Source organism: Brucella sp. NBRC 12953 (assembly GCF_040369775.1).
GTDB classification, from domain to species: Bacteria; Pseudomonadota; Alphaproteobacteria; order Rhizobiales; family Rhizobiaceae; genus Brucella; species Brucella pseudogrignonensis.
The window spans coordinates 1-57,671 of sequence record NZ_BAABSV010000011.1 but is presented as its reverse complement, the minus strand read 5'-3'; the positions used below and the strand labels follow the sequence as shown (position 1 = coordinate 57,671).

The following is a 57,671-nucleotide window of genomic DNA, read 5'->3' as shown; positions in this document are numbered from 1 at the left end:
CGGCTTTCCGCAAGCTCACAGACACGCTGCTCGAAATAGCGGATGGTGCCGGTGATGGTTGCCACTTCCGGCACGATATTATAGGCGCTGCCGGTATGAAACTGCGTGCAGGATACAACGCAGGCATCCGTTGCAGGGATGTTGCGTGACACGATGGTCTGCAACTGTCCAACCAGATCAGCGCCAATCACCAGCACATCGCGGGCATTGTGCGGCTGGGCTGCATGACTGCCCTTGCCGGTCAGTTTGATGTCGAAGAAGCTTGCGCCAGCCATAGCCGCACCCTTGCGGATAAGCGCTTTGCCGAGTGTGCCCATAGGCTGGTTATGCATTCCGTAGATTTCGTCGCAAGGGAAACGCTCAAACAGTCCTTCGGCAATCATGCCGCGTGCTCCACCCAGACCTTCTTCGGCGGGCTGGAAAACAAAGACGGCAGTGCCTTCGAAATTGCGCGTCTCAGCAAGATATTGAGCCGCACCAAGCAGCATGGTTGTATGACCATCATGCCCACAGGCATGCATCCGGCCGGGATTTTGCGACGTGTAAGACACGCCCGAAATCTCGTCGATCGGCAGCGCATCCATATCTGCACGCAGACCCACACGGCGATTGCCTGGGTTTCTGCCTTTCAGAATGCCAACGACACCGGTTTCGGCGATGCCCGTATGCACCTCGTCAAAGCCCCATTTTTCTAAGAGTTCCGCTACAACGCCTGAAGCATGTTGTTCCTCAAAGCCAATTTGCGGATGACGATGTAGATCTTCGAAAACCGCGCGCATCTCGCCGGCTTTCTCCTCAATAAACGGTATGATGGGCATGATTTCATTCCTGTCTGAAATACTGAAGATAATTCAAGCGGCCGGACGTCCCGCCGCAAAATCCCAGAAGCGACCGGGCGCCGCCTCTATCAAAGAGCGCGTATATTCATGCGAAGGCTTGCCAAGCACGTCGGAAGCATTGCCCTGCTCGACAACCTGTCCGCGTTTCATCACCAGTACATCGTCGCAAATCTGCGCGGCCACACGCAGATCGTGGGTGATAAAAATGATGGCGATGCCGGTATCGCGCTGCAATTCGGCGAGAAGTTCGAGAACCTGCGCCTGTACCGAAACATCAAGCGCCGACACAGCCTCGTCGGCCACCAGAATATCTGGTCGAAGGGCTACCGCACGCGCAATGGCAATACGCTGTCGCTGGCCACCGGAAAACTGATGCGGATAACGCTTCAGCGAATCCTCCGGAAGCGAAACGATCTTCAAAAGACGCTTTGCTTCAGCGACCGCCTCTTCATAAGGCACACCATAATTGACCGGGCCTTCCGTCAGGCTTTGCTCAATTGTCCAACGCGGGTTCAATGAGCGGAACGGGTCCTGAAACACGACCTGAAGCTTCTTGCGGAACGGCTTCATTTCGCGTTTTCCAAGATGCGCAATGTCCCGCCCATCTACGACGACTTCACCCTCCGTCGGCTCGATCAAACGCATAATTGAGCGGGCAACAGTTGTTTTTCCGGAACCGGATTCCCCGACGATGCCAAGCGTCCGCCCCGGTTGCAGCTCGAAATTCACTTCATACGAGGCTTTAACGCCGGGCTTGGTGCTGAATAGTCCACCAGTTTTATAGGTCATGCCAAGGTCACGAACGCGGATCACCGCTTTATGTCCCTGTGGCTCACGCGCCAGTCGCGGAATAAGGCTTGGCACAGAGCCAAGCAGGTCTTTGGTATATTGCTGCTGTGGCGATGTCAGAACGTCACGGATGGTCCCGCGTTCCACGATCTCACCGCTGCGCATAACACAGACGCGATCAGCAATTTCGGCAACTACGCCCATATCATGGGTGATGAACAGCACGGCTGTTCCATGCTTCTCCTGCAATTCTGCAATAAGCGACAGGATTTGTTTTTGTGTTGTCACGTCAAGCGCAGTGGTCGGCTCATCGGCAATCAGAACCATCGGCTCCAGGATGAGCGCCATAGCGATCATGATACGCTGACGCTGCCCACCTGAAAGCTGGTGCGGATAGCTCTGATAAATACGCTCCACATCGGGCAGATGTACCTGCTCCATGATGTTGATGACTTTGGCACGCTTGGCCTCTGACGAAAGGCTGGTATGAACATCCAGAACTTCCGTGATCTGCTCACCCACCCGCATAACAGGATTAAGCGCCGTCATCGGTTCCTGAAAGATCATGGAGATACGTGTTGCACGCATCTTTTTCATGTCCGCAGCCGACAGCTTGAGCAAATCGGTGCCGTCGAGCCTGATCGCCCCTTCTTTGACCAGAAGTGCATCTTTCGGCAAGAGCCCCATTGCGGTGAGCGACGTTACCGACTTACCTGAACCGGATTCGCCCACGAGACAGACGGTTTCGCCCTTGCGAATGTCAAAGCTTACGCTACGCAGAACTGGTGTGCCGCCGGGAAGTGCCACAACAAGATTTTCGACTTCCAGAACGACAGGTTCATGTGTGAAATCACGATTGCGCAGTTCCATATCAGCCCTCCCGCTTTTTCAGACGTGGGTCGAGTGTATCGCGCGCTGCGTCACCCAATAGATTGATCGACAAAACGCAGAGTGTCAGCAACAGACCCGGCCAAAGCACGATCGATGGCTTGATGCGGAAAAACTGGCGACCTTCTGCCATGATGTTGCCCCAGGTTGGGATTTCCGTGCTGATACCGGCACCAAGAAACGACAGGATTGCTTCGGTCAGGATTGCCGACGCAATGATGTAAGTGCCCTGCACGATGAGCGGTGCCATCGTATTGGGCAGCAGATGCCGGAACAGAATCTTCGGTGTGCTTGAACCAAGTGCTAAGGCTGCTTCAACATAGGGTTCCTCACGCGCGGTCAGAATGACAGAGCGGACCAGACGCACGACGCGGGGAATTTCCGGAATGGTGATCGCTATGATGACAGAGCCAATCGACGGACCGTTGAGAGCGACCAGAGCAATCGCGATCAGGATCGATGGCATCGCCATCAGAGCATCCATCATACGCATGATGATGGCATCTGCGGTACGAAAGAAACCGGCAATAAGGCCTATGATCACGCCAACACCAATAGATGCGGCGGCGGCCAGAAGTCCGATCAGCAGCGAAATACGCCCGCCGAGGATCATGCGCGAAAAGAGATCGCGACCATAATTGTCCGTTCCAAGCAGATATTCATCCGAAGCAGGCTTAAGCCGCATCATGGGGTTCATGGCGAGCGGATCGTGTGGAGCAATCCACGGCGAAATGAGGGTGAGAAGAAGGATTGCACCGAGAAGAATGGCGGCAATCATCGGCCCGATACCAACGCGTGCAACGCGCGGCAGCGAGAACATGCGGAGCATCCAGTGCATACCCGCTGATGTTTTTTCTGAGCGCATCAATAACGAATCCTTGGGTCGAACAGTGTATAGGAAAGGTCGATCAGCAGATTGACGAACACATAAAGCGCACTTGTCAGCAGGATCATCGCCTGAATGACCGGATAATCGCGCGCAAGAACTGCATCGACCGTCAGGCGACCGATGCCCGGAATATTGAAAATGCTTTCGGTTACGACCACACCGGAAATCAGCAGGGCAAATCCGGTGCCAACGATGGTCACAACCGGCACAGCTGCGTTTTTGAGCGCGTGAACGAAGAGCAGGCGGCGATCACTCACGCCTTTGGCACGGGCGGTGCGAATATAATCTTCGCCAAGTACATCTAGCATTGCCGCACGGGTCATGCGGGCGATCAGCGCGATGTAGATCGAAGCAAGTGTAAGAGCAGGCAGGATTGCGCGCTCCAGAAAGCCACCCAAGCCTGATGAAATCGGCTTGAAGCCCTGTACCGGAAGCCAGCCAAGATTGACCGAGAAAATCAACAGTAGCACATAGCCAACAAGAAAGACCGGAACGGAAAAGCCAAGAACTGAAAAGCTCATGACAAGATAGTCTGCCCATGAACGGTGGCGCCATGCAGCAATCACACCCATTGGAATAGCGACAAGCACTGCAATGATAATGGTCAGCACAGCGATAGAGATTGTGGGGCCGATACGCTGCGAAACCATATCGAGAACTGGTACGCCCGAAATCAGCGACACTCCGAGATCGCCCTGCATGATCTTACCCATCCAGGTGAAATACTGGGTGAGGATTGGCTCGTTAAGGCCCATGGCTTCGCGGATGCGTTCAAGCTGTTCGGTGGTGGCGGCATCGCCAGCCAGAATTGCAGCCGGATCACCCGGCGTCAGTCTCAGGAGGAGGAATACAAACACCGATACCAGCAACAAAACCGGCACGAGTGCGAAGATGCGTTTTAACAGATAGACAGCCATATGCGCGTCCCGCTTGAGGTGGGACCGACAGAGCGTCGGACCCACGTTGAACTGGGAGCTATCGCACTAAGCGCGATAGCTGCGGGCGGATTACTCTTCGGTCTTTTTCACATTCCAGAAGACCGGAACAGGCGAACCAAGCATATCGACGACATTGGTTCTGCGGCCCTGCGGCGGGTTATATTCACCCAGCGGAATGTAGAGAACATTTTCCAACGTCTGAGCCTGTATCTTCTCTACCGCAGCTTTCTGCTCCTCAGGCGTCTTGGCTGCGATATATTCCTTTTTCAGAGCTTCTATCTTCTCGTCTTCCGGCCAGCCAAACCAAGCCTGATCTCCACGACCATTGAGCATGACCGAATTCAAAGGTGTTGCAATTTCCGGAATCTGCCAATTGGTGAAGAACATATTCCAGCCACCCTTTGCAGGCTCATCTTTCGATGCGCGGCGACCGACAAGGGTTTGCCAGTCCATTGGCTGCATATCGACCGTAAAGCCAGCTGCGCGCAGTTGTTGAGCTGCAACAACTGGCTGCGGTGACAGGCTGGACACGTCAGTTGGCTGCATCAGGACAACCGGCTTGCCATCATAGCCCGCCTTCTTGAGAAGCTCTTTCGCTTCTTCGATGTTGCCCTTTGCTACAAGACTTTCAGAGCCGACATCTGTTGCATTGGGTGTGCCGCAACCAAAAATCGCACCACAAACCTTATAGTAATTTGGATCAGCCATCAGAGCTGCCAGCACTGGCTCCTGCGACATGGCACGGAACGCCGCGCGGCGAATATCCGGATTATCAAAAGGCGCATGCTTGAAATTGAGACGACCCATGGTCTGATAGCCAAGCGGGTCGCGCTGCTCCAGAACGACTGTATCATCGCCTTCAAAAAGCGGCACAAGATCAACGGGCACCTGCTCGATATAGTCGATTTCACCACTTGTCAGCGCATTCGCGGCGGTCTGAGCATCGGTCATCGTGACCCAACGCACCTTATCGACGTTGACGACCTTACCGCCTGCCATCCAGCTGGCTGGCTCGCTGCGCGGTACATAATCTTCATTCTTGATGTAAGTCACGCCGACACCCGGCTGGAACTCGGCAGGTACGAACTTGAACGGTCCCGAACCAATATGTTCGGTGATTGCAGTATCAGCAGGCGTTGCTGCGATACGCGCTGGCATAATGAATGGAGGCAATGCAGACTGCTTAGCAATCGTATCGAGGAACGGTGCGAATGGCTCCTTCAGCGTCCAGACAATCGTTTTATCGTCGTTTGCTTTGAGCGAATCTGTGATGTCCATGATCAGCTGGCCGCCGGTATCGCGCTTGGCCCAGCGTTCAAGCGAAGCGACAACGTCAGTAGCCGTTACCGGGGCACCATCATGAAATTTGAGACCATCGCGTAACGTGAAAGTATAGGTCTTACCGTCATCTGAGACGGTCCACTCTGCCATTTGCGGCTGAGGTTTGAAGTTTTCATCAACGGCAATCAGCACGTCATAAATCATATAGGCATGATCGCGCGTAATGTGAGCGGTAGTGATTACCGGGTCGAGCATACGCAGATCCGAGTGCATAACAGCAGTTAGTGTTGTTTCTGCTGCGGCTTGGCCAGCACTGAGCGCAATCAGCGAAGCGGCAATGCCATATTTAAGTTTGCGGAGGATAGGCCCAGTGTGTGGTGGTTTAAAAAACGTCATATACTTGGTTCCTCTGAAGGTTGTTATTATTGTTTTATTTGAATGTGTCTCCCAGCGGCTCAAGCCGGATGCCTGAACGCAAATTCTTCCACGTCAATTGTGCAGGGCTGAGAGGCATTGCGCCGGGAGCGGTGCAAACGAGAAGCTTTTCGGCGATTGGTGCAAAATCCGCCCTGAAATGTACCGAACTTTTATTGACCAGAATGGCTTCCTGTTCAGGCTCGATGCCAACCATGCGATAAAGCGCACGATCCGCCATCTGCGCCAGATTTGTGGTCACGACAACCCGCGTTCCGCCGAGCCGCAAACAAGCGGATGGTCCCATGTCGAGCCATGTTCCGCCATAATAGGGACCAGTTGCATGTGCCTTACCGTCGGACAGTTTTTCAACGATGAACTTTGCTCTGTAGGGCTCGTCACCTGCAATACCCGACTTGCCGCCGAGTGCGATTTCAACTTCCGCACCCTCACCTGCCTGATGTGCAATCTTTGCTGCTTCTGCGTCGTGAATACAGCCGATGGCAGCGCGTTCCGCGCCACCAGAAACGAGTGCGCGTAGCATTCCTGTGGTATCTGAACTACCACCCGCACCGGGATTATCCTGTGTATCAGCAATGACGATCGGACGGCTTGCATCGCGGGAAAGCTCAATGGCTTTCGCAACGCCTTCTTCAGGCTGATAGGCTGTGCCCGCAAAGGCAGGCTCTGCCGCAGACAGGGCTGCCATGATCTCATCGGCACAGGCTTCAACCGCCTGGCCGTTCCAGCCATAGGCAAAGACTGAGGGGCCGCATTCGGCAAAATCAGCCGCAGGAAAGCCCATGAACAGCGAAGCCGTCAGTACATTTTCCGGCAGATCAATGGTCATGCCGTAAAGGCCTTTGGCAGGCTGTTCATCTGTGCACTGCCACGCAATCGGAATGAGATAATCACCTTGTCGCATTGCCTTATGCCAGCCATGAGGCTTGTCCATCAGCGCCTGCAACGCATCCGCCGCACGATAACCGGTTTCGGCCATATCGATATGCGGATAGGTGCGGAAGCCAACCATGACATCTGCATGGTCGAACATGCGCTTTGTGATATTGCCATGCAGATCCAGCGCTACTGATAGCGGCTCACTTGGGCGCACCGCACGCACACGTTCCAGAAGTTCGCCTTCTCCATCATCGATGTGCTCGGCAACCATGGCGCCATGAAGGTCGATGAAGATACCATCAAGCGGACCGCATCCCTTTAAGCCTTCGACAATCTCAGAGACGATTGTTTCATAAGCGTCCTTTGTGACAGGAGCAGAAGGAATGGCGCCGGCCCATAGGATTGGCACAATTTCCCAGGCCGCTTCATGCGCAAATTTTAGTGCCCCGGCGATACCAAGATTGACGTTCTGCGCATTTTTGAAAATCGCGTCACCGCGCGAAAGCGGGATATATCCGCCACCCTGAACGAACGCTGCCAATGTTGCTGGAGTTGCAGCAAAAGTGTTCGTTTCATGCAAAAAGCCAGCTACAGCCACGCGTTTTGACACGAGCGTACTCCCATTTTCCTGATTTGCCCCCTCGGGCTATTACGTGTATCTGTCAGCGATACATCTATATTGATTTTTTATGATAGGGACCAACTTTGACGCTTGTCAATCATTGAATCTGGATTAAAGCTTTTTCTCATGAACACATTTCGAGACCTGCGCGGCATATCCACTTTCGACCCGGATGAGGCAGACGCTTTCGCGGATGATCCGCTATTCTTGCGTTCAGTCGCGCGAACGGTAGCGGTGATGTCGGCATTTCAAACTGCACGACATCCCCTGTCACTCAGCCAGGTAGCCAGTGCTGCTGGCATTGATCGAAGTGCCGCACAAAGAATCGTCCATACGCTGCTCAAGCTGAATATGCTGGCGCGAGACCCGGACGATCGCGGTTATCTGCCGGGCTTGCGCACTCTCGATATGACCCACGATCTTTTGCGACTCAACCCCATGTTGCAGCGTGCAAATCCTGTTATGTTGGAACTACGGCGACGTGTCAGTGAGCGTGTTGATCTATCGCTTTTCGATGATGTGCGCGTGATCTACGCACTGCGTATGCCCTCCAAACATGAGGTGTTCAGCGCGACGATTGTTGGGAATGCTGTGCCGACTTACTGCACCGCAGGTGGCGTGGCGATACTTTCGCGCCTGTCGGACGAAATTATTGCCGATATCGTCAGCCGCTCTGATCTTACTCCATTTACGCAGCACACCGTTCGCGATTTGGAAGGTGTGATGGAATACGTACGCGCCACACGTGAACGCGGACACTCACTGTTGTGTAAACAATTGCTCAATCATGAAGTAGTCATCGGTGCCCCAATCATGGATTGGAGAGGCACGCCCGTTGGTGCAATCCATGTGGCGGGAAGCCTTCAAGAATGGACTGCTGAAGGCTTTAGCGATAGTTTTGGGCCACTGATCCAAAATGCGGCGCAGACAATTTCGGAGAAATCGTCTCCCTCCGGTAAGTGACGCATCGACGCTGATTGAAAGCTTTACCGAACAAAAATGCCGGGCTTTTAGCCCGGCATTTTCATCTATTAGTCTTCCTTGATCAGGCTGTCTTTGCTGGTATCGCGCATCCGAAGATAAACGATCAGCGAAATACCGATCATGACAGTGACGTACCAGTAAAAGCCGCGTTCCCAGCCGCCATTCTTGAAACTCAGCGCAACATACTCAGCCGTTCCGCCAAACAATGTGTTGGCGAGAGCATAAGGCAGCGCCACGCCAAGTGCGCGGATATGAGCCGGGAAGAGTTCAGCTTTCACCACCGCATTGATCGAGGTGTAACCCGTAACAATGATCAAAGCGCCCATGACCAGCAAACCAGCGATGATCGGATCACGCGTCTGCTCAAGCGTCGAGAAGATCGGATAAGTGAACAACACACCGGCTGCACCAAAAGCAACCATCAGCGGCTTACGGCCAATCTTGTCGGAAAGGGCACCCGCGATCGGTTGCAGACACATGAAGATGAAAAGCGTGATTGCGTTGATCTGGCTGGCGACTTCACGACTAAAACCGGACGTGTTGACGAGAAACTTCTGCATGTAGATCGAGTACGCATAGAAAGCGAGCGTGCCACCGGCGGTCAGAAGCATGACCAGCGCGGTTTCCTTCGGGTGATGCTTGATAAGCGTCCAGAAGCCCGACTTTGGTGCATCCTTGGTTTTTGCGTTCTTGAAGCTTTCGGTTTCAGCAAGGCCGCGACGCAGCCAGAAAACGACAACTGCAAGCAATGCGCCAATGAAGAACGGAATACGCCAGCCCCAGGATTCGAGCGCCGACGTTTCCATTGTGCTCTGAAGCACGATCAACAACAGAATTGCCAGAAGCTGACCGGAAATAAGCGTCACATACTGAAAAGACGAGAAGAAACCACGACGGCTCTTGCCAGCCATTTCGGACAGATAAGTGGCGCTCGCACCATATTCACCACCAACCGACAGGCCCTGCATCAAACGTGCAAGTACCAGAAGAGCAGGAGCGACAAGACCGATGGTTTCGTAACCGGGGGTCACTGCAATAATGAGCGAACCCGCGCACATCAGCGTAACGGATAGAGCCAGACCCGCTTTACGACCCTTGCGATCGGCATAAATACCCATGATCCACGCACCAATCGGGCGCATGATGAAGCCAACGGCAAAAACCGCGGCAGCACTCAGAAGCTGCGCAGTCTGACTTTCCGACGGAAAGAAGTGCGGCGCAAAATAAAGCGTAAAAGCTGCATAAACATACCAGTCGAACCATTCGACAAGATTACCGGTCGATCCACCTATGATGGATTTAAGACGGCTATTGGTGCTTTGCGCATCACTCCGTTCGGATGTTATTGAGACCATGCGGTTGCTCCTTCAAATCTCTCGATCTTTGAGGTTCACCCGTTGTATGAGCGCGAAGCAGCGCTTGTTCCGGGTGTTTTGACTGCTTTCAAGATGGTCCGCTGCGCATCTTTCAGATGCTTTGAAACCGAACCCTCCCCGAAGCGATTGCTAATGGTTGGTTTCTAGATCCGTGCCCCTCGACCGGTTCGGTCTTCGCTCGTTTGCGCATAGAAAAATACGCACGCCTGAATTTCAGAAAACTGAGCGTCAAAAAGATCATATTCTTTCGGTTGCACGGATTAGCTCCTCCCTACGAAACTCCCATTTTCGAAGTGGCGCTAAAATGCGGGACAAGATTTGCGACCGCTATAGCCGTGGATTAAAAAGTTTAGTTTGTTGAATTAACTCAATTAATCTCAATTTTGACACAATCGTAGAAGGGCTTTTGTGCAAAATTCTGCGTGACTTTTCCAACATTAGTGCATAATCCTGCACAAATGAGGATATCGTGGAACGCGACCAGAATCCTTCTCGTTGCTTTGGCAGTGCTTTTGGCAACGATATTCTGGACAGCCGCAAAACTTTGGACAGAGACGGATGCGCTTGATCGGTTGAGCGAGGACGCGACCCTTGTTGCGCGACAGCAGACGAGACTGATTGACAGCGAGCTGGCCAAGTTTCGCCTGCTACCGGTGGTGCTTAAAGAATATAGCGATTTGCACGATGTTCTGGATGGCGGCTCGCGGGACGCAACAGCGCGATTGAACGAAAAGCTCGAATTCCTTGCAGAACAGATCGGCTCTCCGATCATCTATGTGATCAAGCGCGACGGCATGGTGATAGCCTCCTCCAATGCAAACACGCCTGAGAGTTTCGTTGGTCGTAATTACGGCTATCGACCGTATTTTCAGGGCGCGATGTCGGCGAGTGCCGCCGAATATTATGCCATTGGTGATCTTAGCGGACGTTTCGGTCTGTTTCTTTCCAGACGGATCGGCGATGAGGCTAATCCAGTGGGTGTTGTGGTCGTTAAGTTTGAATTTCACCGGCTGGTGCGAACCTGGTCGAACGATCCCGGCCAGACATTCGTTATCGATCCGCGCGGCATTATTCTCGCCTCGACCGATAAGGCAGAGGATTTGCGGTCATTCCAGCCCATTTCAGCCGAAGAACGTACGAAAATCAGCCAGAGCGGACAATTCAGCGTCGCAGATCTTCAGCCAAGCCACTACGCATTCGAACCTGAAAACATGATGCGTGGTCCATCTGGCTCCAAGTTCCTCGCCGTTGATGAGCCAATAGCCGGGACCGAACTTAAACTCATGCATATCGAAGCAGTCGCACCTTCCATGCGGGCTGCCCATGATCTGGCCCGCCTCATCACCGTTGCAGTGCTTCTGATTGCCATGACGTTTGTTGGCGCGATCTACTGGCGCATCACCCGTGCGGCACGTCTGGCTGCAGATCGAGCGGCACTGGAAACAGCTGTTAGCGAACGCACAGCAGAACTGAGCGCGGAAATGGTGCGGCGCGAACGCGCGGATAAACGCTTTCGCGAAGCGCGAGAAGAACTTGCGCAAGCCAACAGGCTCGCGTCGCTGGGCTCGATTACCGCCGGGCTCGTCCACGAGATCAACCAGCCAGTGGCTACCATTCAGACACTGGCGGAAAACGCACAACATCATCTTGGCAAAGGCAAACTCGAGAAAGTCGCAGCCAATCTTTCAACAACCGTGGAGCTAACGGCTCGCATCGGTTTTATCACACAGGAAATGCGGCGCTTTGCACGGCGCGGACATCGCGAGCTTGCCCCTACCCGGCTGGATGAATTGCTGGAAGGCACGCTTCTTATCATGGGTGATCGTTTCCGGAGTGCAGGCGTGACGCTCGAAACGCCGAACGGGTGCGATTTTCAGGTCTTTGCAAATCGCGTTCGTCTCGAACAGGTGCTGGTCAATCTGTTTCAGAACGCTCTTGATGCGGTAGCAAACCAACCAAAACCGCGCATCGCCCTATTCATCTCAGAAGAAGACCAGCACGTAACACTGACTGTCGCCGATAACGGTCCTGGCATCGATCCCGCATTGGGCGATGAAGTGTTCAGCCCTTTTGTGACCGGCAAGCCTGAAGGACTGGGTCTCGGTCTGGGCATTGCACGCGATATTATGACAGAACTTGAAGGCACCCTGCGTATTGTGCCTTCACCTTTGGGAGGTGCCGCCTTCGCAGCCACTGTGAAGCGAGCAAAACAAGCATGACAGGCATAGAACCACTCCGCGTAATGTTGGTCGATGACGACATGGCCTTTCGCACAGCATTGGCGGATTCCTTTGAAATAGCCGGGCTCGACATCGAAACCTATGGGGACGGACAATCCGCCCTCGCCAATCTGAGCGCTGACTTTCCGGGCATAGTCGTTACCGATATTCGGATGCCGAAAATCGACGGCCATGCAGTGATGGAAGCGTTGCTGGCGCGCGATCCTGAACTGCCGGTCATTCTGATGACCGGGCACGGAGACATCGGCATGGCCGTGGCGGCTCTCAAAAAAGGTGCATTTGATTTTATCGCCAAGCCTTTTGCTGCCGATCACATGATCTCAAGCGTCCGGCGTGCGTTGGAAATGCGGCGGCTGGTGCTGGAAAACCGGAGACTGCGCAAGGCTGCAGCAGAAGCCGAGCAGGACTTCCCGCTCTTTGGCGAAACCCCGGTCATGGTAAGGCTGCGTGAAACAATTCGACAGCTTGCGAGTGTCGACGTTGATGTCTTGATTGAGGGCGAGACGGGAACCGGCAAAGAACTCGTGGCGCGGCTGCTTCACCGCTGGAGTTCACGTCATGCACGCGGCTTCGTTGCAATTGACTGCGCGGCATTGCCCGATGCCATTGCGGATGATGTGCTGTTCGGCAATCGCATTCAGCGCGGGAGGATCGCCGATGCTGATCGCGGCACGCTTTTTCTCGATGAAATCGACAGCATGTCCTCTTCTTTACAGGGCAAGCTTCTGCGTGTTGTTGAAGAGCGCGAATTGCCCAGCACAATGGGTGAGCCGAGAGCAGTGAACCTGCGGATCATTGCTGCTGCGAAGGGCGATCTGGAAGATGCGGTAAAAGCTGGCCGCTTCCGGTCGGACCTCCTGTATCGGCTGGAAACAGTCAGGCTGCGTGTTCCCCCTTTGCGAGAACGTCGCAAGGACATCGGACTGCTTTTCTCCTATTTCCTTGATGAAGCTGCTGCCCAATTTGGCCAGCCGCGCCCAACAATAGATGCAGCAGTTGAAACACGTCTGAACTCGGATGACTGGCCGGGCAATGTGCGTGAATTGCGCAATTTTGCCAAACAGGTTGTTCTTGGGCTTGGGAGCAGTCCGGCAAAAGAGGCAAACCAGTTGCCGCTTGCCGAACAAATGGATCAGTTTGAGGCGAAAGTCTTGCGTGAAACACTGGAGCGTTTGAACGGCGATGTCGGTGAGGCTGCAAACATTCTGAAACTCCCGCGGCGCAGCCTTTATGCGCGCTTGCAAAAGCTCGGTATCGATGCATCATCTTTCAGAAAGAAAGACGCGCTTTAGGCACTCTCACGCTTTACGACATCATAACCAATATCAAGCACGGGTTCGTATGCCTTAATTCCTGATACACGGTCGAGGATCATCTCCATGCTCTTCGCACCCATCTCATAGGCATTTGGCTGTATGGTCGAAAGACCAGGCGTTATCTCGGATGCGATTTCATAATCACCCCAGCCGGTCACCGCTAACCGTTCAGGCACATGCCAACCCAAGCGGGTGCATTCAAAAATTACGCCAGCAGCAACAATGTCGGTGGGGCAGATGACTCCATCGACCTCAGGATCAATAAGACGCAATGCGTCGAGCGCCTTCGGACCCGCTCCAAACCCATCTGCCTCATCTATAAAACAGACACGATGATGTTCGAGCCCCGCTTCTGCCATCGTCGCTTGGAATGCTGGCAAACGGTCGCTATATCGCCGGGCCGAGATGCCGCCATAACCGACAAACCCGATACGTTGACAACCCCGTTCAATAAGTAACAGCGCCATGGCACGCGTGGCATCGGTCATTGAATAGCCGACGGCCATATCAAGCACGTTGTCTGTGACCCAACCTTCTACAACCGGCGTTTCCGTCTTGCGGATGAGGTCTATAGCCTCTTCGGAATGCTGATTACCAACCAACGAAATTCCCGCAACACGCAAACCGATAAAGGTCTGAATAGCGGCCGTCTCGTCCTGTCTGGTTTCGGCAAGTTTCAAGATCAGCTCATAGCCGCTTTCACCGGCGCGATCCTGCATTCCGCGCACATATTTATAAAAGCTTGAATTCTTCATCGAGGGAATAACAGCACCGATAACCCGGCTTTGTCCCGAGGACAAAATACCCGCAGAGTGATTAGGCACATAGCCAAGTTCAGCGGCGATTTGAAACACGCGAATCCGCGTTTCTTCCAGCACCCGCTCAGGGTAGCGAAAGGCGTTTGATACGGTCATGGGCGACACGCCAGCGGCTTTCGCTACCGACTGCATCGTTATAACGTTTTTGCTGCGGACTAAGTTATTCATGGCTTATCGCACAAATTATTCTCACGAGACACTCCTCTCAAGGTTTTTTGTACTCATAAAAAGCTATATCGCAAAAAACCTATCCTTGACGAAAACAGCCTAAAGACCGATTGTAGCGCTACAATATATTGTAAGTTTTGGAAATGCACATGGTCTTTAGCGTTAATAAAGGGGCAGATTGCGAGATGCCCTCATGAATTCTTTTCCAGGCGATACAGCCAGTACGCTAGTGCTGCGCACTCTGACGAAACGTTACAGCTCAAGCCTTGCTGTCGACAATCTTGATCTGACCATCGAAGCAGGCAAGCTTGTCTCGCTACTTGGGCCTTCGGGGTGTGGTAAGACGACCACCTTGCGCATGGTTGCAGGCTTTGAGCGCCCTGATGCCGGAATAATTCAAATCGGTGCAACCAACGTAACCGCCCTTCCCCCACACCAACGCCAACTCGGCATGGTCTTTCAAAATTACAGCCTGTTTCCACATCGCACGGTGGCCGAGAACATTGGCTTTGGCCTGAAGATGCAAGGTCTTGGCCGCGGTGCTCGTGATGAGCGTGTCAAATCCATGCTCGATCTTATTCAATTGTCCGGTCGCGGAGACACCTACCCCGCTAAGCTTTCCGGTGGTCAACAACAGCGCGTTGCCCTTGCCCGCTCGCTTGTGGTCAACCCAAAGATTCTGTTGCTGGATGAGCCCCTGAGCGCACTCGACAAATCATTACGTGAAAGCATGCAGTTCGAAATTCGGGCCATGCAGGCGCGTCTTGGCATTACGACTTTGCTTGTCACGCACGATCAGGAGGAAGCACTTTCCATGGCCGATCAGGTGGCTGTGATGAAAAGCGGACGCATCCTCCAGCTCGGCACGCCGGGCGATATTTACGACAGACCGCAAAGCCGTTTTGTTGCCGAATTTCTCGGCGCCTCAAACATTTTTGAAGGCACGACATCTGGCGATGGCACAGCACTTCACATACCTGGCCCCCAGAGCTCAATAGCTATCCCGCTCGCAACCCGGCGGCCTGCAGAGAAACCACTGACGCTATCCATTCGTCCAGAACGCATCGTGCCCGTCGCGAAGGGCCAAGGAATACTGGACGGGCGTGTCGTTGGCGCTGTTTTCCGTGGCAATTACGCCGCATATCAGATCGAAATTCCCGCGCTGGGTCGTGAGGTTTTCATCTATCGGCAGGCCGAAAGCAGCCTCGGTGAGCTTGCCTATCACCTTAATCAAGAAATTACGCTCGGTTGGAAATCAGAAGATGCCGTCGTCGTAACACCGGAATAAACTGAAAGCTTGGCATATGCAGAAGAATGGCGCGCGTATTGGCATCGATGTAGGTGGAACATTTACAGATTTTGTTCTGTTCGATCCAGACCAAAAAAGCCTGATCCACTATAAAGAACCGTCGACACCTGACGAGCCATCGCGTGCATTGATCGTCGGGCTGCAGGCGCTTTTGAAAAAAGCCGATCGCAAGGCGGATCAAATCGATACGCTGATGCATGGCACAACGATTGGCCTCAACGCGATCATTCAGCGTCGAGGCGCAAAAATCGCCTTGATCGTCAGCGAAGGCTATCGCGATATTCTTGAAATCGCGCGCAGCCGCATGCCCTCCTCCTTCGATTTTCATGCCAGCAAGGAAGAGCCCCTCGTCCCGCGCCATCGCATCATCGAAATTGGTGCCAGGCTTTCCGCGCATGGTGCAACCTCACAGTTTCCGGACGATGCAGCGCTGGAAGAAGTTGCGGAAAAACTGAAAGCGCTTGATGTTGAGGCCGCAGCTCTTGTGCTTATCAACGGCTATACCAACCCCGCTATCGAGCAAGAGCTTGCAGCGAAGATTTCTGCCAAATCAAATGGCCTTTCAGTTACTTCCGCCGCTGTCATTTGGCCTGAAATTCGTGAATATGAGCGCACTCTTGTTGCCTGCCTCAACGCCTATATCCAACCACTGATGGGACGCTATTTCGACGGACTGAAAGCCGGGCTTGCCCGCGATGGGGTGACGGCCCCCATCCTTGTTACTGCATCCAATGGCGGTTCACTCAGCCTCTCATCTGCGCAAGAGCGTCCGGTTGAAACCATTCTTTCCGGACCTGCCTCCGGCGTCATGGCAGCAGCCCGCCTTGCCGAAATATCCGGCGCGCGATCGATCATTACATTCGACATGGGTGGGACCTCCTCAGATATAGCGGTAGCCCAAGATGGCGCGGCACAATTGGCGACCAAGACCGACATTGGTGGCTTGCCGCTGGTTCTGCCGGTCGTGGATGTTTCCGCAATTGGCGCAGGCGGCGGTTCAATCATCTGGGTTGACGATCATGGTGTTTTGAAAGTCGGACCTCGCAGCGCAGGTGCCTCACCAGGTCCTGTTTCATATGGACGTGGAGGCGTGGAGCCTGCCGTCACCGACTGCTACCTCGCACTGGGTTATATTAACCCGATGGGCTTCCTCGGTGGGCGTATGCAACTTGACAATCGGGCCGCCAAAGACGCGCTGACGATCATCGGTAATCGTATTGGTTTTGATGATGATAATGCAGCTGCAAAAGCCGCAGAAGGCGCGCTTGCTGTAACGACAGCTGGCATGGCCACTGAACTATATAAGACACTCGCATCGCGTGGTCTTGATCCGGCGACCTTTGCCCTCGTGCCTTTCGGTGGCGCAGGCCCAACCCACGCCAATCTTCTGGCTGAAGAAGTTGGGATCGCCCATATTATCATTCCACCTGCAGCAGGCACGTTCTGTGCGCTGGGCGCAGCTGCGGCGGACCTACGCCGCGACTTCGTTCGCAGCCTGCGTCGTCCACTCGACAAAGCAAGTGCTGCCTTGCTGAACGAAACATTCAAGCTGCTTCAATCGGAAGGCATTGAATGGTTGGATCAGGAAGGAGAACAGAGCACAGGGCGCCTGTTCGAAAAAGCCGCCGACATGCGCTATGTCGGCCAGGCCTACGAGCTCCGCGTCACCCTCAACGAGGTCACAACTGATCCCAATTCACTTGCAGAGGCGTTCCATCGCGAACACAAACGCATTTATGGTTTTCGTGACACACAGGCCGAGGTCGAGCTTGGTACAGCCCGTCTCGCGGTGATCGGCGTCACCCCCAATATTGCATCACCTGACTTTGCTGCGGGCTCCGGTGTTCCTGCAACCAAAGGCATGCGCCCGCTATTTCATAAGGGCGCGTGGCTTGATGCGGCAGTGCTCAATCGGAGCTCTTTTGGGAATGGTGATCTAATCACTGGCCCCGCAATCATTGAACAGGATGATACCACCACAGTTGTCCTGCCCAACTGGACTGCGCGTTGCGACAAATCCGGAAATTTGCATCTTGAAAGGCTGACCAAATGAAACTCGATCCGGTCACACTTGCCATTCTAGGTAACAAGCTTGCAGCCATCAGCGAAGAGATGTGTCTTACGCTACAACGTACAGGACGCACGCTCTACGTCAAAGAAACAGCCGATTTTGCTTGCGCGCTGGCAGGACTCGATGGGCGTTTCTTCGCCTATCCTCGCTCTATTGGCGTTTCAGGATTTGTCGGGCTTGAATGCGGTCCGACTATCGAAGCAGTCGGTAAACTCGAGCCCGGCGATGTTATTCTGACCAACGACCCGTATCGCTCTGAGGGTCTTGCGACACATTTGCCGGACCTGCATATGATCGAACCCTATTTCCATGATGGCCGCATTGTCGCTTACGGATGGTGCTTCGTACATTGCTCGGATGTCGGCGGACGCGTGCCTTCAAGTATCTCACCGGTCAATACAGAAATCTTTCAGGAAGGCCTGCGCATTCCACCCGTCAAGCTGATGAAGCGAGGGGAAATGTCGCCGGAAGTGAAGCTGTTTCTCGATGCAAACAGCCGCACACCGGAAGCCAATATGGGTGACATTCGCGCCATGCTCGCAGCTCTTGCTGCCGGTCGCCGTCGCTTCGAGCAGGCAATCGCGCAGCACGGTGTCGACGCGGTTTCCACCGCAAGTATCGATCTTGTTTCCTATGCCGCTGAAAAGGCCCGCTCGGTACTGAGTAAAGTCCCAACCGGAACCTATAAGTTCTCGGATTATCTTGATGACGATGCAGCTGGAAAACTGCCCGTCCGCATAGCCTTGAAGGTGACGTTCGACGACGGCAGAGTACATCTCGATTTCACTGGCACCGACCCACAAGTGGCGACAGCGATGAACATTCCATCGCGCGGACGGCCGCACGCATGGCTTACGCTTCGTGTCCTTGCATTGGTCAATACACTTGATTCAACAGTCCCACTCAATGTTGGTTTGCTTGGTTCGGTTCGCATCACCGCGCCCGAAGGAACTTTGGTCAATCCGCAGGAACCTGCTGCTACGGGCGTTCGTCATGCAGCAGCCATTCGCGTCAATGATGTACTCAATGGTGCTTTCGGTCAGGCTCTGCCAGCGATCATGCCTGCAGCTTCATCCGGAACCGTTATTCCGGTGGTGATGGCTGAACCCGATGGCAAGGGTGGCCGCCGCGTGCAGGTGATTGAACCAATGATCGGTGGCACCGGCGCGCGTTCAGGGCAAGATGGTGTTGATGGTCGCGACAGCGGTATCTCAAACCTCGCAAACAATCCCGTCGAGACGGTTGAAGCAGAACTCGGCATTGAGATTATGCGCTACGCTTTGCGCCCGAATTCAGGTGGCGCAGGTCAATGGCGTGGCGGTTGCGGCATGGAACTGACTTTCCGCGTGCTGACGGATGATAGCAATGTGCTTGGACGTGGCATGGAGCGTCTGCTGTTTCGCCCATGGGGCGCCCACGGCGGCAAAGCGGGATTACCCGGTGAGCTGATCGTTAATCGCGGTAAACCCGATGAGCGCAGACTGGGTAAGATAGACGTCTTGATCGTCAATGCAGGCGACACGGTTACATTTTTGACACCCGGCGCCGGTGGCTGGGGCAATCCATATGACCGTGACCCGGCAGCTGTGATGCGGGATGTTCAAGACGGCTTCGTCTCTGTCGACGCAGCCCTCGCCGACTATGGCGTAGCAATCAAAGACGGAGAACTCGATCCGACAACCACCAGGCAGTGCCGTTCAAACCCATCCAAAGGCAAGTCAACAGATAGCCAAGGACCTGAACGTCGACGGTGGGATGAAGTCTTTGAACCAGCGTTTATGGACCAACTTAACCAAGCATTGGTTGCATTACCTGCAACTGTACGGCAGCGGCGTCGCAAAGACATCTTCGATGTCGTGCTAAGTAAATTGCCGGATGAATTTCCCCGTATTGATGCAACAGCAGTCGCCACATCAACAGCACATGCGGCTCTCGCATCGGCTGTAGAAAACCTGCTCGAAAACACCTGACCCCTTTGATCGGAGAACCGAAATGCCTATTTTGACAAGACGCAACTTCCTCGGCTCCGGTGCCCTGCTTGGACTGGGGCTCGCGGCTGGTAATCTGCCCCGCTTTGCTCAAGCACAGAGTGCAAAAGAAATTACCGTCACTGCATTTGGAGGTGTGTGGGAAGAAGCGGTTCGCACCTGCTTCGTCACACCATTTGAAGCCAAGTCAGGAGCCAAAGCGAGCGTTGCGCTCGGCGGCCCACCACAATGGCTGGCACAGATAGAAGCAGCCCCTCAGAAGCCACCACTTGACGTGCTCATCATGACACCGGACCTCGCCTTAATTGCCGCGAAAGCCGGGCTCGTTGATGAATTTACACTCGACAAACTACCGAACCTTGCAAAAATCCCGCAAGAATTAACGGATTCCGTCGAAGGCAAAGGCACACTGTTCGATTATGGTGTAGCCGGCATTACCTACAATAAGGATCGGGTGAAAAACCCACCAAAATCATTTGCCGAATTTGTAGACCGTGTTGCCAGTGGAGAATTCGTCGCCTCAATCCCATCGATTAGCTACGCGGTGACCCCTATCATGCTCATCTGGGCGATGGCGAAAGCGCTCGGCGGCGGCGCTGACAATGTTGACCCCTTTTTCAAGGCTGTTGAGAAGATGAAGGATAACCTCATCTACTGGGCTAGCCCCAACGACTTTTTCAATCATCTGTCCTCGGGTGAAGCTGATATCGGTATCTATTTCGATGGTCGCACCTGGAACCATTATGATGCGGGTGCAACCTGGATCGACTTCATCAACCCTGAAGAAGGCGGTTCGCTCAACGGACTTGCTGTGCAAAAGCCAAAAAATGCCAATCCGCTCGCTTGGGACTACATTAACGAAGTGCTTGATGCAGCCAACCAGACTAAGTTTGCTGATATCATGAACTACGGCGTTACCAATGTGGACGTGGTCTACAGTGAGAAGCTGAGGCCGCGCATTACACCATGGCAGAAAACCGCTTTCCCACCCTATGAACAGATTGCACAGGTTCGCAATGAATGGGTAGATCGCTGGAACAGGGAAATCGGCCAGTAAGACAGTGCCTCGGCGCTTCTTGGAGTGGAAATATGAGCCAGACGGAAACATCAGACACAATTGCAGCAAAGTGGCTGGCCCTGCCGGGTTGGCTACTTGCCCTGCCCGCTTTGGCCTTTCTGCTGGCATTTTTCGTACTTCCACTTTTTGACAACAGCATCCGCAGTTTTGTCGATGCTGAAGGTGGTCTGACGGTCACTCGCTATATCACGCTGCTCAGCGACCCGTTCTACCTGCGCATCATTGGTGAAACGCTTCTGCTTTCCGGTGGCGTGACACTGATATGCGTGGTGATTGGATATCCTGTCGCTTATTTTCTGGTGCGCAAGGCTGGCCGGTGGGCAAGCCTCATCGTTTTTTTGTTAATCGCACCACTTCTGACCTCCATCATTATGCGTACCTTCGGTTGGCAGGTTCTGTTTGCGAGACGCGGCCTCATCAACAATCTGCTAGTCGATCAGCTTGGTATTCTTTCAGTGCCTCTGCGTTTTACGAATTCACCTGAAATTACCATCGCTGCGCTAGTGCATGTTTTGGTTCCATTCATGGTGCTGTCTATCAGCACGGTTCTGCAGGGGATTGATCGTCGCCTTGAAGAATCTGCAAAAATTCTGGGCGCAAGCCGCCTCCGAACATTCTGGGAAGTGACACTACCACTTTCACTCGACGGCATCGGTACCGGAGCAATTCTGGTATTCATGATCGCTAATGGTAGCTTCGTGACACTCGTAATGCTGGGTGGTGGTTTGCAGACCTTACCATTGATGATCTATCAGCAATTCAACACCACGCGCGATTTCGGCATGGCAAGTGCGATGAGCACAATCCTTCTGATAATCGCAGTCGCGTGTCTCTTCCTGCAACTTCGCCTCGTGCGACAGCGGGGGGCGTGAAATGATGAAGCCATTTGACAAAGACTGGGCTGGTATAGCGCTAACCATTTTCGTTGTGGTCTTCTTCATTTTTATGCTGGCACCAATTCTGGTAGTCGTCGTAGTCTCCTTCACCTCAGCCGGTTATGTCGCTTTTCCAATCCCCGGTTGGTCACTAAAATGGTTTGCGAATATTTTCGCTTATCAGCCTTTCGTCGATGCTATGATCGTGAGCCTAAAGATCGGTCTGGGTGCAACCATTCTCTCCAGCCTCATCGGTATTCCAGCTTGCCTGTATCTTGCGCGGTCTCGTGCTGGATGGGCGAACGCAATCATGACCTTTCTGCTATCGCCCCTGTCTATGCCCATGATCGTGATCGGTTTCGCATCACTTTTCTTCATGAGTTGGCTTGGGCTCGGCATTTCTTTCACCGCGCTGCTCATTACCCACACAGTGGTCTGTCTGCCTTACGTTGTGCGAACGGTTGCGGGTGTTTATGGCAACTTGCCGCGTCGCTATGAAGAAGCTGCAGCAATCCTCGGTGCCAATCCCTTACAGGTTTTCTGGCACGTCACGCTGCCACTAATCCGTCCAGGTGTTATGGCTGGATCGTTATTTTCCTTCCTCACATCTTTCGACAATCTGCCGGTCAGCTATTTCTTCGCCAGCGCCAAAACCAACACTTTACCTGTCGTTATGCTGAGCTATCTCGAACATCAATTTGACCCGACAATCGCGGCATTAAGTACGTTGCAACTGCTTATGGCAATCATCACGCTAGTCATTGTCGACCGCATTTATGGCATTCGCAAAATGACGGTGGCAGCATGAGCTTTAATCTCCCCATCGACCACGTTATCATTCTGACAAGTGATCTCGCTCAAGCTGGAAAAGCTTTCGAGAATATCGGGTTCTCCGTAACGCCATTCGCAAAGCATAGTGCTGCCATGGGCACCGCAAATCGCTGTGTTATGCTGGATGGTTCCTATATTGAAATCCTCGCAATAGTGGAGCCAACGGAAGCCAATGCCAGGTGGCGCAGGCTTCTCGATAAGGGATCAGGTTTGGGCGGCGTTGCTCTACGGAGCAAAGACATTGAGAACGACGCTCAAACCTTTGAACAGAATTCGATCGGAATGGAAACAGTTCGGCACTTTTCGCGGCAAACAGATATTGGAGAGTTACGGTTTTCGATAAGTCGCTTCAAAGATAGTGTCACGCCCTCCTATCAATGCTTGCTCTGTCAGCACCACACCCCCGAGCTGCTTTGGGTATCCGACGCTTTAAAACACTCAAATGGAGCGCGACGTCTGCTATCGGTTTCCACACCAAACGCATCCGAACTTGGTGCGTTATCGAGTACCAACTCTTCGGACACAATTGTCTCAACAGGGCAGGATCGCCTGACCCTTACGGGAAACAGTGATGCTCTTTTTGATTTGCGCGCGAGTTGTGGATTGGAAATAGCGATGGTACGCGCATGAAATCCTGGCCATCAGATAAGCCGTCACCACTATGGATGACACTTTCACGCGAGACATTTGAGAGCAATCCACTTGAAGGGGCGGCTCACACCGAGATCGCTATCATCGGCGGCGGAATTGCTGGTCTGGCCGCAACTATCGAGCTTGCGAGACGCGGTCGAAAGGTCACGGTGCTTGAAGCTGCCAAAGTGGGTCATGGTGCTTCTGGTCGCGCCAATGGACAGGTTATCTCAGCGCTAACACGCCACGGTCCAAGCGCGTTACGGAATATTTGGCCGGGAGAACAAGCCGAAAAATTTATCGAGCTCGTAAAAGGTGCGGCCGACAAGCTTTATGCCTTGGCCGATCGGTACAGCATTGATTGCGATTTAAGCCGTGCTGGATGGCTGCAACCAGCGCACAGTCCTGGTCGTTTCAAACGTGTTTCAGCGCTCGCAGCACAATGGGCAGAAGCAGGCGCACCCACTGGAGTTATTTCTCCTGATGAGATGACTGAACGGCTAGGCACTAAAGCCTATGATGGGGGTTGGGAACATCTTGGCGGCGGTCACATCAACCCTTATGCATTTACAGTTGGGCTTGCGCGTGGTGCAGCTTCAGAAGGTGTTGCAATATACGAGCAAAGCCCAGCACTTAATCTGAAGCGAACGCATACAGGCTGGCAGATCAAGACTCCAAACGGCGAAATTCACGCTGAAAAAGTCGTGCTCGCAACCGCAGCACACACTGGTAATCTCTGGCCAGAGCTTCAGCGTTCCATTGTCCCCGTTACCTCTTACCAAGTAGCTACTGAGCCTCTAGGTGACTTGGTTCGTACAATCCTGCCGGGCAATGAAGCATCGTCGGACACCCGCTTTGACCTCCGTTACTTCCGTAAGGATCGTGAGGGACGACTGGTTTCTGGCGGCGCGCTTGCCATTCAGGCCGGTGCAGCATATCGGCTGCCCACGATGGTCGACCATCGTTTGCGCGAACTTTTCCCTTGCCTGCCGCGCAACACAGTGAAAACCTTCTGGGGTGGACGTATCGCCATGACGGTTGATCGTTTACCGCATCTACACAGACGCGAAGACGGTCTTTACAGCTGGATTGGCTGTAACGGTCGCGGACTGGCACTTGCTTGTGCCATGGCGGATGTAATCGCTGATGCTGTATGTGGTGTCGCTGACAATCAACTTGCCCTACGCCCGACACCAATCCCACAAGTTGCATTTCACCCAATTGTTAGCCGAACAGCGCGCTTCATTCTGCCCTATCTGCGATGGCAGGACAGTCGTGAAGTCTGATCGTAACTAAAGGAAAGCCGATGCCCCGTGCTGCCGTTATACAGCTCTTTCACGAAGCCAATGCATTCACACCGGTCAAAGCAAACTATGACGGCTTCCTATCAGCGCAATATTTTCAGGGCGAAGATGTAAGGCGTGAATTCGGCTCGACCAGCAATTGGCTTGGCGGAGTAACTGAAGCGCTTGATGAAGCCGGTTACGAGATTGCTTATGGCGTATGTACAGGGTGCCTGCCCGGCGGAACGCTTGAAGCAGAAAGTTACCACCGGATCGTGGCTGAAATCATTCGGTCGCTGGAACATATTTCCGCCAATGGTCCGATCGATGTTGTAGCACTGTTGCTGCATGGGGCTTTGGTCGTTGAAGGTCTAGCCACACCTGAAACTGATCTTGCACGCAAAGTACGTAAAATCGTCGGGCCTGATGTCCGCATAGCGGTTCCGCTCGATTTTCATGCCAATGTCGAGCCAATGTTGCCACAGGTTGTTGACGTCGTTATCGGCGGCAAGCTCTATCCGCACGCCGACACACATGCGCGCGGAAAAAAATTGATGCAGTTGACACTTGATCCCACCGCCTGGCGCACGCGACGCTTCCGTTTACCAGTAGCGGCCCCCATGAGCGCTCAAACCAGTGACGCAGAGCCCTTCAAAAGCCTCGTTGCGCTTTCTAACGAAATTGAGCTTCGAGACGGGCTGGCCGATGTCGTCGTGATGGGTGGTTTCCCTTATGTGGATTCCGATGATGTTGGAAGCTCGGTTCTCGTCACAGGCAACAACGAAGAAGCTATGAAACAGGCCTATCGCGACATGGCCGAAGTCATATGGCAACAGCGAGAAGCAATCACTCGCCCGGCACCTTCATTTGAAGAAGCAGCAGCAGAGATCTATGCGCGCGCAGTCAAAGGCCGCGTCGTCATTGGCGACGCAGGCGATAACCCTGGGTCGGGTGGGGTAGCTAATGTCGCCAATGTTTTCGCCAGTTTAGCAGCGCAGGATCTACCCTTTGCTGCAGGTTTCATGGTTGATGGCAAGGCGGTTCTGGATGCTCAGCTGATTGGCGAAGGCAATCGCGGCAGGGTTGCCATGGGGCGTTTGCAGAACGGCGAACCATTTATCGTGGATGCATTTGTGGAGCGCGTTATGGAGGTTCGCTACCGCAATGAAGGCGCAAATCTGCATGGTGAACTGCTGGAAGGCGGTTTAGGAGCGGTCCTTCGTATTCGCGATGGCGGCCATATCGTAATCGTTACAGAACGCATTCAGGCATATGATACCCAGGCTTTCCGTAGTATGGGCATCAATCTCGAAAGCAAGGCGATTATTCACGTCAAATCGAGCAACCATTTCCGCACATCCTTTACTCCACTGGCTGAGCAAGGTGTATTTGTGGTCGATAGTGGCGGCTTTGCTTCGACAAATGCCACCAAGTTTCCTTTCACCAAACGGGCGACCCGCATTCTTCCACTCGCCCCACTCGATAAAAACGAATGGGATAGTCAGGTTACAGAAGAATGCGAGATAGCATTTCGAAAGCTATGAAAGGTAGCTTTTGACGACTGCGCCGCCTTGGATGACGAGCTGCAGATGATCGGCAAAACTCTCCAGAACCCCCTTATCAAGCGGATTGGCTGAGAGAATATTGAGGTCGGCGCGGTAATTTTCCTTAACGTGTCCGATTTCATGTTCGAGGCGCACGAGTTCTGCTGCAGTGCTTGTTGCAGCCCGCAACAGATCGAGCGGCGGGACTACGTCAGCACGCAATTCAAACTCGTGCAGCTGTCGAGAATGCATCGGGCCGATGAGATCTGTACCATAAGCCATGGGCACGCCCGCGCGGTAAGCAAGTTCGACTGCATGAAGCCCGGAATCGAGCACCAGCTTGATCTTGTCCATTCGGTCTTTTGGAAAGCCACTCTCCGCACCCACTTCGGCAAGCGCACGAAAGCAGGAAAGCGTCGGTGTCAGATAACTTCCGGCTCCTTTCATAAGTGCGACCGTCTCTTCGTCCAAAAGATTGCCATGCTCAATTGAGCGGACGCCATTGCGCACAGCACGCGCAACAGAACGAGCGGTATAGGTATGCGACACCACGTAGAGATTGGCCATGTTGGCCTCATCGACAATGGCCGCAATCTCTTCTTCTGAAAACTGATCTGATGTGATGCGGTCAGTTGGCGAAGATATGCCTCCATTTGCCATGATTTTGATATGGTGGGCGCCGCGTCTAATTTCATCTCGCGCGGCTCGGCGAACGTCATCAACTCCATCGCAACGTCGACCAAGGCTCACTTGAGCATAGGTTTCATCGGACCGATCTACACCCATGGATCGATGGTCGCCATGACCACCACTCGCGGAAAGCGCCTTGCCACCATAAAGAAGCCTTGGCCCTGAAATCAGTCTTTCTTCAACAGATTGCGCAAGACCAAATTCTGCCCCCCCGACATCCCGTACAGTCGTAAAACCCCGCGAAAGCATTCCATCAAGCACCTTCGCTGCACGCGCAGCCACATACATTGGAGACTGACGAGGCAGTTCACCCAGATTGGCAGTGTAGGCTGTAACATGAACATGGGCATCAATGAGACCCGGAATAACGTAAGAGCCTTTGAGATCAATCCGTTTTGCATCTGAATGCGATGGTTTGGCTTCGCTAAGTTCGCGAATAAAACCGTTTTCCAGTACGAGGTACTGGTCGGCGAGAATGATACCGTTTTCAACGTCAACGACATTGGCATTTTCGAGAATTGTAATCACTGCATTGTGTTCCTGAGGTGAAACTTGGAAACGGTAAAAGCCGGACTACATATGTGCCCGGCTTTTACCGTTTCTTAATCTGACTTATTTCTCCGACCAGCCAACGCGGTTCAGGAAGAGGTTCTCATTTGGTAGCGGGGTAAACTCCACACTCTTGGCTGCACCATAAATCACCGATGCCTGATAGAGCGGAATAATATAGTTTTCTGCAGCCACTATCTCATGCACAGACTTATAGAGTTCAAGGCGTCGCTCAGGATTGATGACGTTTCTTGCTTCATCAAGTGCCTTGTCCAAACGGTCATCTTTAATGGTCGACCAGCTGCTGGACGAGTGCAAGAGCGGATAAAGCGTACCATCAGCATCCTGACAACCACAGCTCCAGCGACCAAACGCGGCCGATGGAATTGTATCGGCGCCTGATTGCATCTGTTGCATCCAGTTGCCCATATCGGTGGTAACGATTTTTACATTCAGACCGACCTCGTTAAGCATCTGCTGAATTGCCTGCACCACACGCTGATCGTATGTTGGTGTCGTGAGTAGTGTGATCTCAGTTTTTGCCGCATCACCCACTTCGGCCACAAGCTCTTTGGCCTTTTCAGGATTGTAGTCCGGTGCTTTGATGCCTTCGACAAAGCCGAATGAAACGGGAGAGGTCAACTCATCGAGTGGTGCGTCATAGCCACCGAGAATACCTTCAACGATGCCCTGTTTATCAATCGCATGAGCGATAGCCAGGCGAATACGCGGATCATTAAGCGGCGCTTTATTGATGTTGAGCGAGAAAAAGGCAATGCGTTCACCACGAACTGGCAGAACGTTCCCTTGACCCGAGGCTTCGAGCTGTGCCGCTAGATCATTATCGAGATTACTGACAAGATCGGTCGTTCCGGCCTGCAAGTTTGCGATACGGGTTGAACCATCCGGCACGGCACGAAATGCAACTTTAGGAAATTCACCCTTCTTGCCCCAATAATCATCATTGCGCGCAAGCAGTACTTCGACACCGCGATTCCAGTTTTCAAGCTTATAAGGACCAGAGCCCACGGGCTTAATGTTAAACTCATCCTTGCTGACTGTCTCAACCACATGCTTTGGCACGATGGAAAGCTTGGTCAACTGTGCAAGCAGTACAGGATAAGGACCCTTTGTGGTGACGACAACGGTCGTACCATCTTTAGCTACAGCGTCATTGATCTGGTTGAACTGACCAATCTGCGGACTTGCGAAGGCCGGATCAATAATGCGCTTGATGCTGAAGGCAACGTCCTCAGCAGTTAGCGGCTTTCCGTCATGAAATTTTACATCATCGCGGATTTTAAACTCTATTTCTGCATCGGATAAATATTTCCACTCCGTTGCGATTTGCGGGGCGATTTCCCCCTTGTCATCACGGGTGAGAAGGTTATCGAAGATATTGCGATAAACATTAAAGCTATCGGTGTTCCACTGCACATGCGGGTCAAGCGAGCTTGGCTCTGCTATGAAATCCACCGCCAACAAATCCTTGGCACCAGCATTTTGCGGCAAAGCCGCCAGAGCTGTCGCGGCAAGCAGCGCGGCGAAGAGTGCGTTTCTAAAGCGCATCAAATTATCTCCCCTAAGGTTTCCCCGATTATCATGACTACGGAAAGCTAATTGCAAATCAAAGAGCCATTTTGACATCTCAGTTTTATTATTTGCAATATTAATATTTGATACTGTCACCTTATAGAAATTGCCGCAACCGGTGTATTTTCTAAATCTGCGCGCAATAGAAAAATGTCATTTCATTTTTTCACTTTAAAGAGAAATGGTTGATTTATAGGAATAGTGAAGGCAACATGACACTGTTTCTTTCGGAGCGCGATATGGAGATAATTTCTTCACTTAAGCGATCAGGAACAGAAAATATGCCCTTTAAAATAGATAAAAGAGATTTCAAAATATAAAACTGAGAGGTCAGTTATAAATGTTGGATAATGATGCCTATACGTCTCCCATATCGCTTGAAGGCAAGGGAGATTTGGCGGAAAAGGCGCTGCGAAGTGCGATTGTGAACTGTGTTCTGGCACCGGGTGAACGGCTGTCGGAATCTGCACTTGCAACCGAATTTGCGCTTGGACGCGGAGCACTTCGCGCAGCGCTCGCACGTCTTAAAGCAAGTGGATTGGTATCGTCCTCAGCGCGCAGCGGTTGGGTCGTCACACCAATTTCTGCAGGTGAAATCCGTGAACTGAGCGCAGCAAGACGGCACTTGGAGCCACTCCTTTTCGCGGCTGTGTTGGATGAGACCTCCATCCAGCGGCTGAATGCGCTCGGTGAAATGCATCTTGCGCTAACGCAACGCAATGAACTTGGCGGCGACATTCTTCCGACAATCCGCCGCTACGAACGTGAAATATTGGAGCTTCTTGCTACCCGTCTCAACATGCCGATCGTTTCCGGCTGGCTGACCGATCTTTGGGATCGTGCGGTACGACTGGTCAATTTCTTTGAAAAGACAGGCCGAGTGAAACTAATCCCCGCCAATCGATCACTGTTAATCAGTGCGATTATCGAAGGGCGAAAGAGTGAAGCTCTGGATCTGTTTGGCGCTGCCAACACGGCACTCGAAACATATCTCCTCGACCGCTTTCTTGAATCAGAAGCAATGGTCGGCGCAAAACCTGCCCGCCGCACCGCGGGCAAAAACAAAATTGAGAAGCAATCTCGTCCAGAACCGCATTTGGACAAACCAGGGGCATTATAAATATGAAAGTAGTCAGCCGTTCGATCCGTTCCGCCATTGCAGGCCTCATTCTGGCCTGTTCACCGCTTGCAATGACCACGGCTTTTGCCAAGGATCAGCTAGTTATTGACCTTGTGAACGAACCGTCATCGCTTGATCCACACAAGCAATGGAACCCGGACAGCTACTACGTTTATCGCAACATTTTCGACAATCTGGTGACACGCAGCGATGCGGGTGAAATCGCTCCGCAGATTGCTACCGAATGGAAATACAATTCCGATACGGAAATTGTCTTCAAGCTACGCAATGATGTGAAATTTCACGATGGCTCTCCGCTGACAGCGAAGGATGTTGCCTTCAGCATCAATCGTATCATCAACCCGGCTTTTGCCAGCCCGCAGCTCGGCCAGTTCAACAAGATCGTATCGGCAGAAGCAACGGGGGAGCATGAGGTAACCGTCAAAACCGACGGTGCTTATCCGGCGCTCCTCGCCCAGCTCGTGAAACTTTCCATCGTTCCGGAAAAAATCGTGGAAGCCAAAGGCGACGATGCTTTCAATGCCGCACCTGTTGGCTCCGGCCCATATAAATTTGTAAATTGGCAACGTGGCGTATCCGTTGCACTGGAACGCAATGACGATTACTGGGGTGACAAGGGCGCATTCAAAACCGCCGAATTCCGCGCGGTCCCCGATGCGGCAACCCGAATTGCCAATCTGCAATCCGGCACTACCGATTTGGCAGTTGGTCTTGATGCCGATCTCGCAGCACAGATCGAAGGCTCCGCAAACGCCAAACCGCTCTCTGTTTTGACCGAACGCGTCGGCTATGTGAAGCTTAATCCAAATCTTCCGCCTTTCGATGATAAACGCGTCCGCGAGGCCGTAGCGCGCGCAATCGATAAGGAAGCAATTACTGAGGGTCTTCTGGGTGGTGTCGATCAACCTGTTGCCCAGATGGTGACGCCATCGCATTTCGGCTATGTCGAAGGCATTGAAGGCTATGCCTACGATCTCGATAAAGCAAAACAACTCATCAAGGATGCAGGTGCGACCGGCAAGGCAGTAAGCTTCGCCACGGCCCCCACTTTCGACCAGCGCATTGTGCAGGCAGTGGCACAGATGGTCGGTGAAACGGGACTTACCGTTAACATCGAAATGACCGATATGGCGACCTATCTGAAAAGCGCGCAGAGTGAACCCAAAAGCCAGCCCGCTATCGCTTTTGGCCGCTGGTCCTGCGCCTGTCAGGATGCAGACGGCGTGCTTTTCCCGTTGCTGCATTCTTCAAGTTCATGGTCGTCGACGAACAATCCTGAGATCAACAAGGCACTGGAAGCCGCACGCGGCACTCTGGACGAAAAGACCCGCCTTGAAAACTACAAGACCGTCAGCACGTTTGTTGCCCAGGAAGTCCCACTCGTGCCGCTTTATCAGGCTGCGATTATTTATGGCGCGGCAAAGCAGCTTCAGTGGAAACCAACCGCAAATGAAAGCCTCTTCCTGAACCGCATGAGCTGGCAGGACTAAAAAGCCAAAGGCCGGCGCAGTCATGCGCCGGCTCTAAATAAAAATAACAAGGGAACTATAGACGCGTGCCAGCCTTTTTTGTGACCCGCATTGTGCAGGCTTTGATCGCCATTCTCGGCGTCATGACGCTCATTTTCTTTCTACAACGTCTCGCAGGCGATCCCGTTCTGCTGCTTGTTCCACAGAATGCGACACAGGCCGATATTGAAGCTATGCGCTCGGCACTTGGCTTTGATCGCCCGCTCGCCATTCAATACCTCGAATATTTGCGCGGTCTGCTGACTTTCGATCTTGGTCGTTCCTACGTGCAAAATGTGTCGGTCTGGACACTTATAGCAAGCCGCCTGCCCTACACTCTCATGCTTGCCGGAGGCGCTCTTCTCGTGGCGATTGGCCTCGGTATTCCGCTTGGCGTTATCATGGCTGTACGTCGGGGACGGGCTGAATCAAAAGCCATTATGGGCTTTGTGTTGGCCGGGCAATCCATGCCGACATTCTGGAGCGCGATCCTGATGATCATGGTCTTCGCGGTCTGGCTTGGATGGTTGCCGCCTTCAGGTGCCCGTGACTGGCCAAGCCTGATTATGCCGTCCATTGCGCTTGGGCTTTTGTCGATGGCAACATTTGCTCGCGTAGCGCGTACAGCAGTTCTCGATGAACTGGAAAAAGATTATGTGCGCACCGCTCATGCCAAGGGCGTTCCAATAACGCGCATCGTTATTCGTCATTTGTTGCGCAACGCTTCCATTCCAGTCGTGACTGTCGCAGCACTCGAAATTGCCAATCTTCTGGCCGGAGCTGTGATTGTCGAAACTGTTTTCGCCTGGCCGGGTCTCGGACAATTGACCGTACAGGCAATCGCCGCGCGGGATTTCATGCTTGTTCAAGGGGTTGTTCTGCTGGGCGCGGTCACCGCAATTGCACTCAATCTTGTTGCCGATGTGCTTTACAGTATCATCGACCCGCGCATTCGGATGGGAGGTAAGGCATGACGTCCCTCACTTCATCATCCGGTACATTTGCCAAATGGTCGAAAAAGCTACCGCTCACGGTTTCCCCTTTTCTCGCGATCTTGGTTCTCTTGCTCCTGATCGCAATTTTTGCGCCCTTGTTTGCTCCCATGGATCCAAACAAGCAGAACCTCCTGGCTCGCCTCAAGGCGCCGGGTTTTGAAAGCCGTGGTATCGTTTATTATCTTGGCTCCGATGAACTGGGCCGCGATGTTTTAAGCCGCCTGATTTATGGCGCGCGTATTTCGCTACTGGTTGCTGTTTCCTCAGTCGTGCTTTCGGGCATTCTGGGAAGTATTCTGGGTATGCTGGCTGCATTTTATCGTGGCTGGACTGAAACCATCATTATGCGGCTGGTGGACATGGTTCTGTCAGTTCCCGCCATTCTTCTGGCAATCATCACCGTGGCCATTCTGGGGCCGAGCCTTGCCAATGTCGTTATCGTACTCGCGCTCACACGCTGGCCGCGTTATGCGCGTGTTGCATATGGACAGACGCTTTCAATTGCAAACATGCCTTATGTCCGCCTGTCTCGTTTCATGGGTGCAGGCTGGTTTCGTCTCTTGTGGCGGCACATTCTGCCCAATATCGCAGGCGCGCTTATTGTCGTTGCTACACTCGAGTTCGGGCTGATGGTGCTGTTTGAAGCCGGACTATCCTTTCTTGGATTAGGCGTGCAGCCACCAACGGCAAGCTGGGGCGCGATGCTTTCAACCGGACGCAACTATGTCGCCTCTGCGTGGTGGATAGCGACATTTCCAGGCCTCGCTTTGTTCCTGCTCGTCCTTTCCATCAACCTCATCGGCGATCATGTCCGCGACCGGCTCGATCCGCGCGGCAGATAGGAGTTTTGTCCGTGAATTTTGAGAATGAATTCCAAGGCAAAAAAGTTATCGTTACTGGCGCTGGTGGCATAATTGGCGGATGGATTGCCAAAGCTTTTGCAAAGGAAGGCGCAATCCTCTGCCTTACTGATCAGGATCAGTCAAAGCTTGATGCACGCGTCGCGGAACTTCCCGGCGACGGCCATTTCAGCATCATCTCAGACCTTACCGATGCGGCTTCGATCACCAGCTTTGCAGACGCAGTTGCGGCACGCTGGGACGCACCGGATATTCTCGTCAACAATGCGGGCATATATCCGTCAGGGTTCCTGCTTGATATTTCGCTGGAAGACTGGGATCGCATCATGGGCGTCAATCTGCGCGCGCCATTTCTGCTGTCACAGCTTTTCGCAAAACAGATGGTTGAAACACAAACCGCCGGTTCCATCGTTAACATCTCGTCAGGTGCCGCACGCAAGATGCGGACTACAGCCGTTCCTTATTGCACCTCTAAAACCGCTCTCGACCGCCTCACAAAAGGTTTCGCTCTTGAGCTTGCTGAATATGGCATTCGCGTCAATGCCGTGGAACCAGGCTTTGCAGCCGGAAGCGATGTCAGCTCCTTATCCGATGAGCATGTGAAGACCGTCACTGCATCGATCCCGCTTGGACGCGCATCGTCCGCTCCTGATGTGGCGTCCGCTGTTCTTTATGTCACATCGTCGGCCGCCGCCTATGTCACCGGCGCTACATTGACGGTCGATGGCGGCAACTCCATCGGCTCCCTCGCCGTATTCCAGCAAAAGAAGAAGGCGCTATGACCGACAGGCTAAACATCAAATCACCTTGGCCCAGCTATCAATGGCCAGCCGGAAAACAATCTGCAACGCTTCTGTCAGTTGATGTGGATGCGCAGGTGCCGTTCATGTGGGCGCACCGCGACGGCCTTCCTGATCGACTTGCGACGCTGGAAATCCGTAACTTCGGACCACGCACAGGGCTTTATCGACTGATTGACCTTTTTGCTCGTTATAACGTCAAAGCGAGCTTCTACGTTCCTGGGCTAACCGCAGAAACCAATCCGGAAATCCTGCCTGCCCTCGTTGAAGCCGGGCACGAGGTTGGCCTGCATGGCTATTTTCATGAAATCGTTGCCGACGCATCAGATGCGGAATTCACCGGCGCGCTGGAAGCAAGCATAGAACTATTCGTCAAACAAACCGGCAAGAAGCCGGTCGGCTTTCGTTCGCCCGCATGGGAAATTACGCCGCATATGCTGCGTGAGATCAAGCGTGCGGGATTGGCTTATGACTCCTCGCTCTCCGGCTTTGACCATCCCTATGAGATCGATGGTGTTACGGAAATTCCGGTGCAGTGGGCAACCGATGACGCCATTTTCTTCAAGTTTGAAGGTGGCGGACGCGACAAGTGGCCGTTTCAATCCGGACAGGCAATATTGCAAGACTGGATTTCCGAATGGCGCACCCTGCACCGCTTTGGCGGATTGTTTACGCTGACCGTGCATGACTGGATTTCGGGTCGGGCGCAACGCATCGCTCTTCTGGAGGAACTGCTGGATAAGATCACCGGCCAGTCAGACGCGTGGGTTGCCACGGCGAAAGAGATAGCAGCGCACCATGCTTCGTCCGCCAATGCAGGGCGCTTTGCTGTCGGGGCGAAAATACCCGACGCTATCGGAAACCGCAGATTTGGACAGACGCATGGCTGAGAACTGGGAAATCCAGAAAAAGCAAATCCGCAGCGAAGGCGGCATGGTCACCTGCCAGAACTGGCTCGCCGCCGAAGCAGGTGCCGCCGTTTTACGCCGTGGCGGCAATGCCATGGATGCCGCAGTAACCACAGCACTTACCTTGAGTGTCGTTGAACCATGGCTTTCCGGTGTTGGTGGAGGCGGCTTTTTGCTGCGTGCGGATGGCAAAGACGGAAGTGTAGACGCGCTTGATTTCAACGTGGTGTCCGCGAGCCGTCTTGACCCCAACGATTATCCGGTAGCAGCCGGCAGTGACGGCGATTGGTTTAACTGGCCCAAAGTTGTCGGAGACCGGAACCTTATAGGTTACAGCTCCATATGTGTGCCGGGCGCCATCGCGGGCCTCGCATCTGCACTGGAACGCTTTGGTTCCATCAGCTTCGCCGATGCGCTGCAGCCAGCAATCGACCATGCCCGACGGGGATTGCAAATCGACTGGTTCACCACGCTTTGTCTGGCTATCGATAGCGAAGGCTTAAACCGCTTTCCTGCATCAAGTGCGCTCTTTCTCGATAATGGCCGTGCGCCTCGTGTGCCGGAAACAGGCTCGCCGCGCAGTATTCCTATGCCGAAAAAAGCTGCAATGCTGGAACGGCTGGCACAAGCAGGCGCACGCGATTTCTACGAAGGTCAAATCGCCCAAACTCTCATTACCGATTTACGTGCTGGTGGCAGTCGCATTGAAAGCGACGATCTGCGCGACTTTCAGCCGGAGTGGAAGAAGCCGCTGACGATTGATTATCGCAACTCCTCCGTCCACGCCATGCCGGGGCTTTCCGGAGGGCCTACGCTTGCACGCGTTCTTGAAGAGCTCAACAGGACACTACCGCAAGAAAATGCACTTTCGGGGAAAACTGCGCTCGCCTTTGCAAGAGCCATTCGGCGCGCATCTGAAGAACGGCTTAGAACGCTTGGCCACGGGAGCACTGGAGAAAGCTGCACTACCCATATCAGTGTTGTTGATCGTGATGGCAGCATGGTTTCACTCACCAACACGTTATTATCGCGCTTTGGTTCGAAGGTCGTCGCGCCGTCACTCGATCTTCTCATGAACAATGGCATGATGTGGTTCGACCCTCGTCCCGGCCAGCCAAACTCAATTGCAGCTGGCGTGAAGCCCCTTGCCAATATGTGCCCCATTATTGCCAGTAAAGATGGCATACCTCATTTGGCACTCGGCGCTGCAGGTGGGCGGCAGATTATGCCCGCTGTGGCACAGATATTGTCATATATCGATGTATTCGGCATTTCGCCGGAGGCAGCGCTGCACGCGCCACGGATAGATGCCAGCGGTGTAAAACTTCGCGTCAGCGAGCGTGCACAGGCGGATGTTGCCACACGGCTGAGCGAAGAATTTCCTGTCGAGATCATCGAAGACACACTCTATCCGGTGAACTTCTCCATCCCTTCTGTTGTCATGCGTGAAGACGGCCACAATATTGGTATGGCGCATCCTTACAGTCCTTGGGCAGCCGTGGGTACGGAGGCGGAATGACAAAACCTGTGCTCAAAGTTGATGAACTTGTCGTTCACATTGCAGATCAGCCGGTCGTGGATGGCGTCAGTTTTCAAGTCAACGAAGGAGAGATCCTGTCCGTTGTAGGCGAGTCCGGCTGCGGAAAATCCCTGACTGCGTTTTCCGTGATGGGCTTACTCCCCAAAGTGGCTAAAATTGCATCCGGCAGCATTCGGTTCGGCGAAAGTGATCTGGTCAGCATATCTGATAAAGCGCGGCGAGGCCTGCGTGGCAATGATCTTGCGATGATTTTTCAGGAACCCGTTGCTTCACTTAACCCGCTGATGAAAATTGGCAGGCAGATAGAGGAAAGCCTCGTCGTGCATCGCAACTTGAGCGGCAAAGCAGCCCGCCATGCTGCTATTGCCATGCTCGAAGAAGTGGGCATTCCGGAGCCGGAAATTCGTTTCGGGCAATATCCGTTCGAGCTGTCCGGCGGCATGTGCCAGCGTGCCATGATTGCTATGGCTTTGATCTGCCGCCCCCGTCTTCTAATCGCCGACGAGCCGACGACAGCGCTTGACGTTACCATTCAGGCGCAGATCCTTGACCTTATGAAAAAACTCCGCGATGAGACCGGAACGGCGATACTGCTCATCACCCACGATATGGGCGTTGTTGCGGACATGGCAGACCGTGTGGCAGTGATGTATGCGGGGCGCATCATCGAACAAGCTCCGGTCGAAGCGATCTTCGCACGACAAGAGCATCCTTATACGAAGCTTTTGCTTTCGACCATTCCGCGTCTCGATGGTGAACCTAAAACGCATTTGCGAACGATTGAAGGTATCGTACCCAATATCGGTTCATGGCCTGAAGGCTGTCGCTTTGCACCGCGTTGCCCCATTGCAGAAGATCAATGTCATGAGGTCGCTCCAAAGCTTTCAACACGAATTGATGTTGGTGCTGCTGCCTGCTGGCGTTCGCAACAAGTGGGAGCGCTGCTATGAGCGAGACACTGCTTTCGGTCGACAATCTTAAAGTTCATTATCCTATTCGTGGTGGCTTGCTAGGGCGCACCGTCAACTTCGTCAAAGCTGTCGATGGGGTCAGTCTCAATATCGCACGCGGGGAAAGCGTTGCACTTGTTGGTGAGTCAGGCTGTGGCAAGTCCACGCTCGGCACTGCAATCCTCGGCATGACGAAAGCGACATCGGGCAATATCAGTTTTGATGGAAAGCCGGTTGCTCATGGCTTGTCAGAAACAATCCGCGGACTTTCACGCGACATTCAGATCGTCTTTCAGGATCCGGCATCGGCACTGAACCCAAAGCTCACAATAGGCGAAAGCATTGCCGAACCGCTTGCAATCCATAATATCGGGACAGCGGCGGAGCAACGCGCTCGTGTCGCCGAGCTGCTCAAGCTGGTCGGGCTGCATCCGGAACATGCAATGAGAAAACCCGGCGCTTTTTCGGGCGGACAAAGGCAGCGCATCGTGATTGCCAGAGCGCTTGCGCTCAACCCAAAACTAATGATTTTGGATGAGCCTGTTTCAGCGCTTGATGTTTCCATCCGCTCGCAAATACTCAACCTGCTTCTCGATCTTCAGCGCCAATTTGGACTGTCCTATCTGTTCATCAGTCACGATCTTTCAGTTGTAAGGCATTTCGCGGATCGCGTAGCTGTCATGTATCTGGGGCGCATCGTTGAAACCGGCGAAACCTCCGATGTTTTTGATCGTCCAGAACATCCCTATACTGAAGCACTGATATCAGCCATTCCATTGCCTGACCCAATCGCCCAACGGCAACGCAAGCGTATTGTATTGCGCGGTGATCTGCCAAGTCCGGCCAACCCGCCAAAGGGCTGCGGCTTCTCGACAAGATGTCCTCTCGCTGTCGCAGAATGTCGTGAAGCCCCGCCATCGCTTGTCGAGCGAAACACCAACCGGCATCTTGCATGTTTTGTCCGCGCGGCATGAGAATGCGAAAACAGAAACACTAAGGGCTAAACGTCTCGAGACAATTGGGTGCAGCCACAATCGTCAGCTTCTCAGCGATAACATGCTTATCGCTCGTCTCGACCCAGCCTCTATGCACTCTCTTTCGCTTTTCGCTTTCGATAAGCGCGCGCACTTGCCTGATCCCCACAGGGAGACATGGCACACCAAACCCGATTACCTGCCCGTGATTTATCAACGAACATGACATGACAATGTGGCGACGCGCATTGCTTGATACGCGTGCGATATGGCCCGGTGAAAACGTCGATCGCATCACGCGCGATCAAGCCAAGAATTTCGTTCATTTCGGCTGCATCAGGCGGCTCGGTACTGCAGCCATCACAGGCGATACGCAAAACCGGCATACCTGAACGGGCATGAGCGTTGATCAAAGCAATATCCGATACCGATATCTCACCTTGATTGATGCGATTATCCGCCAGCCTGAATATTGCCTCTCGCAAAGACTTTGTCTTTGCAAGTTCCTCGTCCGTCACAGAACCGGCAAGCGGTGGTAACTCCGCTTCACAAAGCCATCTGTCCAGCAGTGAAGGCTCTGAAAAGCGGTCAATCCCCTTGGCCCTGTCTTTTGAAGCAGCGACGGTCGCAACAAGATTGAGCGCAACACTGTCCGAGCGGAACAGGAAGCGCCAGCTTCCCTTTTTCCGGCGTTCTTTCGGATGCGTGGATTTTGCGTCAATCATGTCCATCAGTTCGCTCTTTGCTTGACAGGCCCGTCCAGCTTTGAAAGCTGGACGATACTTATGAGATAAGTGCTGACAAAATCAACTGTTCGCCGAAGGCGTCGCCAACTCAAGATCAACGGCATATCTGCCAATTTCCTGTATTTTTACAGCCACAGGATCATGCAGCGTGTAGATGCGAGCATCACGCCAATAGCGATCCAGCCCTTGTTTCAAAGTCGCGGAACGCGCGCCAACGGCTTCAAAAATGCGCGATGTTACTGAGAGCGCTGCTGCGTCCGAAGCTACCTTGGCCTGTGATATGAGATCAGCAATCTCGCCACGGCGTTCCGGTGTCAGACGGTTCTCATCAATGTCTGCAACCAGTTCGCCAAACGCCTTGTTGGCGACAGTTGAAAGCGCAAAAGATGCGTTGGCTGTGGTGATAGAATTGCCAATTGTATCGGCGATATAGTCCGGCACTGATGTGTTCTGGCCGTTTTTGCGCAAGTGCAATTGCGACAATGCAGTATCAATTGCCCCTAACGCCGTTCCATTGAGAAAATTGACGAACATGATCTGAAAGGCCAGCGAGCCTATCGATTCATTGAGGGGACGCTTTGTTGAATCGGCTGCCGATGTGCTGAAAATCGCATCATCCGGTATAAATACATTTTCAAATACCAGACTGCCTGAAGCGGAGCGACGCGCACCAATGCCATCCCAGTCATCAGCATGGACAATGCCCGGTGTTGACGCATCAAGAACGAACGTCAAACGTTTCTCATGGCCATCGGGCGCGCGATAGCTTTCGCCGACGACCAAACGGTCAGCTGTTTGTGCAGCGGTTGCGAAGCTTTTCCTGCCATTGGCAATATATCCGCCATCAACCCGCTTAAGATCTGCGGCAGGACCACCTGGATTGTTGGCACCACCCCAAAGCGTCGGCGTCTGCAACGAATCTGCCACGGCTTTTGAGAAGACCGGCCCACACCCGGCAATCTCAATGCGCAGCAGATGCATGTAATTATAGCCGAGAAGTGCTGCACTCGATAAATCGATGCGTGAAATCTCTCGGATCGCAAAAAGCGCATGTTGCCAGCGCGCACCGATCGCTTCGCGGCGGCTTCTAGCATTACGAAACAACGCCAGACCATCATCAACCGTTAGTGCTGCCAGACCGGACTGCCGAAGAAGCGATGCTTCCTCAATGGGGGCGGAACCTTTACGGTCCCGCTCTACCACATGCGGCGCAAGCTCAGTTTTCACCTGCTCGACACGCGCCCGGATGTCCGCCTCGATTGGCGGATCAAACCATTGCGTATGCCGGAAGGATTGGGCATGTGCATTCATGGTTTCACATCCAAAACAGCTTTACCATGCAAACGCCGGTCAAGAAGGGCAGCTACAGCCTGGTCAAATTGGTTCCAGTCGCCGCGCCACTTAACTTCTGTCTTGAGCTTGCCCTCAACCAGCCATCGCAGCAGTGCAGTGAGATAAGAGCCCACCCGATACTCGGAAATCAGGAAGCCATGAATGTGACGCCCGACCGGACCAACCGTGCCGAGATGACCAAACACTGCGTCTTCGCCTGAAGCCCAGCCGAGGCTCTGCACATTGCCATGCCGGTTAAGAAGCTTGAAAGATTGAACGAGCTGCGCCCCGCCGACACTCTCGATCACCAGATCGATACCTTCCTTCACATCATCAAGGCTGGTCACGACAAGGTCCGCACCAAGTTCTGTCAGACCCGCTGCACTGGCTTTAGATCCCACAGAAGCGATGACGCGCGCACCACCCAGCCGTGCAAGCTGAATTGCAAAGCGGCCTACACCGCCAGAAGCACCGGTGATCAGAACTGTCTTGCCGAGAATAGGCCCACCAAGCTGCAAGGTCGCCAGCGCCGTGACAGCTGCCGTCGGCAGAGTTGCAGCTTCTGCCGGATCAACACCCTCCGGAATGACCGCGATATCCTCAACATGTGCAATGCGCTTTTCAGCCCAGGCTCCAAGTGGGGCGCGTGTGACAACTAATGTTCCAATGGGAGGCGCTTTGGTTTGTGGGCCAACGGCTACAATCACACCAGACGCATCCCATCCAAGAACCGTACCATCAGCCTCAAGACCGCGCGCACCACGCCGGGTTTCACCGAAATTCAGCGAGGTGTGTGTGACATCGATAAGCACTTCCCCGTAACCCGGCTCAGGGGTCGTTCGCGTGGCGAAACGCAGACCGCCGGAAGTTGCCTTATCTGTTTCGATAACTCGAATGGTCATGCGGTGATCCTTTCCAGACGCCCTGCAATCGAAGCGCCGCGGGTAACGACGTTATAAACAAAGCTGTTAAGCTCAACACGCTGGCGCAGGTCTTCCAGCTCAGCGTCAGAAGCGGGAGACTGGATTTTCGCGGTGTAGCGAAGTTCCAGATCGACTGGCTCGCTTGAGCCTGTTCCGATTTGTCCCGGCTTGCTCACAGCTTCGGCGACAACTTCCAGCGCATCGATCTCGATATCGAGCAGGGATGCCTGAATAAGAAAGCCATGATTGAGGCAACCAGCAACGGCGCCGATCAGCAATTCACCCGGGGCCGGACCAAGATCAAAGCCACCGCCAGCGGGCGATCCATCGGTGATAATCTGAAAATCACGAATGAAAAGACGACGGATACCGCTGCGTCCTTCGGCAACAACGCGGGCAGAAAGCTGGCCGGTGCCTGCTGGCTGTCCCTTTCGTGCGTCGTGCAGCTTTCTCTTGTGTCGGATATATTTCGTCAGACCACTGGTCATAGGTATTTCCTGTATTCGGTATGTTGGAAGAGACGCTTATTCAGCAGGTTTGATTTCGTATGGCAGCGTCCAGTCATCCCGGCGGATGTCCCATACGACTTTGTTGCTGTAGGCATAGGTTTGCGGCAGATCCCAAAGGAAGACGGCAAGCGCTTCGTCAGATGCCACTTCGGTCGCGCGTTTGACCGATGCAAGCTCGGCGTCCTTGGTGAGTGCGCCTTTTGCCTGCTTCACTGCTTCGTCAAAGGCGGCTGGGACGGGTCCAATTGTCTGAAAATGCGTGCTGCCGAGATAGGTCAGTGTTTCGGCTGCAATGCTTGCCGTATCCGCGTAACCAAACCACGTCAGGCCAGCGGCTTTGTCAGACGCCGCGCGCTCGGCATGGGACGAGGCAGGCAGAATATTGAGCTGCGCTCGGACACCAACCGCTGCCAGCTGGGCCGCGATAATCTGCGCTGCCTGCTCTCCACCGACATAGGTGCCTTTGCCAAACACCATCTCGACATCAAAGCCATCCGGATAGCCTGCTTCCGCAAGCAGCGCTTTGGCCTTCCCGGGATCATAAGGCCATGGCTTCAGGTCTGTGTTATAGCCCTCATGAAAGCTGGTGATGATCTGGCTGTTGGCGGGGCTTACCAATCCCTTGAACAGCGCCTTGGTAATAGCTTCCTTATCAATGGCGTAGTTCAAAGCCTGCCGCACACGCGCATCATCAAGCGGCTTGATATTGGTGTTGAAACGGATGATCTGTACGCGCGTACTTGGGCGCGCACCTGCCACCAGATTACCATTGCTTTCGAGCTGTGCGAGATCCTGCGGAGCGATAACCGCTGCGGCATCAATCTCGCCGGATTTCAGGCCGTTAATCTTGGCTGCAGCATCGACCACAACTCGGAACTGCGCCTTGGTGAAGGGTGCTGCCTTGCCGAAGTAATGTTCATTGGCTTCAAGGCGAACTTCGCCCTCTGGATTATAGCTCACCAGCTTATAGGGGCCGGTGCCAAGAGCCTCAATCGCTGGGTTGTGTGACTTGGCCCATTCAGGTTCCAGATAGAAAATGCCTGCCAGCCGTTTGGGAAACTCAATGTCGGGCGCTTTCAGCGTAAAGGCAACCTGATGCGGTGAAAGGACTTCAACCTTATCAACCGCCTTCATCGACGAGACGATCCAGCTTGGCTTTTCTGACGACAGGATGCGCTCGATGTTCCACTTAACGACTTGAGCATCAAATGGCACATTGTTGGAGAAAACTACGTCGTCGCGCAGATCGAACACCCAACGCGTATCCGACTCCTGTTTCCAGTCCTTGGCCAGAACACCCACCAGTTTGCCTTCACCATCAAGGCGCGTCAGTGGCGAATAGATTGAGGCGATGATGCTCAGATCGCCGCGCAAATTGCCCCCAACGGCTGGATCAAGGGTCTGCAAGGCATAAGGCAGCGCCACCACCAATTCATGGGTCTTGCCATAGTCCGCAGGTGCCTGCGCGTGGGTCGCCGATAGCGTTGCAGACATGAGAAGCAGGCTTGCTCCCATCAGTCTCAATGCGTGCAATGATCGTTTTACAATCATGTGTCTTTTTCCAGTTTTTGTGTTCAGATTCAGAACTTGGGAGCGACAAGCGGCTTTCTGCCGGGAATGGCCGCAAGCAACTGTCGAGTGTAAGGATGAGCAGGAGCCCCAAAGATGCGGCGGGTTTCGCCGCGTTCGACGATTTCACCGCCACGCATCACCACGACCTCGCGACAAAGCCGTGCAATGACCGATAAATCGTGAGAAATGAGCATTTGCGCAGTGCCATGCCGACGCTGCATGTCTTCCATCAAGGCAAGCACGCGCTCCCGCGATGTGGAGTCGAGTGCAGCAACTGGCTCATCGGCGATGAGAAGTTTGGGGCTGGGTGCAATCGCCCGCGCGAAACCTACGCGCTGGCGCTGTCCTCCCGATAAACGTCCCGGCAAGCGATGCCACAAAGCGGGATGGATACCGACTTCTTCAAGCAAGCCTTGCGCAATTCTCAAAGCTTCAGCTTTGCGAAGCCCCTTGGCAAGCAAGGGTTCCGCCACTGTGTTCACGATGCTTATGCGTGGATCGAGAGACGAATACGGGTCCTGAAACACATATTGTACGTGGTCTGAGCGTGTCCGCGGAGGTCGAACATTGCCATCAATCAGGATATGGCCGTCATCTGCGCGCTCCAGTCCAGCAATAATCCGCGCCAGCGTGGTTTTACCCGAACCACTCTCGCCGACAATCCCCAGTGTCGTTCCAGCCTTCACCAAAATATCGACACCACCAAGCGCGCGCGGGCCATTGCGGAATGTCTTTTGAAGAGCCTTCACTTCAACAAGTGGAGGTTGGGAAGCAGCATCATGAAGCACACCACTCGCGGTCGCAAAAACCAGCTCGCTTGCCTTCAGAAGTGATCGCGCAGCGCGGCTCTTGGGATTTGTAAAAAGATTGAGCGTAGCGCCGCTTTCAACGATCGCCCCGCCATCCATGACAGCAACACTATCCGCTCGATCCCGGATCACGCCCATGTCGTGGGTAATCAGCAGAACACCGAACCCATGACGTTTTTGCAGTCGGGCAATGAGATCAAGAATTTGCGCCTGCACCGTTACATCAAGTGCTGTCGTCGGCTCATCCGCGATAAGCAGTTTCGGCTGCCGCGCCAAAGCCATCGCAATGACAACGCGCTGCGCCAGCCCGCCCGAAAGTTCATGTGGCCAAGCGGTGAGCTTCTTCACCGGCTCGCTGATGCCTACCTCTTCCAAAAGGTGCAGGCAGATAGTCGCAGCCTTGGCCTTATCGCCGCGCATGGCAGGCGACAGGGCTTCAAACAGCTGAGCGCCAACGCTCAGCCGCGGATTAAGAGCCGTTGTCGGGTTTTGAAAAACCACACCAATCTGTGACGTTCTAAAGTCACGACCACGATCAGATATGCCAAGCGCGAGTGGTGCCCCATCGAGATAACTCTGTCCATCGGCATGAAGGCTCTGCGGCAGAAGCCCGGCAATAGCCATTGCCGTGAGGGTTTTACCGGAACCGGATTCACCAACAATCCCAAGCGTTTCGCCTTGTTTCAGCGTGAATGACACCGGACCTGCAAGTGCCGTTTCATTTGACCTGACAACCAGCCCTTCAACGGACAGAAGCGTGTTGATAATTGTCATGCTGGCTCTCCTGTTTCGCGCGCGGAAAGCCTGCTTGAAAGGGCATCACCCAAAAGCTGCACACCAAAGAGAAGGCTGAGCAGAGCGAGAGCTGGCATAAGCGACAGCCACCAGGCGGCGCCTAGCTGCGATTTTCCCTGGGCGATCATCAGACCCCAATCGGCAGTTGGCGGCTGAATACCCAAACCAATGAAGCTGAGACCGGCTTCTGTCATGATGATGAAGGCAGCGCTTATCGTTGACGTTGCAATCAGCAGCGGCAACAGGCCTGGCACGATATGGCGCAGAACGGACTTCCAAAGCGGAACGCCTGCAAGCCATGCAGCTTCCATATAGCCCTGATTGCGCGCATTCAGCGTATAGGAACGCGAGACACGAAAATGCAGAGGCCAGCTTTCGAGCGCCAGAATAAGGATTAGGTTCTCAAGCCTTGAACCAAACAATGCCAGTGCGAGAAGCGCCAAAACCAGACCAGGTATTGTTAACTGAATTTCAGCGATCCGGGCAATGATCTGGTCGATCAAACGGTTACTCAATCCTGCAACAATACCCAGCAGACTTCCGATCAAAGCGGAAAGAAGCGTTGCAATGGTTGCAACCAGCAGAACAGGCCGTGCGCCGTAAAACACCCGGCTTAAAATATCTCGACCAAGATCATCGGTGCCGAGCCAATGCCCGCTATTGAATGACGGCTCTTGCAGAAACGCCATCAGATCACTGGAATTGGGCTCATAGGGAGCGAGGAGCGGTGCAAAAATGGCAGCCACCACCCAGAGCAGGATGATCAGCAAGCCGATCTTGCCTCTCAAAGCCAACTTTGGCGTTGGAATTTCGCGCGGGATATCAAGGATTTCAGAAGTGGAAATTTCACTCATTTTGCCACCGCACTTCGCGGATCAACAATAGCGATGAAAAGATCAGCGAGCAGATTGCAAAGACTGACAGTCAGGGCGATCAAGACAATCGCCGCCAGAATGACTGGGTAATCTTTCATACCAACGGCGCTAACCAGAACCGTGCCAACACCCGGCCAGCCAAAGACTGTTTCTGTCAGAACAGCGCCGCCCAACAGGGTTCCCGTTTGCGTGCCCAAGAGTGCAATCACAGGAACGAGGGCATTGCTTGCGATGTGCCTGAAACGCACACGACCGAGCGAAATCTGTTTCGATAAAGCAGTGCGGACATGGTCTGCCCCCTGCTGCTGTTTAAGACTGGTGCGAAACAGCCGCGCTACGGGTGGAGCGATCAGCAGAGACAAAGTCATCGCGGGCAAAACGAGATGACGCAGACTGCCACTGCCTCCCGTCGGCAGCCAGCCAAGCGTCAACGAGAAGAATAGAACCGCAAGAATGCCGGTCACAAAAACAGGCGTGGACTGCACAACGGTTAAAAGTGCCAGCGGGCCTTCACGGAGAAACCGGTTCGATGAGGTGGCCGATAGATAGCCAGCTATCAGCCCTAATGCTGAACCGATCAGAAGCGCTGTCAAAACCAGCACTAGCGTCAGTGGTATGGCAGGCGCCAGAACATCAACCGCAGGGATGTCAAAACGCAGGGATTTCGGAAACTCGCCACGCAGACTGTTAAACAAAAACTGCCCATACTGCTCAATCACAGGGCGATCAAACCCATAGCTGGCATTCAGCGCTGCAATTTCTTCTTTCGTCGCCTGTCCGCCCGCGAGCAAAGTAGCCGGGCTGCCGGTTGCAAAAATCAGGAAGAACACCAGAGACACTGAACCGAGAACAGAAATTACCGTCGCACCGAGCCTTTGCAGGATAAAAGATGGGCGAATATCGCGCCGCCGACGCGGCAGCTTGCGCAAGACAATCCGCTGAGTCTGCCCGCTATGAGCGCCCTCTTCGGCCTGCAGCCAGAACTCCTGTTCACGCGATGTGATGTTCATAACGAGCTTTCGATAATTAATTCTAGTGAATTTATAGATTATCAATCGTCAGCTATTAAGAACCTGACGTTTCGTTTGAAACGCCAACGCCGAAACAATTTCCCAAACATGCGTCAGCTCTTAGGTTGAAAACATCAGCATCTTAGATGCTGATGAAACCAGTACTGCAAACGATCCAAATTTTGGGGAAAGTATGAGAATGAAGGCGGTGCGTTTAGGCTTGTCGCCTCGCCGATCCCGCAGTCTATGCCGAGAAACAGAAGACTTCTGGCGCACTTAACCAAGGGCTCTATAGGGTCAGTCCGCATTGGACCGATACGTCTGCCAGACATCAGCCAGTTTGCTTGGGACTGATATCCTACGAGGTTCAATAATTGAAATTATATTAGGACGCGGGAAACTCGAGTAATATTCTATTATTACTCTCCAAGCTTCCGCTTTTAAGCCAGCCCTCAGCTCTTTGCCGATGCCGCCATCGCCTGCAGGATGATGACCGTCGATGCAGCCCCTGGATCAATGTGACCAAGCGAACGTTCGCGAAGACGCGCGGCACGCCCTTTGGCTGCAATCATGGATCGGGTCGTGTTCGCACCGGCCGTGGCAGCTGAGACAATCTTATTCCAGAATTCGCCCGCGCTTTGATTTTCATTCACCGCCGTTTGCGCAGCTTCAGCGGCAGGCAGCCAGGCATCAAGCATTGTCTTGTCGCCACGCTGTCCGTGGCCTCGCTCACGAATGCCAACGCCGATGGCCTCAATGATGGTCGCACACGTCGCCAGATCAAGATCGTTGCGGCCTGCCGTTGCCTGCGCTGCACGGCGGAAGCCTGTGGCATAAAGCGGCCCAGTTGATGCGCCGACCGCATTAATGAATGCGGTTGCTGCCGTATTTAGAACCGTTGAAATGTCAGTTTCGTCGAGATTAAGCTTCGACAATTCACTGCGCACGGCCTGAAAGCCCAGAGCCATTGTCGTTCCATGGTCGCCGTCGCCAATTGCGCCGTCAAGTTCGGATAGCCGATCACGTTCCGCTTCAAGCGACGCAGACACAGCATCAAACATATGGGCAAGACGACGAGCCGCAGTTTCCGACATGGATTTTCTCCTCAAACCTTACAACTGCAACGCGCGACGCTCGTCATAAGGCGTATGCTAATTTACTTTCAGGCACAGTGAAACGATAGAACCCAAACACAGCCTTTAGCTGATTTTGAGGCCTGCCGTTTCACATGGATGCAGCAGCAGGTCCGACAGCTCATGATCAAGATGCATGATTGATATCGACGCTCCGACCATATCCAGAGACGTGCAATAATGCCCGATCCAGTTGGCTTCAATGTGAATATTCTTGGCTTCAAGTCGCTGCGCCACACGCCGATAGAGAACGTAAAGTTCCATCAGCGGTGTCGCTCCGAATGAATTGACCAGCACCGCCACGCGATCACCCGGTACAGCCTTCATTTCGTTGAAGATTCTGTCCATGATGCCGTCAACAATTTCATCAGCCTGACGAATGCGATCACGCGATACACCCGGCTCGCCGTGAATGCCAACGCCGATTTCCATATCTTCAGGGCCGATTTCAAAATTATGCCGACCGGTTTGCGGCAATGAACCCGGCTCAAGAGCCACACCGATCGTATAAGTCCGCGAGTTGGCCTTGCGGGTAACGATCTCACAGGCATCAAGCGACAAGCCCTTGTCGCAAGCAGCACCTGCCACCTTGAAGACGAAGAAATTACCTGCCACGCCGCGGCGTCCGTCCTTGTCATCGATTGGCGATGAAGCGATATCGTCGGTGGTCAGAACCGTCTTGATCCTGACGCCCTTTTCCTCGGCCATTTCAGCCGCCATCTCGAAGTTCATAACGTCGCCGGCATAATTGCCATAGACGAAGAGAACGCCTTCGCCGTTGGAAGCTGCCAGCGCGCATTGCACAATCGGATCGGGTGGAGGCGACGAGAAGACATTGCCGACCGCAACAGCATCAGCCAGTCCCTTGCCCACATAGCCCACAAAGCATGGCTCGTGACCGGCACCACCGCCAATGACAAGCCCCACCTTGCCGGGGCGCGGACCATCTCGCGCGACCAGTGCCCGGTTGGAGCCGCCAATCGGCTGCACGAATTTGCTATGGGCCCGAACAATACCGTCGAGCATTTCCTCAACCACTTCGTTTGGATTGTTGAGGAGCTTCTTCACCCGCACGCGAAAAGCTGTAGGAACCTGATTGGTCTTGGGCTTCTGCGAAAGACGCGCATCAAGATCAATCACACCATCGGCGCGCAAAATACCGAGTCCTGTCGCAGCATCGGTCACAAGCACATTGATGAAACCGCCGCGGAGCGCTGCCAGAAGTGCTGGCACCTTGTCGAAACCGCCTGCAACCGCAATACGGGTATGAATCTGCCGCAGCTTATCGAGCGAAATGCCGATTGTCCGCTCATCAAGCGGACCTGCAACCGGCTTCCCACGCTCATCGATGAAACGGCCTGCCACAACACCGACAGCGCCCGCTGCAAGATATTGCTGCAGAGAAACCGATTCAAAAAAGCCGCTGGTGTGAATGGTGGAATTGGAACGAAGCGACGACACACCGAAGAGAATGCGATTGGCATTCTCAAGGGTCGCAAACTGTTCCTGAAGCAAAGGCTCTTCGAGCAACACATCCCGCGTCTGCTGCGAACGCACCATAGCGGGTGCCATGATATTCACGCAGCGTGCCGAAACAGCTTCTGCAAGTGCTGCCGCACAACGTTCGGGCGTATAGGGAAATGACGCCGTGGTGCCGCCTGTCGCCTGCACGACGGTCATGTCCTGTAACGAGCCTATAGCGGTCTGCTCGCCGACCGAAAGCACCGTCCGTCCCCAGGCAACCGCGAGTGTATCGCCGGATTTGAGAATCTTGTTAAGCGCATGTGCGCCCGCAACCCCAAGCCGATCAATCAGCGGGCGGGCATTGTCGTCATGCGGAATGATAAGGCAGTCTGTCAGGCCGAAATGGCGCTTCAACTCCTGAGCAACAGACAGCGATTCCAACCGCCCACCCTCAAGAGAGATGTTGACGATGCCCTTATCGCGCGCTTCGGCCAGATAGCTATTCACGGTTGCGCGCGAAATGCCCATGACATCGGCAATCTCGCTCTGCGTCAGGCCGTCTTCGTAATAAAGCCAGCAGGCCCACACATAGGGATCATCGCCATAACGCATGGGAATCGTGATCGAATTCTCGCTTGTACCGGTCTTTGGCTTGCCGACCTTGCGCGATGGGTTGGGCTTGAGCGTCATGCGATTTTCTGTTGCCTCTCTCCTGCGCAGCAAACATGAAAGCGTTCAAACGCAATTGCAACATGATGAAACGAATTTGGCGCCTGAACGTGTGGACCCACACAGTTTTCAGACGCCAAACTCAAAATCGGGACAGAAAGCCTTACTGCAAACGGCTCTTTGCCTGTGCTGCAAGGTCAGTCAGAATCAGTGCGCAGGATGTTGCACCCGCATCAAGGACACCCAGTGAACGCTCACCGAGACGGCTCGCGCGACCGATCTTAGCCACGAGATTAAGTGTGGAGTCGCGACCGGCTTCAGCAGCCGCCGACAAAGCGTCCAGGCTCTCAGCAAAAGACTGGCCCTTGCCATTTGCTTCGTCAAAAGCATCGATTGCCGGGATCAGCGTGTCGAGCAGCGTCTTGTCACCAAGCTTTGCCGAACCGATCGACTGGATGCCTTCAAGACCTGCATGAAGCATGGTGCTGAACGTGGCTGCATCAATATTTTCGACGCCTTCCAGCTTTTCTGCAAACTCGTTGAACATCACGCCGTAAAGCGGGCCCATCGAGCCACCGATTTCGGTCAGCAGAACGGTTCCGAGCGTATCAAGACCTTCAGCAAGCGTTACGTCTTTACCACGCAGGCGTTCGGCTGCGAGGCCGAAACCCTTGGCCATGTTCACACCATGGTCGCCATCGCCGATCTTGCCGTCGATTTCGCTTAAGTAGGCTTTGTTTTCGATAATCCGGTCTGCAAGCGAAAGAACGATCTCACCCGATCCGGCATTCTTGAATGTCTGCATGATATGCCTCTTTCTTACAAAACCGCCGTGCAGCGGGCTTCTACATCCAGCAGTGCTTTCAGTTCATCATCCAACGCCATGACTGTCAGCGTCGCACCGACCATTTCGAGCGACGTGAAGTAGTTGCCGACATAGGTGCGATAAACCTTGAGGCCGCGCGCGGTAATTTCCTGCTCGATGGTATCGTTGAGGATATAAAGCTCGTTGATTGGCGTTGCGCCAAGTCCGGAAACCAGAACCGCAACTTCGGTGCCTTCGGGCAAATTGTGATCGTCGAGAACGATCTTGCTCATGTCCTTGGCAACTTCGTCAGCACGCTTCAACGGTTCGACGCGGACACCCGGCTCACCATGATGGCCGATACCGACTTCCATCGTGCCTGGCTCGATCTGAAAGTTTGGATGGCCGACGGCTGGCAGCGTGCACGGACCAAGGCCAACGCCGATAGAACGGCAATTGTCGATGGCCTTCTGTGCCGTTGCCTGCACTTCCTGAAGGCTTGCACCCGATGCAGCTTTTGCACCGCCAACCTTCCACATGAAGATTTCGCCAGCAACGCCGCGACGCTTTTCGCGTTCGTCAGCAGGAGCTGAGCAGACATCATCATTGGCAACGACGGTCAGAACTTCAATTCCGGCCTTGGCAGCAAGCTTGATCGCCATTTTGACGTTCATGTTGTCGCCGGCATAGTTGCCATAAAGGCAGACGACGCCCTTGCCACCATTGGCTTCACGAGCAGCATCGTAGAAGCTCTTGGCGGTTGGGGAAGAGAACAGTTCTCCAACGGCAACAGCATCAAGCAGGTTCTTGCCGGTATAGCCGATGAAAGCAGGCTCATGGCCCGATCCACCACCGGTAATAACGCCAACTTTCCCCTCGATAGGTGCATCTTTCGCGACAACCACGCGAGGGTTTTCCGTCGAAAGCCGGACCAGGTCTTTATGCGCCTTGATGAAACCCTTGACGGTATCTTCGACCACTTCATCAGGGTTATTGATAAATCTTTGCATTTTGCACCTATCGAAGGCGAGAGATGAGTTCCCGCTCTATAATTTTAAAGCCGTATTTTCGGCCCCGAACGATCGTCAGACCGTTCGCTTTGTTAAAGAATTGTGTAGCCACCATCGATCAGAAGGTCGGCACCATTTATCATGTTCGCACCGCTTGACGCCAGAAAGACTGCGGCGGCTGCAATTTCTTCCGGAAACGCGAAGCGTCCAGTTGGAATGCGCTTCTTGGCAGCTTCACCCTTTTCGCCGTTCCAGGCCTTCTTGCCCAGTTCTGTGAGAACAATGGTCGGAGAGATCGTGTTGACGGTGATGCCGTATTTGCCCCATTCGGCAGCAAAGGTTTTCGACATGCCGATAACACCGAACTTCGACGCGCAGTAAGCAACATGCTCTTCAATCGCAACAGTACCGGCCTGCGAGGCGAGATTGACGATCTTGCCGCCTTTGCCTGCAGCGATCATGGCGCGGCCCACTTCCTGCGTGACGAGGAAGCTGCCCTTGAGGTTGATTGCAATCGTGCGATCCCAATCGGAAATGGTCAGATCTTCGGCGGGAGCGAGGAAAACAACACCGGCGCTGTTTACAGCGATATCGATCTGTCCGAATGCCTCGACCACGCCTGATACCGCAGCCTTCACCGAAGCCGGATCAGATACGTCGCAGACGAAAGGCTTTGCACCGTCTCCAAGCGCTTCTGCCTTGGCACGCGCCTGATCAGCATTGATATCAAGCACAGCAACCTTTGCACCCTTGGCAGCGAAGGCTTCAGCAACGGCCGCGCCAATACCGGAAGCAGCGCCAGTTACCAGAGCAACTTTACCGTTGAGCGGGAAGTTCAGGTCGATTTGGGGAGATTGGTCGGACATTGTTTGATCCTCGGTGTTGAGGGTAGCGGAATGTTTGGGTTGCGGGATGAGCCGGGGGCTGCCCATCCCGCTGTTCTCTATTACTTGCGTGCTTCGAGCAGCTTGTCGACATTGTCGGCAGTTACTGGCGTCCAAGGAACATTGTATTCCTTGTCCTTACCGTCGTTGAACGGCATGTCAGGATACTGAGCCCAGATGTCGGACTGTGGCTTGTAGTCGCCCTTCTTCGCATGGAAGATTGCGAGGTCCATTGCACCCTGCGCCTGAGCGCGTGCATCCTGCAGGATCGACGTCATAGTACCGGCCTTAACTGCGTTAAGCGCATCGGTCACACCATCAATACCGGCGATAGCAAAGTCATCAACCTTGAGGCCTGCCGACTTGATGGCTTCAATCGCGCCGAGAGCCATTTCGTCGTTCTGGCCGATCACACCGTTGATTTCACCCTTGTGTGCGGTCAACCAGTTTTCCATCAGCGTCTGTGCTTCAGCGCGCGACCAATTTGCGGTCTGCTGTTCAAGAACCTTCACGTCCGGGCATTCAGCAAGCGCCTTCTTGTTGCCTTCGAGACGCGAAACCTGCGACGACTGACCAATCGGGCCTTCGATGATGACGACATTGCCCTTGCAGCCGATCTTGTCGAGAACGGTCTTGGCTTCCATGTAGCCGGAAACTGCATCGTCAGAACCGACATAAGAAGCCAGAAGATCAGAGTTTACGCGGGTGTTGGAACCAACAACCGGAATGTTTGCATCGGCAGCTGCCTGAACGGCAGTCGCACCGGCTTCAACATCGATCGGCACGAAAATGATCGCGTCGAACTTCTGGGTGATCATGGTGTTGAACTGTTCCTGCTGAACGAGCGCGTCATAACGACCGTCGAAAACCGTCAGCGAAACTTCGCCGCTCTTCACAGCTGGATGTTCTTTCAGCGCTTCAGACCAGATCTGCATGAATTCAGCGTTCAGGCCGTAAGGGGCTGCGCCAATCTTCAGCTTTTCCTGAGCATTTGCGGCGCCTGCGAGCAGAGCCGTAGCCGATGCCAGGGCAATCAGCAGTTTCTTCATTGGTATTCTCCTCCACAATATCCGCAATGATTGAATGTGCGGCTTTGGTTACGCCATGAAACTGGCAATTCAGAATTTTTAGAAATCAGGCGCTCTGGTTGCGTTTCTGATCGAGCATGACTGCACCGACGATCAACGCACCTTTGAGAACCTGCTGGTAGTAAGATTCGATCCCCATCAGATCGAGACCATTGTTCATGACGCCAATGATGAGCGCGCCAATCAGCGTTCCCGTGACACGGCCTACGCCGCCCGAAAGACTGGTGCCGCCGATAACAACCGCAGCAATTGCATCCAGTTCGTAAGCAATACCGGCCTGCGGCAGCGCGGAGCCGGTGCGGGCAGCAAGCATCATACCTGCAAGGCCGGAAAGTGCGCCGGAGATGACATAAACAGAGAAGCGGACGCGGGTGACATTGATACCCGATGTCTTTGCTGCATGTGGATTACCGCCAACAGCATAGACATAACGGCCAAAGCGCGTGCGTGTGAGAACCCACCAGGCCCCGATGAAGACAATAGCCAGAATAATGACAGGCATCGGGATGCCCATGATCTTGGCAGTTCCGATCCAGCGGAAATCCGGGATCAGTGCAGGTACAGGCTTACCGCCGCCGTAGATAAGCGTCATGCCGCGTGCAGCCGACAGCATACCGAGCGTTGCTACGAATGCTGGCACCGAGAAACGCGAAACAATCCAGCCAACCAATGCGCCACACGCACAACCGACTGCAAGACCGGCAGCAATGGCGACGATTGCCGGATAAGGGCCGCCCGCAACGCTTGCAGCGGCAGATGTCGTGGCAAGGCTGGCTGCAACAATACCTGTGAGCGCTGCAACTGAGCCGACAGATAGGTCAATGCCCCGCGTCAGAATAACAAACGTCATACCGATTGCCAGCACACCGTTGATCGAGGTCTGCAGGAGGACGTTTGAAATATTGCCCGTTGTCAGGAAGTATGGATTCGACACCGACAGAATGAAGACCAGAAGCAGGAAGGCTAGGAAAATGCCATATTCCTGAATGATCAACCGGCGCTTCTCGGAAGCGAACCAGCTGTTCGTTTGTGTTTTCTCGATATTGCTCACGTTTTCCAGCCTCTTCCCAGCCTGCCAGTGTCAGGCCTAATCTCAATCAAGCGTGCAAAGCATTGCATTACGCGCATCCCGAAAACCGGTTCCCGCTTTTTGGGATGCGCTTAGATCAACGCCCGCCATCAGGTTGACAGATGCACCAGCTTTTGTGCGTCAGTGTCAGCCCTGTCATAGACGCCAGCCGACCGGCCCTGCCGCATCACGAGGATACGGTCGGACATGCCCAGAACCTCGTCGATTTCAGATGAAATCATCACGACGGTGCCGCCTGACGCAGTGAATTCGCAGATGATGCGATAGATTTCGCGTTTTGCGCCCACATCCACACCGCGTGTCGGCTCATCGAGCAACAACAGGCGCGGATTGCGCAAGAACCATTTCCCCAGCACAACTTTCTGCTGGTTGCCGCCCGAAAGACCGGAAACCGGCATCGTGTCGCGTGCTGCCTTGATGCCGAAATGCGCGATCATCTTAGCGCTTGCTTCAGCTTCTTCGCGCTGACGCATGACAAATGACGGGCTCATTTCAGGAAGACTGGCAAGGCAGATATTGGCGCGCACACTGTCTGTGAGGTTAAGTCCCGTTAGCTTGCGGTCTTCGGTGACAAAGGCAATGCCTTCAGCCATTGCATCAGCAGGCTTGCCCACTTTGAGGGCGCGGCCCTCAAGCCGAATCTCGCCCTTGCTTGCCTTGTCGAGACCGAAGATGCAGTTGAAAATTTCGGAACGACCCGAACCCATCAGGCCGTAAATGCCAAAGATTTCGCCTTTACGGACCGAGAACGAAATATCTTCGATCTTGCCAGGAAGAACGAGATCGGAAACCTCGAAGCCAATCTGATCGGTAGGCTCGTTGGTCTTGATGAATTCTTCGCCAAGCTCGCGCCCAACGATCAGACGGATCAGTTCGGGACGGTCGATATCCCTCAGCGCGCCCGAACCGACATAACCGCCGTCGCGGAAAACCGTATAGGAATCTGCGATCTGGAAAATCTCGGACAGGCGATGCGAGACATAGACAATGCCCTTGCCTTCAGCCTTGAGACGTTCGACTGCCTTGAACAGCTGCTGCGCTTCCTTTTCACCGATGGCCGATGTCGGCTCATCCATGAAGATAACATCGGCATTGTGGCTGAACGCCTTGGCGATTTCCACGAGCTGCATCTGTGCAACCGACAATTGGCTCATCACCTGTGTCGCGCGAATGTCAAACTCCAGACGATCCAGAAGCGCCTGCGCTTCACTGTTCATCTTCTTGAAGTCAATGCCGCCAAATCGTGCTGAAGGTTCACGACCAAGAAAGATATTCTCTGCAACACTCATATGCGGAACAGGGCTCAGCTCCTGTTCGATAATCGCGATACCGGATTTAAGCGCTTCCGCAGGCGTCGAATACTGAACCTCTTCGCCGCGCAGCCAGATCTTGCCGCCGTCGCGCTGCTGGATACCCATCAGAATGGAGAGGAACGTGGATTTACCTGCGCCATTGCCGCCACAAAGCGCATGGACCGAACCTGCACGCAGTTCCAGCTGGCCATTGCGAAGTGCCGCAACACCGCCGAACGATTTTTTCAGGCTCTCAACTTTCAATAGCGTCCGCACGGTATCCTCCTTGACCACGCATGACAAAAATCACTCATTGTTCGACATATGTCAATAAGCTCATTTTACATTTGATTGATAATCACCGGCTTTTGTCAAAACTAAATTCAGGCGCACCCGCAATCTATTATCGAAGGCGACAAAGGTCTTCGGTGAAGGAATGTACAACTAGTTGTAATTTAACGATTATAGTTAGGTCTAGTCCGCATATGTATGTCATAAAAATCAGTTAAGCGGATCATCAAACTTATAGACGTGTATTGTGTCTGTTGCGCGAAAGACGCTCCAGCAGTCTTCAGTAATCAATCTCTGAAAAGCTTTAGAACTTATAGATTCTGTAAAATCTTCATCATAGCGACCAACATCAATATGACAGCGCGCCCCTTCCTCGAACGCGCTGACACCGAACCCTCCGCATGTTCGTGAGAATAGTTAGAATTTAAGCTTCGTCGCTTGCATCAAGTGTATGCAAGCAGATTTCAATTCATCGTTTTGGAATCAAAAAGCGCGGCGACAGTTTGCCAGCGGGCTTTGAGTGTTTAGAGCGCGTTTCGATCTGATTGGATCCGATCGGCGCTCTAATTTTCTGTTTTAACGCGCATCTTTGTCCGAACGCCGTTTCACACCTTTCGGGATGCGCTTTAGATCAAGCCTTCTTCTTTTAGAGCCTTCTGTACGGCAGGACGCGCCATGACGCGTTCGCGCAGAGCAAGAGCCTTCGGATAGGCGGTCAGATCGACCTTCAACATAAGGCCCCAACCAATGATGACGGATACATAGGCATCGGGTTGGGTAAAATCGGCCCCAAGC

At 53.6% G+C, this 57,671-nt stretch carries 47 protein-coding genes and 1 pseudogene (1 of these 48 running past the window's edge); 21 read left to right on the top strand and 27 right to left on the bottom strand.

What is annotated here, in order from left to right; genetic code table 11:
* From ABWV94_RS20975 to ABWV94_RS20950, 6 genes are all read right to left on the bottom strand, one after another.
* Window positions 1-818: the 5' portion of a M20 aminoacylase family protein gene (locus ABWV94_RS20975; RefSeq protein WP_113497456.1), read on the bottom strand. 364 nt of this gene lie to the left of the window's left edge; 818 of the gene's 1,182 nt are visible here — the first part of the coding sequence; its start codon is at window positions 816-818; its stop codon lies off the left edge, out of view.
* A gap of 33 nt (window positions 819-851) precedes the next feature.
* Window positions 852-2,498, bottom strand: a complete 1,647-nt coding sequence (locus ABWV94_RS20970; protein WP_353415239.1) for an ABC transporter ATP-binding protein — start codon at window positions 2,496-2,498, stop codon at window positions 852-854.
* A 1-nt stretch (window position 2,499) separates the two neighbouring features.
* Window positions 2,500-3,381 carry an ABC transporter permease gene (locus ABWV94_RS20965; protein ID WP_079213568.1) on the bottom strand — a complete coding sequence of 294 codons (882 nt, stop codon included), beginning with the start codon at window positions 3,379-3,381 and terminating at the stop codon, window positions 2,500-2,502.
* The gene (locus ABWV94_RS20960; RefSeq protein ID WP_007880117.1) at window positions 3,381-4,322 is read right to left on the bottom strand and encodes an ABC transporter permease; all 942 of its coding nucleotides are present in this window, start codon (window positions 4,320-4,322) and stop codon (window positions 3,381-3,383) included. Before ABWV94_RS20960 ends, ABWV94_RS20965 begins: the two co-directional genes overlap by 1 nt.
* A 90-nt stretch (window positions 4,323-4,412) precedes the next feature.
* Complete coding sequence (locus ABWV94_RS20955) at window positions 4,413-6,020, bottom strand: ABC transporter substrate-binding protein (RefSeq protein WP_353415238.1); 1,608 nt, start codon at window positions 6,018-6,020, stop codon at window positions 4,413-4,415.
* 34 nt (window positions 6,021-6,054) lie between these two features.
* A complete protein-coding gene (locus ABWV94_RS20950) occupies window positions 6,055-7,548 on the bottom strand; it encodes a M81 family metallopeptidase (protein WP_113497450.1) in 1,494 nt (497 codons plus the stop codon).
* A 102-nt stretch (window positions 7,549-7,650) separates the two neighbouring features.
* Between ABWV94_RS20950 and ABWV94_RS20945 the strand changes: the two genes are divergently transcribed.
* The gene (locus ABWV94_RS20945; RefSeq protein WP_353415237.1) at window positions 7,651-8,523 is read left to right on the top strand and encodes an IclR family transcriptional regulator; all 873 of its coding nucleotides are present in this window, start codon (window positions 7,651-7,653) and stop codon (window positions 8,521-8,523) included.
* A gap of 68 nt (window positions 8,524-8,591) precedes the next feature.
* Here ABWV94_RS20945 and ABWV94_RS20940 read toward each other — a convergent pair whose 3' ends face one another.
* Window positions 8,592-9,899, bottom strand: a complete 1,308-nt coding sequence (locus tag ABWV94_RS20940) for an MFS transporter (RefSeq protein ID WP_105519900.1) — start codon at window positions 9,897-9,899, stop codon at window positions 8,592-8,594.
* A 479-nt stretch (window positions 9,900-10,378) separates the two neighbouring features.
* Between ABWV94_RS20940 and ABWV94_RS20935 the strand changes: the two genes are divergently transcribed.
* The gene (locus ABWV94_RS20935) at window positions 10,379-12,139 is read left to right on the top strand and encodes a sensor histidine kinase (protein ID WP_353415236.1); all 1,761 of its coding nucleotides are present in this window, start codon (window positions 10,379-10,381) and stop codon (window positions 12,137-12,139) included.
* A complete protein-coding gene (locus ABWV94_RS20930; RefSeq protein ID WP_353415235.1) occupies window positions 12,136-13,452 on the top strand; it encodes a sigma-54-dependent transcriptional regulator in 1,317 nt (438 codons plus the stop codon). The genes ABWV94_RS20935 and ABWV94_RS20930 overlap by 4 nt, the downstream gene beginning before the upstream one ends.
* Here ABWV94_RS20930 and ABWV94_RS20925 read toward each other — a convergent pair.
* Complete coding sequence (locus ABWV94_RS20925; RefSeq protein ID WP_353415281.1) at window positions 13,449-14,426, bottom strand: LacI family DNA-binding transcriptional regulator; 978 nt, start codon at window positions 14,424-14,426, stop codon at window positions 13,449-13,451. The two genes, ABWV94_RS20930 and ABWV94_RS20925, sit on opposite strands and share 4 nt — an antisense overlap.
* 229 nt (window positions 14,427-14,655) lie before the next feature.
* Here ABWV94_RS20925 and ABWV94_RS20920 point away from each other — a divergent pair, with 229 nt between their 5' ends.
* The 9 genes from ABWV94_RS20920 to ABWV94_RS20880 are packed head-to-tail and all read left to right on the top strand — an operon-like array spanning window position 14,656 to window position 26,071.
* The gene (locus tag ABWV94_RS20920; RefSeq protein WP_353415234.1) at window positions 14,656-15,750 is read left to right on the top strand and encodes an ABC transporter ATP-binding protein; all 1,095 of its coding nucleotides are present in this window, start codon (window positions 14,656-14,658) and stop codon (window positions 15,748-15,750) included.
* A 16-nt stretch (window positions 15,751-15,766) separates the two neighbouring features.
* Window positions 15,767-17,824, top strand: coding sequence for a hydantoinase/oxoprolinase family protein (locus ABWV94_RS20915; protein ID WP_353415233.1), 2,058 nt, complete (start codon window positions 15,767-15,769; stop codon window positions 17,822-17,824).
* The gene (locus tag ABWV94_RS20910) at window positions 17,821-19,812 is read left to right on the top strand and encodes a hydantoinase B/oxoprolinase family protein (RefSeq protein ID WP_353415232.1); all 1,992 of its coding nucleotides are present in this window, start codon (window positions 17,821-17,823) and stop codon (window positions 19,810-19,812) included. Before ABWV94_RS20915 ends, ABWV94_RS20910 begins: the two co-directional genes overlap by 4 nt.
* Before the next feature lie 22 nt (window positions 19,813-19,834).
* Entirely contained in the window at window positions 19,835-20,887 is a 1,053-nt protein-coding gene (locus tag ABWV94_RS20905; RefSeq protein WP_113497434.1) for an extracellular solute-binding protein, read from the top strand.
* Between the two features lie 32 nt (window positions 20,888-20,919).
* A complete protein-coding gene (locus ABWV94_RS20900) occupies window positions 20,920-21,780 on the top strand; it encodes an ABC transporter permease (protein WP_113497432.1) in 861 nt (286 codons plus the stop codon).
* Window position 21,781: 1 nt separating this feature from the next.
* Window positions 21,782-22,591 (top strand): ABC transporter permease, encoded by an 810-nt coding sequence (locus tag ABWV94_RS20895; RefSeq protein ID WP_113497430.1) that lies wholly within the window; start codon window positions 21,782-21,784, stop codon window positions 22,589-22,591.
* Window positions 22,588-23,244 (top strand): VOC family protein, encoded by a 657-nt coding sequence (locus tag ABWV94_RS20890; protein WP_353415231.1) that lies wholly within the window; start codon window positions 22,588-22,590, stop codon window positions 23,242-23,244. Before ABWV94_RS20895 ends, ABWV94_RS20890 begins: the two co-directional genes overlap by 4 nt.
* A complete protein-coding gene (locus tag ABWV94_RS20885) occupies window positions 23,241-24,530 on the top strand; it encodes an NAD(P)/FAD-dependent oxidoreductase (RefSeq protein ID WP_353415230.1) in 1,290 nt (429 codons plus the stop codon). Before ABWV94_RS20890 ends, ABWV94_RS20885 begins: the two co-directional genes overlap by 4 nt.
* Window positions 24,531-24,550: 20 nt before the next feature.
* A complete protein-coding gene (locus ABWV94_RS20880) occupies window positions 24,551-26,071 on the top strand; it encodes a M81 family metallopeptidase (RefSeq protein ID WP_353415229.1) in 1,521 nt (506 codons plus the stop codon).
* Here ABWV94_RS20880 and ABWV94_RS20875 read toward each other — a convergent pair.
* Together ABWV94_RS20875 and ABWV94_RS20870 are read right to left on the bottom strand one after the other, a co-directional pair.
* Window positions 26,066-27,289: a metal-dependent hydrolase family protein gene (locus tag ABWV94_RS20875; RefSeq protein ID WP_353415228.1), complete on the bottom strand. Its 1,224-nt coding sequence runs from the start codon at window positions 27,287-27,289 to the stop codon at window positions 26,066-26,068. The two genes, ABWV94_RS20880 and ABWV94_RS20875, sit on opposite strands and share 6 nt — an antisense overlap.
* Window positions 27,290-27,373: 84 nt before the next feature.
* Window positions 27,374-28,879, bottom strand: coding sequence for an ABC transporter substrate-binding protein (locus ABWV94_RS20870; RefSeq protein WP_353415227.1), 1,506 nt, complete (start codon window positions 28,877-28,879; stop codon window positions 27,374-27,376).
* Window positions 28,880-29,243: 364 nt separating this feature from the next.
* Between ABWV94_RS20870 and ABWV94_RS20865 the strand changes: the two genes are divergently transcribed.
* The 9 genes from ABWV94_RS20865 (at window position 29,244) to ABWV94_RS20825 (ending at window position 38,579) form a co-directional block, all read left to right on the top strand.
* On the top strand, window positions 29,244-30,023 hold the full coding sequence (locus ABWV94_RS20865) for a GntR family transcriptional regulator (protein WP_353415226.1): 780 nt from the start codon (window positions 29,244-29,246) through the stop codon (window positions 30,021-30,023).
* Window positions 30,024-30,025: 2 nt separating this feature from the next.
* The gene (locus tag ABWV94_RS20860) at window positions 30,026-31,534 is read left to right on the top strand and encodes an ABC transporter substrate-binding protein (RefSeq protein WP_353415225.1); all 1,509 of its coding nucleotides are present in this window, start codon (window positions 30,026-30,028) and stop codon (window positions 31,532-31,534) included.
* A 65-nt stretch (window positions 31,535-31,599) separates the two neighbouring features.
* The gene (locus ABWV94_RS20855) at window positions 31,600-32,526 is read left to right on the top strand and encodes an ABC transporter permease (protein ID WP_353415224.1); all 927 of its coding nucleotides are present in this window, start codon (window positions 31,600-31,602) and stop codon (window positions 32,524-32,526) included.
* Window positions 32,523-33,389, top strand: coding sequence for an ABC transporter permease (locus ABWV94_RS20850; RefSeq protein WP_007880156.1), 867 nt, complete (start codon window positions 32,523-32,525; stop codon window positions 33,387-33,389). The genes ABWV94_RS20855 and ABWV94_RS20850 overlap by 4 nt, the downstream gene beginning before the upstream one ends.
* 11 nt (window positions 33,390-33,400) lie before the next feature.
* Window positions 33,401-34,189, top strand: coding sequence for an SDR family NAD(P)-dependent oxidoreductase (locus ABWV94_RS20845; RefSeq protein ID WP_353415223.1), 789 nt, complete (start codon window positions 33,401-33,403; stop codon window positions 34,187-34,189).
* Window positions 34,186-35,097, top strand: a complete 912-nt coding sequence (locus ABWV94_RS20840) for a polysaccharide deacetylase family protein (protein WP_353415222.1) — start codon at window positions 34,186-34,188, stop codon at window positions 35,095-35,097. The genes ABWV94_RS20845 and ABWV94_RS20840 overlap by 4 nt, the downstream gene beginning before the upstream one ends.
* Window positions 35,090-36,634, top strand: coding sequence for a gamma-glutamyltransferase family protein (locus tag ABWV94_RS20835; RefSeq protein WP_353415221.1), 1,545 nt, complete (start codon window positions 35,090-35,092; stop codon window positions 36,632-36,634). Before ABWV94_RS20840 ends, ABWV94_RS20835 begins: the two co-directional genes overlap by 8 nt.
* Window positions 36,631-37,605: an ABC transporter ATP-binding protein gene (locus tag ABWV94_RS20830; protein ID WP_113159048.1), complete on the top strand. Its 975-nt coding sequence runs from the start codon at window positions 36,631-36,633 to the stop codon at window positions 37,603-37,605. The genes ABWV94_RS20835 and ABWV94_RS20830 overlap by 4 nt, the downstream gene beginning before the upstream one ends.
* Complete coding sequence (locus ABWV94_RS20825) at window positions 37,602-38,579, top strand: ABC transporter ATP-binding protein (RefSeq protein ID WP_007880166.1); 978 nt, start codon at window positions 37,602-37,604, stop codon at window positions 38,577-38,579. Before ABWV94_RS20830 ends, ABWV94_RS20825 begins: the two co-directional genes overlap by 4 nt.
* 110 nt (window positions 38,580-38,689) lie before the next feature.
* Here ABWV94_RS20825 and ABWV94_RS20820 read toward each other — a convergent pair whose 3' ends face one another.
* The 17 genes and pseudogenes from ABWV94_RS20820 to gst form a co-directional block, all read right to left on the bottom strand.
* Window positions 38,690-39,310 (bottom strand): CGNR zinc finger domain-containing protein, encoded by a 621-nt coding sequence (locus ABWV94_RS20820; RefSeq protein WP_353415220.1) that lies wholly within the window; start codon window positions 39,308-39,310, stop codon window positions 38,690-38,692.
* A gap of 75 nt (window positions 39,311-39,385) precedes the next feature.
* Window positions 39,386-40,636, bottom strand: coding sequence for an acyl-CoA dehydrogenase family protein (locus tag ABWV94_RS20815; protein ID WP_113497402.1), 1,251 nt, complete (start codon window positions 40,634-40,636; stop codon window positions 39,386-39,388).
* Complete coding sequence (locus tag ABWV94_RS20810; protein ID WP_113497400.1) at window positions 40,633-41,559, bottom strand: zinc-binding dehydrogenase; 927 nt, start codon at window positions 41,557-41,559, stop codon at window positions 40,633-40,635. Before ABWV94_RS20810 ends, ABWV94_RS20815 begins: the two co-directional genes overlap by 4 nt.
* Window positions 41,556-42,068: an OsmC family protein gene (locus tag ABWV94_RS20805; RefSeq protein WP_100557910.1), complete on the bottom strand. Its 513-nt coding sequence runs from the start codon at window positions 42,066-42,068 to the stop codon at window positions 41,556-41,558. Before ABWV94_RS20805 ends, ABWV94_RS20810 begins: the two co-directional genes overlap by 4 nt.
* A 36-nt stretch (window positions 42,069-42,104) precedes the next feature.
* Window positions 42,105-43,640: an ABC transporter substrate-binding protein gene (locus ABWV94_RS20800; protein WP_113497397.1), complete on the bottom strand. Its 1,536-nt coding sequence runs from the start codon at window positions 43,638-43,640 to the stop codon at window positions 42,105-42,107.
* A 29-nt stretch (window positions 43,641-43,669) separates the two neighbouring features.
* Entirely contained in the window at window positions 43,670-45,244 is a 1,575-nt protein-coding gene (locus ABWV94_RS20795; protein ID WP_353415219.1) for an ATP-binding cassette domain-containing protein, read from the bottom strand.
* Complete coding sequence (locus ABWV94_RS20790) at window positions 45,241-46,119, bottom strand: ABC transporter permease (RefSeq protein WP_112806511.1); 879 nt, start codon at window positions 46,117-46,119, stop codon at window positions 45,241-45,243. The genes ABWV94_RS20795 and ABWV94_RS20790 overlap by 4 nt, the downstream gene beginning before the upstream one ends.
* The gene (locus ABWV94_RS20785; protein WP_353415218.1) at window positions 46,116-47,150 is read right to left on the bottom strand and encodes an ABC transporter permease; all 1,035 of its coding nucleotides are present in this window, start codon (window positions 47,148-47,150) and stop codon (window positions 46,116-46,118) included. The genes ABWV94_RS20790 and ABWV94_RS20785 overlap by 4 nt, the downstream gene beginning before the upstream one ends.
* Before the next feature lie 452 nt (window positions 47,151-47,602).
* Window positions 47,603-48,244, bottom strand: a complete 642-nt coding sequence (gene dhaL / locus ABWV94_RS20780; RefSeq protein WP_064322104.1) for a dihydroxyacetone kinase subunit DhaL — start codon at window positions 48,242-48,244, stop codon at window positions 47,603-47,605.
* 105 nt (window positions 48,245-48,349) lie between these two features.
* A complete protein-coding gene (locus ABWV94_RS20775; RefSeq protein ID WP_151563588.1) occupies window positions 48,350-50,437 on the bottom strand; it encodes a bifunctional sugar-binding transcriptional regulator/dihydroxyacetone kinase subunit DhaK in 2,088 nt (695 codons plus the stop codon).
* 142 nt (window positions 50,438-50,579) lie between these two features.
* Window positions 50,580-51,221, bottom strand: coding sequence for a dihydroxyacetone kinase subunit DhaL (gene dhaL, locus ABWV94_RS20770; protein ID WP_113497356.1), 642 nt, complete (start codon window positions 51,219-51,221; stop codon window positions 50,580-50,582).
* Between the two features lie 14 nt (window positions 51,222-51,235).
* Window positions 51,236-52,231 (bottom strand): dihydroxyacetone kinase subunit DhaK, encoded by a 996-nt coding sequence (locus tag ABWV94_RS20765; protein ID WP_079213536.1) that lies wholly within the window; start codon window positions 52,229-52,231, stop codon window positions 51,236-51,238.
* A 92-nt stretch (window positions 52,232-52,323) separates the two neighbouring features.
* Complete coding sequence (locus tag ABWV94_RS20760) at window positions 52,324-53,097, bottom strand: SDR family oxidoreductase (RefSeq protein WP_064322107.1); 774 nt, start codon at window positions 53,095-53,097, stop codon at window positions 52,324-52,326.
* 80 nt (window positions 53,098-53,177) lie between these two features.
* Window positions 53,178-54,164, bottom strand: coding sequence for a substrate-binding domain-containing protein (locus ABWV94_RS20755; RefSeq protein ID WP_064322108.1), 987 nt, complete (start codon window positions 54,162-54,164; stop codon window positions 53,178-53,180).
* A gap of 85 nt (window positions 54,165-54,249) precedes the next feature.
* Window positions 54,250-55,254, bottom strand: a complete 1,005-nt coding sequence (locus tag ABWV94_RS20750; RefSeq protein ID WP_007880217.1) for an ABC transporter permease — start codon at window positions 55,252-55,254, stop codon at window positions 54,250-54,252.
* Between the two features lie 128 nt (window positions 55,255-55,382).
* Window positions 55,383-56,861, bottom strand: a complete 1,479-nt coding sequence (locus ABWV94_RS20745) for a sugar ABC transporter ATP-binding protein (protein WP_353415217.1) — start codon at window positions 56,859-56,861, stop codon at window positions 55,383-55,385.
* A 641-nt stretch (window positions 56,862-57,502) separates the two neighbouring features.
* A pseudogene (gene gst / locus ABWV94_RS20740) lies at window positions 57,503-57,671 on the bottom strand (glutathione transferase); the annotation flags it as partial.

What these genes read in the sequence shown, in the direction of transcription:
- dhaL (WP_113497356.1), bottom strand. Translation starts at nt 51,221, where the DNA reads ATGCAGACATTCAAGAATGCCGGATCGGGTGAGATCGTTCTTTCGCTT.
- ABWV94_RS20965 (WP_079213568.1), bottom strand. Translation starts at nt 3,381, where the DNA reads ATGCGCTCAGAAAAAACATCAGCGGGTATGCACTGGATGCTCCGCATG.
- ABWV94_RS20820 (WP_353415220.1), bottom strand. Translation starts at nt 39,310, where the DNA reads ATGGACATGATTGACGCAAAATCCACGCATCCGAAAGAACGCCGGAAA.
- ABWV94_RS20775 (WP_151563588.1), bottom strand. Translation starts at nt 50,437, where the DNA reads ATGACGCTCAAGCCCAACCCATCGCGCAAGGTCGGCAAGCCAAAGACC.
- ABWV94_RS20825 (WP_007880166.1), top strand. Translation starts at nt 37,602, where the DNA reads ATGAGCGAGACACTGCTTTCGGTCGACAATCTTAAAGTTCATTATCCT.
- ABWV94_RS20910 (WP_353415232.1), top strand. Translation starts at nt 17,821, where the DNA reads ATGAAACTCGATCCGGTCACACTTGCCATTCTAGGTAACAAGCTTGCA.
- ABWV94_RS20830 (WP_113159048.1), top strand. Translation starts at nt 36,631, where the DNA reads ATGACAAAACCTGTGCTCAAAGTTGATGAACTTGTCGTTCACATTGCA.
- ABWV94_RS20940 (WP_105519900.1), bottom strand. Translation starts at nt 9,899, where the DNA reads ATGGTCTCAATAACATCCGAACGGAGTGATGCGCAAAGCACCAATAGC.
- ABWV94_RS20935 (WP_353415236.1), top strand. Translation starts at nt 10,379, where the DNA reads ATGAGGATATCGTGGAACGCGACCAGAATCCTTCTCGTTGCTTTGGCA.
- ABWV94_RS20805 (WP_100557910.1), bottom strand. Translation starts at nt 42,068, where the DNA reads ATGACCAGTGGTCTGACGAAATATATCCGACACAAGAGAAAGCTGCAC.
- ABWV94_RS20815 (WP_113497402.1), bottom strand. Translation starts at nt 40,636, where the DNA reads ATGAATGCACATGCCCAATCCTTCCGGCATACGCAATGGTTTGATCCG.
- ABWV94_RS20920 (WP_353415234.1), top strand. Translation starts at nt 14,656, where the DNA reads ATGAATTCTTTTCCAGGCGATACAGCCAGTACGCTAGTGCTGCGCACT.
- ABWV94_RS20905 (WP_113497434.1), top strand. Translation starts at nt 19,835, where the DNA reads ATGCCTATTTTGACAAGACGCAACTTCCTCGGCTCCGGTGCCCTGCTT.
- ABWV94_RS20765 (WP_079213536.1), bottom strand. Translation starts at nt 52,231, where the DNA reads ATGCAAAGATTTATCAATAACCCTGATGAAGTGGTCGAAGATACCGTC.
- ABWV94_RS20955 (WP_353415238.1), bottom strand. Translation starts at nt 6,020, where the DNA reads ATGACGTTTTTTAAACCACCACACACTGGGCCTATCCTCCGCAAACTT.
- ABWV94_RS20915 (WP_353415233.1), top strand. Translation starts at nt 15,767, where the DNA reads ATGCAGAAGAATGGCGCGCGTATTGGCATCGATGTAGGTGGAACATTT.
- ABWV94_RS20785 (WP_353415218.1), bottom strand. Translation starts at nt 47,150, where the DNA reads ATGAACATCACATCGCGTGAACAGGAGTTCTGGCTGCAGGCCGAAGAG.
- ABWV94_RS20810 (WP_113497400.1), bottom strand. Translation starts at nt 41,559, where the DNA reads ATGACCATTCGAGTTATCGAAACAGATAAGGCAACTTCCGGCGGTCTG.
- ABWV94_RS20795 (WP_353415219.1), bottom strand. Translation starts at nt 45,244, where the DNA reads ATGACAATTATCAACACGCTTCTGTCCGTTGAAGGGCTGGTTGTCAGG.
- ABWV94_RS20900 (WP_113497432.1), top strand. Translation starts at nt 20,920, where the DNA reads ATGAGCCAGACGGAAACATCAGACACAATTGCAGCAAAGTGGCTGGCC.
- ABWV94_RS20835 (WP_353415221.1), top strand. Translation starts at nt 35,090, where the DNA reads ATGGCTGAGAACTGGGAAATCCAGAAAAAGCAAATCCGCAGCGAAGGC.
- ABWV94_RS20870 (WP_353415227.1), bottom strand. Translation starts at nt 28,879, where the DNA reads ATGCGCTTTAGAAACGCACTCTTCGCCGCGCTGCTTGCCGCGACAGCT.
- ABWV94_RS20860 (WP_353415225.1), top strand. Translation starts at nt 30,026, where the DNA reads ATGAAAGTAGTCAGCCGTTCGATCCGTTCCGCCATTGCAGGCCTCATT.
- ABWV94_RS20840 (WP_353415222.1), top strand. Translation starts at nt 34,186, where the DNA reads ATGACCGACAGGCTAAACATCAAATCACCTTGGCCCAGCTATCAATGG.
- ABWV94_RS20755 (WP_064322108.1), bottom strand. Translation starts at nt 54,164, where the DNA reads ATGAAGAAACTGCTGATTGCCCTGGCATCGGCTACGGCTCTGCTCGCA.
- ABWV94_RS20800 (WP_113497397.1), bottom strand. Translation starts at nt 43,640, where the DNA reads ATGATTGTAAAACGATCATTGCACGCATTGAGACTGATGGGAGCAAGC.
- ABWV94_RS20865 (WP_353415226.1), top strand. Translation starts at nt 29,244, where the DNA reads ATGTTGGATAATGATGCCTATACGTCTCCCATATCGCTTGAAGGCAAG.
- dhaL (WP_064322104.1), bottom strand. Translation starts at nt 48,244, where the DNA reads ATGTCGGAAACTGCGGCTCGTCGTCTTGCCCATATGTTTGATGCTGTG.
- ABWV94_RS20885 (WP_353415230.1), top strand. Translation starts at nt 23,241, where the DNA reads ATGAAATCCTGGCCATCAGATAAGCCGTCACCACTATGGATGACACTT.
- ABWV94_RS20890 (WP_353415231.1), top strand. Translation starts at nt 22,588, where the DNA reads ATGAGCTTTAATCTCCCCATCGACCACGTTATCATTCTGACAAGTGAT.
- ABWV94_RS20895 (WP_113497430.1), top strand. Translation starts at nt 21,782, where the DNA reads ATGATGAAGCCATTTGACAAAGACTGGGCTGGTATAGCGCTAACCATT.
- ABWV94_RS20925 (WP_353415281.1), bottom strand. Translation starts at nt 14,426, where the DNA reads ATGCAGTCGGTAGCGAAAGCCGCTGGCGTGTCGCCCATGACCGTATCA.
- ABWV94_RS20880 (WP_353415229.1), top strand. Translation starts at nt 24,551, where the DNA reads ATGCCCCGTGCTGCCGTTATACAGCTCTTTCACGAAGCCAATGCATTC.
- ABWV94_RS20960 (WP_007880117.1), bottom strand. Translation starts at nt 4,322, where the DNA reads ATGGCTGTCTATCTGTTAAAACGCATCTTCGCACTCGTGCCGGTTTTG.
- ABWV94_RS20850 (WP_007880156.1), top strand. Translation starts at nt 32,523, where the DNA reads ATGACGTCCCTCACTTCATCATCCGGTACATTTGCCAAATGGTCGAAA.
- ABWV94_RS20760 (WP_064322107.1), bottom strand. Translation starts at nt 53,097, where the DNA reads ATGTCCGACCAATCTCCCCAAATCGACCTGAACTTCCCGCTCAACGGT.
- ABWV94_RS20930 (WP_353415235.1), top strand. Translation starts at nt 12,136, where the DNA reads ATGACAGGCATAGAACCACTCCGCGTAATGTTGGTCGATGACGACATG.
- ABWV94_RS20790 (WP_112806511.1), bottom strand. Translation starts at nt 46,119, where the DNA reads ATGAGTGAAATTTCCACTTCTGAAATCCTTGATATCCCGCGCGAAATT.
- ABWV94_RS20970 (WP_353415239.1), bottom strand. Translation starts at nt 2,498, where the DNA reads ATGGAACTGCGCAATCGTGATTTCACACATGAACCTGTCGTTCTGGAA.